Source organism: Paenibacillus sp. RRE4 (genome assembly GCF_031844205.1).
GTDB lineage: Bacteria > Bacillota > Bacilli > Paenibacillales > Paenibacillaceae > Paenibacillus > Paenibacillus xylanexedens_B.
On record NZ_JAUZUT010000008.1, the window covers coordinates 57672 to 115342 of the forward strand.

Genomic DNA, 57671 nt, shown 5'->3' on the forward strand with positions numbered 1-57671 from the left:
TGCCGGATATACGGGCAGTTTTAATCGCTTCTCCATCACCTTAGTAAGCTTCCATGCAAGCGAGTACATTTCGGGATACTCTAATTTGAGCAAGGAATCCAGCTTGTGTAGCTCCTCCACCTTATCTCCACGGCGTACACGTTCCAGTGCAAACCGAAGGTGAGTCAACAGACGGGAATAATCCAAAGACTGCGTTTCGAAGGAATAGTCAAGCTGGTCCGCAACCAGGTTCACCAGATCCGTAATTAATTGAGAATGCTCTCGTACCTGGGATATGTTCTGGTTCGTCATCGCACTATAGATATGCAGAGCCACAAAACCAATCTCATCTTGGCCAAGATCTACGCCCATCTTTTCCTTAATTAAACGAACCGCATATTCTCCCATCCGATACTCATCTGGATAGATCTCTCTTGTCTCGTATAAAAAGGGATTTTGAATGATAATTCCCTGCTCCTTGCGTTTAAGGGCAAAAGAAATATGATCCGTTAAAGCAATATGAATATGTTCATTAAGCGGAACGTCCGTACGCTCTGCGATATACGTGATGACTTCGTTAATAATCTCAATCAAAGCCTCATCCACCTGCGGAAGAAGTTGCTTGTACTGCTCCTGCTCCTGCTGGTTTTTCAAAATAAACATCTTTTCCACAGCCGTCAGTGGAATGTCGTCACTCGGCTTCCGGTTAAAGCCGATGCCTTTGCCAATGACCACAACTTCGCCGTGCTCAGGATGCTGTGCAATAATTACATTATTATTTAGCGCTTTATCTACATGCAGGCTGCTCATTTTTGCACCTCTTTTTTTCACACCATCTTGGATGTGCCTGACACATCTTCAACCAAATCAAAAAACATCCGGAGCGGGCAAACCGCGCCGGACGTCTCGCTTAAAAAGTAACAAAAATTCGCCATAAGGTCAATAGACCCGCCGTGTAATTACGCTACCAGTTCTTACTCTTTACTATCGCCGCGCTCTACAATGCTCTCGATAATAGATGGGCTTGACTTTACCGGTTCACTCGATTGCACAGCCACTGGTGTAGCTGTTTTCGATTTGGTCAACCCTTTGATCAGTTGCTCCACGTCGATGCCTGACACACTTTTCAACATCTCAGGTGCGGTAGCCATCAGTTCCGTGACGTAGTTGCTGACACGTGCAGCCCCCTCGCCTTTACCTGTATCTACTACCGTCAGCTTGTCAATCGAGGAGATTGGCTCAGCGATTTTACCAGCCAGTTCAGGCAGCATTTTGACAATGATATCAAGTACCGCAGCTTCCCCGAACTTCTGGAACGCCTCAGCCAATTTTTCTTTGGCTTCCGCTTCGGCAAGACCGCGCAAACGGATAACTTCTGCATCGGCTGTACCTTTTGCCCGCTCTGCATCCGCAATGGCCTGACCTTCAAGTCGTTTCTGCTCGGCGGTTGCCTTCGCTTGAGTTTCGATGGAGTATTGAACTGCATCGGCTTCACGCATTCTTTTCGCTTTATCTGCTTCCGCCGCCTGCTCAACAGCGTAACGATCCGCTTCCGCTTTTTTCTTCACTTCCGCATCATATTGTTTCTCACGCACCGTAATCTCTTTTTCCTGCAAGTCAATCTCACGCTCTTTACGTACAAGTTCGACTTTCATCTGTTCTTCAACAACCGTTTGTCTTGCACGTGCTTCATGGATATGATACGCCTGATCCGCTTCGGCCTTGGCTGTGTCCTGATCACGTTTAAACGCAGCGACCTTCAACTCTTTCTCTTTGGCTGCTTCGGCAATGTTGGTATCCCGCAGCAGCTCGGCCTTCTGCCCTTGTTCTTCGGCATTTGCCTTCTGAATCCGTGCATCCCGCATCGCTTCCGCTTCGGCAATTTCGGCATCACGTTTCACGGCTGCGATTCTTGGTTTACCAAGTGCGTCCAAGTACCCTTGTTTATCACGAACATCCTTAATGGTAAAAGAAACGATCTGCAGCCCCATCTTTTTCAGATCCCGTGCTGCCACGCCTTGGACCTCTTGAGCAAAACGATCTCTGTTCCGGTACACCTCTTCCACCGTCATCGTACCGAGAATGGCCCGCAAATGCCCCTCCAGCACTTCCTGGGCTTCCCCCCTGAGCGCATCAACCGGTTTGCCAATAAATTGCTCAGCAGCCGTTGCAACATCCTCTACAGCGCTTCCAACCTTAATGATCGCGACCCCGTCAGCAATAACCGGAACACCCTGTTCTGTGTACACTTCCGGAGTGGAAACATCAAGCTTGTGTGACAGCAATGAAATAAACTCCGATTGTTGGAACACAGGCAGGATAAACGCACCGCCACCACGCACGATTTTGATTTTCCGTCCTGACTCGTCTTCTGAAATATTTTTACTGCCCAAGAATGAACCGGTTACAATCATCGCTTCGTCGGGACCAACCGTTTTGTATCTCGCCCAGAAAGCTAAACCTAAGATCAAAATTACACCAACAACCACGACAGGAATTAACAATACATCCCAATCCAGATTACCCATTCACATCTCTCCCCTTATCTCGTAAGTATTAAAATCATTCCGCTCTCGTCAGTCCCCCCGCATTATTTAGGAAATTTCACTGACCTAGACATCCTTAAGTACATCTTCTTCCCACTCGGATACGCGCAGTACTCCGTCCACCACATCGATGACAACCACTCGTGCCCCCGCCGCAATGGGTAGCTGTTCGAAGCTGGATGCTGTCTGAATGGTGTTGCCAGAAGCAAAACGAATCATGACTTCACCAAATCCGTTTGCCGGTACCGGAATCGTAATTTCACCGATTTTACCCGCTAACTCCTTCATAGAGAACCCAATTGATACATCACTGTTACGCATCGGTTTGATATATGCGAAGAATACCAGCATGGCTGCAGCAATACCGATTAGCAGGGATAAGATCAGATTCGACATCACACTAAGAGAGCTGTACCGCGTCAGTAGTATGCCTGCTCCACCAAAAGCAGTGATGGACCCCGCCAGTACAACAGGTTTAAAAAAATCAACACCAGGCATTTCGAAAGCACCATCCAGCAAACCGTCAATCAAGTCACCTAGCACCAGACTGACAATGGCAAAAACGGCACCACCGATGAGACATCCCCAATAGATTGCTTCCATCCCCTCTTCCTCCTCTCCGCTGCAATTTCTCCCAACTGTGCATTCCACATGTAAATAAATACGTACATCCAGGCAAAATGTTTCAAAATCTTTCCTGAGTTGTATTGAGAAGCCGCTAATGGGTATTAGCATCATAATATTCAGGAATGCTCCATTTCTCTCTTCCATGCAAATTCACGGTGTGGAATCAAGGATGTGATTCACAGTAGTCCAGGCATTAAAAAACGCAAGCCTCCAAAAGGAAACTTGCGTTTATATCAGTAGTCCAATGATTATTAAGCTTACAAGCCAAGCTTCTTAAACTCACTTACAGCGAAGCTTTGTAGATGGATACCACATCTTCACGTTGCAGCTTTTTAAAGTTCCCGAACGGCCCGAACAGCATCGCTTTATCCGCCATAACCTCAATCTGACTGTCATCAATATCATAGTCGGCCAGACGGTTTGGTGCACCAATGGATGTCCAGAACTTGCTGAGTGCATCAATGCCTTCCTCGGCAATCTGTCTGTCGGATTTACCTTCAGGGTTCACGTCAAACACGTTGATCGCAAGACGTTTGAAACGATCTACCTTCACGTCAAGGTTATGTCTCATCCAGTGTGGGAACAGGATTGCAAGTCCACCGCCATGCGGGATATCATAAACTGCTGATACCGCATGTTCAATATTGTGCGTTGCCCAGTCTCCCGCAAGTCCCATGTTCAGCACGCCATTAAGTGCCATCGTTCCACAATACAGAATCGTCTCACGAAGTTCGTAGTTCTCCAGGTCATCCACCAAACGTGGAGCTGCTTCCATAACGGTACGCAGAATCGTCTCGCAGAAGCCGAGCTGAACAGGTGTGTTCGGATCCAGATGGAAATAATGCTCCAATACGTGAGACATCATGTCCACCATACCGTATACCGTTTGGTCCTTAGGTACCGTGTATGTGTTCACGGGATCAAGGATGGAGAATGCAGGGAAAGAATGCGCACTGCCCCATCCGAGCTTTTCTTGTGTTTCCTGGTTTGTGATTACGGAACCGGAGTTCATCTCTGAACCGGTAGCCGCCATGGTAAGCACTGTGCCGAGTGGAAGTGCGTCTTGTGCAACCGCTTTACGCTGCGCGAAGTCCCACATGTCTCCATCGTACTTCGCCCCGACGGCAATCGCTTTGGCGCAATCAAGCACACTACCGCCACCAACAGCCAGAATGAGCTCAATACCATGTGTTTTACACAAGTCCACGCCTTTATGTACAGTGGACAGACGCGGATTCGGCTCCACACCTGCGAGCTCCGTTACTTCTGCTCCGATTTCCTTGAGCAAACCAAGCACTTGATCATACAGTCCGCTACGTTTGATGCTTCCACCGCCATATACAAGCAGAACCCGTTTGCCGTATTTCGGCACTTCGGTTTTCAGCGCTTCGAGCTGGCCTTTACCGAAGATTAGACGAGTCGGGTTATAAAATTGAAAAGATCTCATGATCTATAATCGCCTCCAATGGAGTTTAGTTTTTAGTGCAACCTCAATTATAGTACCCCTTTTATAGAAAAACAAATCGATAGCCGCTCACTTTAGTTCAATCCGTTGATCTTAAGATGTGCTTGAAAAAGGTCATTCACGGATGGCAACTCTTCGGATTTCGCCCATGTTCCAGCATCCCATATTCCTGCCTGATGAAAAGCACGCGGACAATGAATGAAACATTCCTCGACTTCAACAATGACGGCGGCTCCAATCGTTTTACCACTCCAGTTCATGCTTGCGATGAATTCTTCATCCTTCGTGATCCGAGCTGTTCCATTGATACGCAGCACTTCATTCAAACCCGGAATCACAAACAACATGCCTACACCTGGATCTGACAGGATGTTTAACAAGGAATCGATTCGGCGGTTTCCTGGGCGTTCCGCGTACACCAGTCTATAAGAATCAAATACACGAACAAAGCCGGGTTCATCTCCGCGCGGTGATACATCACATTTTCCATCCTGATCCGAAGTGGACAAGAAAAACAAGGGTGACTTTGCAATAAATGACTGCACATGCGAATCGACAAACGAGATGACTTTATTTCGCACACGTTCGCTGGATTCTCCAACCATGCTTTTAAGCTCCTTGGCATCTGAGATAAATGGAAGATTAAGCGGCTGCTTTTCCAAATAAATCGTCCCCTTTTCCTTATGTAGTGTGGGTCATTCTACTTCGCTCTTCTTTCATTTCCTTATTTCATTATACACCTTATTCCATGTCAAAAAGCACCCGTTCACAATTGAACGGATGCCTGTTGATTTCATTACTCGGTATATCCCATACTGCTTACGAAGCGGCGGAATGCCTGACGCCCAGCTTCATCATGTTTGTACACACCTGCATGCTCCAGAATTTCAGAAAATTTCAAACCTACCTGCTGTTGTACAAGGGTAACCGCTTCTTCCTTCGTCAAGCTGGAGCCATGCCCCTGCTTCAACGCTTCTGCCCACGGTAAATGTTTGTTCAGTTCATGATCTGCTGCCTGGGCCGCTTCAGCAAGCTCTGTATTCCCCGCCAATATGTCGGCAATACCGTCCAGCTCTTGCTTCAGACGTCCCGGCAAAATAGCCAGTCCCATGACTTCGATTAAGCCAATGTTCTCTTTTTTCAAATGATGCATTTCACGGTGTGGGTGGAAAATGCCTTCCGGGTGCTCGTCATTTGTACGGTTGTTGCGTAAAACGAGATCCATCTCAAAGCCGCCATCCGCACTACGGCGAACGATTGGAGTTACCGTATTGTGAGGTACCTTTTCCCCATCGATCTCACTAAACGCTTCGATCTCTACTGCAGAGTCACTGTAGACCTTCCACGCTTCGTAGACCGCGTTACCTGCTTCTAGCAATTCCGCAGGATCATGTGAATGCAAACGCATCACGGACATCGGCCATTTTACAAGGCTAAGCGTCAGCCCTGGTGCATCTGCATGGCGGAAGACCGCCTCTGGCTGTGCGTTTTGAATGGCAAAAGTATGACGTCCGCCCTGGAAGTGGTCATGGGTCAGAATGGAACCGCCCACGATTGGAAGATCGGCGTTAGACCCGATAAAGTAATGCGGATATTCCTGAACAAAGGCAAGCAATCTGCGCAAAGTATCCTTCGTCAGTTTCATCGGCACATGATCATGATGGAAAATAATGCAGTGCTCATTGTAATACACGTACGGCGAGTATTGGAACAACCACGGCTCATTGTTAAGCTGTAGCGGAATGACACGCAGATTCTGGCGGGCCGGGTGATTCACCCGACCAGCATAACCTACATTTTCACGACACAGCTGACATTTCGGATATACCGGAGGTGGAAGCAATTTCGCCATAGCGATTTCCTTTGGACTCTTCTCCGGCTTCGAAAGGTTGATCGTGATCTCCATCTCTCCATAAGCAGTATCCTGCGTCCAATAGACGTTCTTCGATACGCGATCCATTCGGATGTAGTTCGAGTTAATGGACAAATCATAAAATTGCGATGTTGCCGCCTCGATCCCCTCAGCTTGCTCCTTTTCACGGAACGCACGCACGACTTCCGATGGGCGCGCCATCAGGTGACCCATAATTTTCGCGTCCAGCAGGTCACGGAAGGTATCGCTATTTTCAGGAATGAGTCCGATAGTATATCCATAGTCAATCAGAGTGTCCAGCATGCTCTGCGGACTATCAGGGATTGTTGCATCCGGTTCACCAGCGTAAGGCTCCGAGAATCCGAACTGTTCCATCAGCAGGTTGCGGCTATAATCGTAATCCGCTTCCTCAATCAATTTTTTCTGTAAGGCAAATGCGACCAGACGCTCAATGGCATGCAGTGCTTCCTGCTGCTCGGGTGTACGCTCTGTGGCCTCTGCTCCAGGTTGAGTCTGTGACATAAGATGTTCGCCTCCTAGTTTTTTCCGTAGCCTTCCGGGCGTGATTGATGCCAGTTCCATGCGCTTTGAATGACATCTTCCAGATTGGTCCATTTCGGGTTCCAGCCCAGAACGGATCTTGCTTTTGCAGACGATGCCACCAGTACAGCCGGGTCACCTGCACGACGTGGTTCCTGAACAACCGGTATATCCAGGCCTGTTACTTTTTTAGCGGTTTCGATCACTTGCTTCACCGAGAATCCAGTGCCGTTCCCCAGGTTGAACACATTGCTGTTCTCCCCTTTGCGCAGATAATCCACAGCACGCAGATGCGCATCAGCCAAATCGCTAACGTGAATGTAGTCGCGGACACATGTGCCATCTTCTGTTGCATAGTCATCTCCGAATACAGCGATATGTGAACGTTGTTTCAATGCCGTCTGCAATACAAGCGGAATCAAGTGACTTTCCGGCTGGTGATCTTCACCGATTTTGCCACTTTCGTGTGCACCGGCTGCGTTGAAGTAACGCAGGGAAACGTATTTGATATCCTGCACTTTGTCGAACCAGGACATCATGCGCTCCATCATCAATTTGGTTTCACCATATACATTCGTAGGCTCCGTACGGTCGCTCTCTTCAATCGGCACCTTCTCAGGTTCGCCGTAAGTTGCTGCTGTAGAAGAGAAGACGATGCGGCGTACATTCGCTGCATTCATCGCTTCAAGCAGGCAAAGTGTGCCGAATACGTTATTATCGTAGTATTTAGCCGGTTCTTTCATGCTCTCGCCGACGAGCGAGTTCGCCGCAAAGTGAATGACGGCATCAATCGAATTTTCCGCGAACAGCTTCGTCAAGATTTCCTTGTCACGCAAATCACCTTCATACAACTTACCGCCAAGCAATGCCTCGCGATGTCCTGTCTGCAAGTTATCCAGCACAACGACCTCTTCGCCACGTTCAAGCAACGCTGCCACCGTATGAGAACCAATATACCCTGCTCCACCTGTCACCAAAATTGCCATTTTACTTCGCCTCCTTGAGTTCGTTAACACCTTCGCCTACGCCACATACATAAAAATCACCTGTGAGACCGGTACGTACTTCGTACGCCGCCCCCACCTCACTCACAAAACGTTCCACATCATTCTCATGTACCAGGGACACTGTACATCCACCAAAACCTGCACCCGTCATACGTGCACCCAGTGTTCCTGGAATCCGTTGCGCTTCCTCAACCATGACATCCAGCTCGCTGCAGCTAACTTCATACAGATCGCGTAATGATTCATGTGAAGCATTCATCAGCTGTCCAAACGTCTGCAAGTCATTGTTCTGTAGCGCTTCTACGGATGCAAGTACTCGTGCATTTTCTTCCACAACGTGCTGGGCACGCTGTCTGACTTTCTCATCCTTGATCTGATCCTGTAAGGTGTCAAACTGCTCTGGCTTCAATTGAGCCAGGTAATTCAGTGCAGGCAGCTGTTCCTTCAAAATGGCAAGTGCCTGCTCGCATTGAGAGCGCCGCTCATTGTAAGCCGAATCGACCAAACCACGGCGTTTGTTTGTGTTACCGATAATCAGTTTGTAAGCACCTGTACGGAAAGGAACCTTCTCGTACTCCAGCGTATCACACATCAGCAGAATCGCATGATCCTTCGCCCCGTTGGCTACAGCAAACTGATCCATAATACCGCAGTTGACACCAACAAACTCATTCTCTGCTTTCTGGGACAAAAGCGCAAGTTCCACTGTATCGATGTCCGCGATCCCTTCCATCGATTGAATAGCATACCCGGTGAGAACCTCCAGAGATGCTGATGAGGAAAGTCCTGCGCCATTTGGTATTTCACCGTGGTAGAGTAAATCATACCCTCTCGTCACTTGCACACCTTTGCCTTGAAGCTGTACCATGACGCCTATCGGGTAGTCCGTCCACTCTCCCGTTTTCTCCTGACCAATGGTGGCTCTGTCCAGAATCCCCTCGTAAGCCATATTGGTAGAAGCCAGCTGCAATTCGTTATCCTTACGTTCACGAATGAGCAAGGTTGTGCCAAACTCAAGCGCGGCCGGGAGCACATAACCACCATTGTAGTCGATGTGTTCACCAATCAGATTCACACGCCCAGGGGCATGAAATACACGGATGTCCGCTCCACTTTCTCCGTACTTCTCAATAAACTTTTGTTGCAAATCAGTTACATTCAAAGCCGATGCACCTCGCCTCTTTGTTGTGGTTTTCTTAATGTTATTATACAAGGAAGTGATCTCTCTTAAAATGAAACCATGTGTGATTCATATGGATAAATGTGACCTTTAATCATATAATGAATCTAACGACCGAGGCTCTAATCAACGGAAAGAAGGATTCCACATGAAAGATTCCAAAATAAATCCGGCAGAAACATCTCTTAACACAACAGGTTCATCCAGTTCCAGGCCCTCACAGGAAACAGGGGTAAGCAAAAGCGGAGCACTTAGTTATTCGGTTGCCTCCAATCCCACCTATGATAACCGAGGGGCACTTCATGTCCTGTTTGCCGGTGCAAGCCAGACTCTCCCTGGACATGCACTTGGACCGAAGCTATATGATTATTATCTTTTGCACTATGTAGAAAAAGGAGCTGGTACGTTCCGTACGGAGCTGCACACCTACGATCTCGCCGCAGGCGATTGTTTTTTGATCCATCCGGGACAACTGGTAAGCTACCAATCCCACGCCCGCAAGCCGTGGCAATACCGCTGGATTGCCTTTACAGGCAGTGAAGCTGTCCAGCACGTTGAACGGGCCGGGTTCAGGCCCGAAAAATCGGTTTTTCATGCCGGTATAGCCTGTGACATATCCAACTGGTTGTCGGTCATGCAAGATGCTTTTGCCGAGCGAAAAGAAAGTGCCCATTATACATCACTCGGTACACTGTATATGATTTTAGCCGAGGCCCAGACCCATCTCTCCGAGGGGCAGACATTAACATCAGGAGAATCCTCCATCCGGCGGACGGTAAAACAGATGATTCAATATATGTCCACTCAATACGCTTACCCCGTATCCATTGAACAAATGTCGGAGAGTCTCGGATATAACCGTGCGTACCTGTCGCGTATTTTCAAACATGAAACCGGACTCACCCCTGTGACCTATCTGTTGAAACTGCGGATCGACAAGTCACGTCAATTACTGCGGGAACGGCCAGACTTGTCAATTGAACAGGTATCTGCATCTGTCGGTATGCCTGATGCTCTGTATTTTTCCCGTCAATTCAAACGTTTCCACGGTGAAGCCCCCACTCTCTATCGGGAGAAACTGCTTGCGCGTCCGTCACGTTCAAAAGGTACGTAAGATCACTTATCCACATAAAAGAGAGAACATCACATCGTAAAATAAATGAACAAAAAGTACAGAATGTCTGAATTTGGCCCACATGTTCAAAATAAAAAGTGCACCTTGCCTTTATGGCTAAGATGCACTTTTTGGTTATGATTTATTTGTAGACGCTCCCCATACACGGGACAGATTCTAATCTTTATTTTTATTCGTAGACTCTGGTCGCAAAATGGATTCTATCCGCTCCAGTTCGTCCGCAGAAAACTCCAGCTGACTAAGCGCAGCTACGTTCTCTTCAATCTGAGACGGACGGCTTGCGCCAATTAGCGCAGACGTGACTCTTCCATTGCGCAGTACCCATGCCAGTGCAAACTGGGCAAGACTCTGACCACGGGATGCCGCAATCTGATTCAGAGCACGTACCTTACGAAGTGTCTCGGGAGAGATATTATTTTCATTCAGAAATACAGAAGGGCCTTTGGCACGTGAATCTTCCGGAATCCCATTCAAATATTTGTTCGTAAGAACGCCTTGCTCCAATGGACAAAACGCGATACTGCCTGCTCCATACTCATCTAGCACATCCTGAAGCCCATCCTCAATCCAGCGATCCAGCATGGAGTACCTTGGCTGATGAATCAATAGCGGTGTACCTAAGCTTTTCAAAATCTCGGCCGCCTGTTTCGTTTGCTCTGCAGGATAATTGGAGATGCCCACATAAAGTGCCTTGCCTGAACGAACCAGTTGATCAAGTGCCATCATGGTTTCTTCCAGTGGTGTATCTGGATCATAACGGTGTGAATAAAATATATCTACATAATCCAGTCCCATTCGAGTCAGACTCTGATTCAGACTGGAAATCAAGTATTTGCGGGACCCCCACTCACCGTAAGGCCCTGGCCACATATAATATCCCGCTTTGGTGGAGATAATCAGTTCATCCCGGTATGGTTTCAGATCCTGAGCCAGCACCTGACCAAACAGTTGCTCCGCTGAACCTGCAGGTGGGCCATAATTGTTCGCCAAATCAAAATGGGTAATCCCGAGATCAAACGCACGCGTAATCATGTTGCGTCCATTCTCCAGACTGTTAATTCCACCAAAATTATGCCACAGTCCAAGTGAAATCGCTGGCAGCTTCAGGCCCGAACGTCCCACGCGGTTATATTTCATCGTTTCATAGCGAGTATCAGCAGCTACATAGACCATTATGAATCCCTTCTTTCCCCAGGTTCGCGCATCCTGTATCCAAGCCTTAGCCAGGGGATGCCATTATTCCATTCAATCCGTTTACTAAAGCCGGTTCACAACTTTGTATCAACCAATAAGCCGGTCTACACCCTTCATTACCTCGCCAATCGGCTCTGTAATCAACAAGTCTGCCCGGTGATCATAAGCGGTTGGTGTGGCATTCAGGAGAACGGTGTGTTTTCCCTGAAAATACGTAATTAATTGTGCTGCTGGATATACCGTCAGCGAAGTCCCGCCTACAAGCAGTAAATCTGCTGAAGACAAGGCGTCGATGGCATGATACAACGTTGCCTGATCCAGTTCTTCTTCGTACAGGACCACATCTGGCTTGACCACACCTCCGCATGACGAGCAACGGGGTACAACCTCTTTCGATTGCATAATGTCATGTAGCGAATAGAACTGTTTGCAATCCATGCAAGCATTGCGATGAACGGAACCGTGAAGCTCCAGCACATGACTGCTGCCTGCCTTTTGATGCAAACCATCGATGTTTTGCGTAATGACAGCGTGAAGTTTACCCTCCTGCTCCAGCCTGGCAAGTAAACGATGACAACCATTCGGTTCCGCATCGGGATGAAGCATTTTCCCCCGGTAGAAGTCATAAAAAATATCGGCGTGCTGATCAAAAAAATGTCGGCTTAACAGTTCCTCTGGAGGATAAGGGGAGTGTTGCTCCGTCTGGTACAGTCCCGCAGCCGAGCGAAAGTCGGGAATTCCGCTTTCCGTTGAAGTTCCGGCTCCTCCGAAAAAAACAATGCGTGAGCTTTCCTGAATCCAGGCAGCCAGTTGCTCTGTTGCGTTCATCCTCTCTCCTCCTTTGATTTCCCTTATACTTACGAACATAGAGCAGGATCTATAACACAATACCTAACTCATCATAATGACGAATGACGGCGTCCGCATCATGCAAATGCACACCTTGGTCTACTTGAAGGCAGAACCCCAAAGTATATGCCGCTCCTGCATGGCGTCCCATTTGCATATCCCCGTTGCTGTCCCCAATGACTACAGCCTCATGAGGATCAACCGCTAATTCCCGGCAAGCCAGCAGGAATGATTCACCATCGGGTTTGCCTCGCGTTACCCGGTCACAGCCTACTATCGAACTGAAAAAGGAACGGATGCCCATCCAGTCCAGATGTGTCTCAGCCGCTGATGTACTGTCGGAAGTCACCACTGCAAGCTGAATGCCTGCTTCCTTACAACGTTGCAGTAAGTCCAGTAATCCAGGCATGGGTTCAGCGGATTTCCGCTCTCTTACAGACTTCATCGCTATGCTCGAAAACTGGCGTATCGTTGTAATGGCTTCGTTCCATGGCGTACCCGCAGCATAGAGCTGTCCTGCCAGCCAGCCGGTACACTCATCTACAGTTGCAATGGCAAGCGGCCCTTGCACATCGTATCCGCTGAGATGGCCTTCCGAATCATGAACCGTACCCAGCACCTTTTCAAGTTCCACGGTAAAAGAGGCATCTCGTTCCCGCATATATGCTTGCATCTGCACAAGCATACTCTCAGCCCATGGGCCCCATAATTGAAGAAACTCCAGCAAAGTGCCATCTTTGTCAAACAGAATTGCCCTGCAGGGAATCTTCTCTCCCTGCACCTGTAGCAAAGCCATTGACCTTCACCTCCGCTGAAAATTAGACTACTTGATGGTATCTAACCAAGATAACAACGTTTTGACCGTCTGCTTCAACTGATCTTCTTCACTAACTGACGGCTCGCCGTCTCCCTTCTGATGACCATAGTCACCAAACTGAGCGTGGTTCCCTCCTTCAACGGTGTAATACACGGTATCTGGTGGCAAATACATGCGTCCTGCCTGATACTTGGTCATATTCACAACGCCATCATTCGTGCCGAGAATGGATAAGGCCGGAATATCCAGCTTCTGCACACTTCCTTTTTCATCCGGATAGGACGCCAGGAAAAAAATGCCGTGAAGGGCATCTGGATGTGCCACTACATATCGTGCAGCCATGGAGCCCCCTAACGAGTGACCACCCATGACGAACTGCTCTTCAGGGTACGCTGCCAAAATATCATCGGCCAGATCGGGTTTGATTACAGCCAAGTTTACCGGCATCTTAGCAATAATGGTATGATGACCAGCTGCAGCGAGCTCGTGAGCAAGAGGAGCATAACTTTCCGGTTTAACTAATCCGCCAGGATAGAAAAGTACACTTTTTCCATTTGCTTTAGGTTTATCCGGCTTAAAATCGATCCAGTTCTCCTGCTCACTGACGGTAACCCCATCAGAAGTTTCCATCGCAGCCTGTGCTGCTTCCTGCGGGCCATAAGGCGTGAGCAACTTCCATGCAACATATCCGCAACCAATAACAATGAGCGCCAAAAGTACGAGCAGAAACTTGCCAATGCCCCTCTTCTTGCGCCCCGTATGATAACGATTTCTCAACATCATTCACCTTTCTGCACTTCCGCAAATTACCTCGGCTTATGGAAGCGGGAGCCTGCTTGCCGCAGGCTCCCTTCCATCTTGAAACATTATTCAGCCTTGGCTTTGCGATAAGCTTCCATATATTGTTCCGCTTTGCGGCGGACATGACTCAAATCTCCCGTCTTCACAGCTTCCGACGTCAGATCAGAGCCGATGCCGACAGCTACTGCTCCACCTTTGATCCACTCACCCAGATTGGACAAAGACACACCGCCTGTTGGCATGAAGTTCGCCTGTGGCATAGGGCCTTTCATCGTTTTGATAATGGATGGATCATACAGGTTGCCAGGGAACAGCTTGATAATATCCACGCCAAGCTCCAGTGCACGTTGCACGTCGGCAATGGTCATCACACCCGGCAAGATCGGCACGCGATACAGATTACACATCTGAACGGTCTCAGGGTTAAGAGATGGTCCTACGACAAACTCGGCACCTGACATAATCGCAGCTCTCGCCGTTTGCGCCTCAAGCACAGTTCCTGCGCCAATAATCGCGAATTTCTCCGGATCTTGCGTATTCCAATGATACACACGGCTTAATTTTTCGATCGCTTTGAGCGCACCCGGAACGGTCATCGTAATTTCGATCACCTTGATCCCACCCGCGATTGCCTGCTCGGCCATCGCAATGACCTGGTCAGCTGAATCTGCGCGCAGAACCGCCACCACACCATTGTCCGTCATCTTTTGCAACAGTTGAAGCTTCTTCATTTCATTCTCTCCCTTGTTCATGTGGTGGTTGTGTATACAAACTTTACATTTTTAAAGAACGAAGATGAGTCATCCTGATTTTAACGCGACTTAACGCTCGACGTGAGCAACATTATTCAGCTTGGCCTCGACCTGTGCCCATGTCGGGAGTGCTTCCCAATCCCCGACGGCCTGAATAACCATTGATCCGTTCAAATTACCAAGCCGGGTCGCTTCCTGCGGAGTGTAGCCTTTTAACAGGCCAGCTAAAAAACCTGCACAGAATCCGTCTCCAGCTCCGACAGTATCAAGAACCTGATCTGCTTTAAAGTACGGAACTTCCGTTAGGGTACCATCCGCAAGTACGTAGGTCAAATCAGGCCCACCCTTAACAATGCACACGGCATCCATGGCAGCCAAGCGTTCAAGCACCTTCTCATCGCTTTCTTCGTTATATAACAGCTTCATCTCATCCAAACCTGGTAAAAAGTAGTCAGCCTGTTCAGCCAAACGTAGTAATACAGGGCGAGCCTTCTCTGCTGACCAAAGCTTCAGGCGCAGATTCGGATCGAAGCTCACTTTCACCCCTGCCTGCTTGGCAATATGTATGGCGGCTTCAACCGTAGAAAGACCTGATTCGCTAATCGCTGCAGTAATACCTGTGACGTGCAAAATCTTGGCCCCGGCAATATATTCCGGATCTAGATCATCCGGTGTCATCGCACTGGCCGCGGATAACTTCCTATAATAATGCACCGAAGCTTTCCCGGAAGCGTTCTCACGAATCATCAGACCTGTAGGTTCATGATCACTTAATTTGGCCCGGGATACATCCACACCTTCGCCGCGAATAGCTTTTAGAATCATGTTTCCGATCGGATCGTTGCCAAGCCGTCCAAACCAGCCGCTGGAATGTCCAAGGCGTGCTACGCCAATGGCCAGATTGCTTTCAGCACCTCCGAACGTCTTGTCCAGTGTAGCTGCATATTCAAGCCCTCTCGTATCTCTGGCCGTCAGCAACCCCATACTCTCCCCGAATGTAATAATATCAGGGCTTTGAAAGGGACTCGTTGACATATTGCCTTCCTCCTTAATATTGACTAGCTCATCTTCTTCTACCATTGTCATCCCGTATGCAACCGTTGTCAATCCCGAAGCATTCTTTTTGTTGTCACATCTTTGAGAAAAGATAACGTTTACTAATGTGAATTAAATCACAATTATTGGAGTGAATCCATATTAACCTTAGTACAGATGTATATAACGAATGCAGATAAACTTTTCAACGAAGTTTTCGAGGGGGTTACATCATGAAAAAACAGATACTGATTCAACATGATCAGGAATCTTTCTTTTACAATCTTCGCTTTATGTTAATTGTGTGCGTACTTGCGGGAAATGCACTGGAACCACTCATTACCCGCTTTGCTGGAGCAGAGGCATTGTTTCTGTGGATTTATACGTTTCATATGCCACTGTTCGTTTGGGTGACCGGATATTTTGCCAAACCTTCTATCCAGGGTGTCTCGGGGCGCAACGTGCTGAAACAGATTGCACTTCAATATCTTCTGTTCCAAACGTTATATGCATTGATGGATGCGACCGTGTTTCATACACCTCATATGCGCTTATCCTTCTTTGCACCGTACCTGTTGCTATGGTTCCTTGCCAGCCATTTCTGCTGGAGGTTACTTGTCCGGCTCACCATCTCCTGGAAACCTGTATATCGGTTGATTGCTTCAATCGCGCTGGGAGTTATTGCCGGTTACTTGCCTGTCGACGGTTTTTGGCTCAGCTGTAGCCGCACCTTTGTATTTCTGCCATTTTTCGTCATCGGATATGACTATGGTGCAGCCATCCGTGCTCGCCTGCTCCCCGGCTGGGGCCGCAGAGCAGGCGCTATTCTATCAGTTGCTCTGCTGATCTATATTGCATATGGCGGTTTGAACATTCCGCAAGGATGGCTGTTTGGAAGCAAGACTTATGCTGAATTGGGGCATCAGGAGTGGTATGCCGGGATTTTCCGACTTGGCATATATCTGCTGGAGATCATATCCGCCACGCTTTTCCTTGCCTGGGTTCCAAATTTGACCTCCAAACTGACCGACCTAGGTCGTCGTACTTTGTACGTCTTCCTTTTACACGGATTCCTTGTACGGCTTGCGATCTGGTCAGGGATCTACAGTTATATGGGTAGCGCACTCTTCATCCCGGTTATCCTTGGTGTTGCTGTGCTCTTCTCGGTTACTCTGGCCCACCCGCTTGTACGGCATACCTTTAAAGTACTCATTGAGCCGGACATCTCACGGATTTCAATTCATCGACATGGTGTTTTCAAGCGTTCTGCCTGAAGTTTTACTCTTTTCTAATATCCAACCGTTTCCATTTAAGTTGTTTCATACTGGAAAAACTGTGGTAATTCAGCATACACGGTGCAAAAAACAACTTATTATGGTAAGGAGTGATTTGTAATGGCACGAGGGCAGACGTCAGAACGCAAGATGAGCAGGGAAGAAGCCGGACGGTTAGGCGGGAAAGCCACATCGAGAAACCATGACCGGAGCTTCTACCAGACCATTGGTAAAAAAGGTGGTGAAGCGACTTCCGACGCTCATGATGCAGATTTCTACAAGGAAATCGGACGTAAGGGCGGAGAAGCGACTTCTGAAAACCATAGCAAAGAATTTTATCGCGAAATTGGTCGTAAAGGCGGAAGTAGTTAAATTCAGCTTATAAAAGGCGTATACGATTTGAAGTGAACCTGCTTTGATCTCAATTCAGAAGCCAAACTCCATGTCAATGGAATAGTGGCTTCTTTTCTATATGTCTATTGAATGTAGAAATATGACGATGGTTGTGATAGACTCTATAGAAAAACCGGGTGTTCACGGGTTTAAAGCAGCAAAGAAATTCACAAACTACGGGGAGCCAGACACCAGCCCACGGGTTATTTTTTTAGAGTACGGATGAAATTAAACGACAGATGCACTGCCATTTATTTTTCCATTCATGTTGCTCAATATTATAGTTTTGGGGGGAATACACCATGTCAGCCAATAAAATGCGTTCCGATATGATCAAAAAGGGGTTTGACCGCGCACCACACCGGAGTTTGCTCCGTGCAGCGGGCGTAAAAGAAGAGGATTTCGGCAAGCCGTTTATCGCGGTATGTAACTCGTACATCGATATCGTACCTGGTCATGTTCACTTGCAGGAGTTTGGTAAAATTGTTAAAGATGCCATCCGTGAAGCCGGCGGCGTTCCGTTCGAATTCAACACCATCGGGGTTGATGACGGAATTGCGATGGGCCACATCGGTATGCGTTACTCCCTGCCAAGCCGTGACATTATTGCGGATTCCGTAGAAACGGTTGTATCTGCTCACTGGTTCGACGGCATGGTTTGTATCCCGAACTGTGACAAAATTACACCAGGTATGATGATGGGCGCACTCCGCTGCAACATCCCTACCGTGTTCGTAAGCGGTGGACCGATGAAAGCTGGCCGTGACAGCAACGGTAAAGCCCTTTCCCTCACTTCCGTATTCGAAGGCGTAGGTGCATTCCAGGCCGGTAAAATCGACGACAAGAGCTTGCTTGAGCTTGAACAGTTTGGTTGCCCAACTTGCGGATCATGCTCCGGTATGTTCACCGCGAACTCCATGAACTGTCTTGCAGAAGCGATGGGACTGGCTATGCCGGGTAACGGAACCATTCTGGCTGTTGCTCCAGAGCGCCGCGAGTTTGTTAAACAATCGGCGAAACAACTGATGGAACTGATCAAACTGGATCTGAAACCACGCGATATCGTAACTGTAGAAGCCATTGACAATGCGTTTGCTCTCGACATGGCGATGGGCGGTTCCACAAATACGGTACTTCACACACTTGCTCTGGCACACGAAGCTGGCATTGAGTATCCGATCGAGCGTATCAATGAAGTTGCTAACCGCGTTCCGCATCTGGCGAAACTGGCACCAGCTTCTGACCTGCACATCGAGGATGTGCACAATGCAGGTGGTGTAAGTGCGGTTCTGAATGAATTGCTCAAGAAACCGGGCGCAATCCACGCGGACTGTATTACGGTTACAGGTAAAACGATCCGTGAAAACGTGGAAGGCCAGGAGATCAAAGATACAAACGTAATCCACAAGCTGGACAACCCGCACTCCGAAAAAGGCGGACTGGCTGTATTGTTCGGTAACCTCGCACCAGAAGGTGCAATCATTAAAGTGGGCGCTGTAGATGCTTCGGTTGGCGGATACCACAAAGGCCCTGCGATCTGTTTCGACTCCCAGGAAGAAGCACTTGAAGGCATCGCTAACGGGAAAGTTAAAGAAGGACATGTCGTAGTTATTCGTTATGAAGGACCAAAAGGCGGACCAGGTATGCCTGAAATGCTCGCTCCAACTTCCCAGATCGTAGGTATGGGACTTGGTGCCAAAGTCGGTCTGATTACGGATGGACGGTTCTCCGGCGCATCCCGCGGAATCAGTATCGGCCATATCTCTCCGGAAGCAGCGGAAGGCGGTCCGATTGCCTTTGTTGAAGAAGGAGATATCATCGAACTCGATCTCAACAACCGTACGATTGAGTTGCAAATTAGCGATGAGGAATTCGAAGCTCGTCGTGCGAACTGGAAAGGTTTTGAACCAAAAGTCAAAACCGGCTTGCTGGCTCGCTACTCCAAACTTGTAACCAATGCAAGCAACGGTGGCGTACTGAAAATCTAGTTTGCTTGAAGAAGCCACAAATACTGAAACAAGCATATAAAAACCAAAAGGATGGGCTCTGCCACGCTGGCATAGCCCATCCTTTTTTTGAATCAAAAGTGCGTACAAACCGCTCTGCTCAAAAAATTGCGTTATTCAATGAATAATTAAATTCGTGTATAAGTACGTTACACCCTCATCAGAGAATTCAGTCCTCATCAATGAATTCAATTCTGTTCCGTCAAAACCTCATTTTCTATAACAAAGGAATCGTCTTCTGCTTGTTCAGTTACACCTGAAGCGACCGTATGATGTTGCTGTCCATAACGTTTCAATAGTTCCTCGACAGGCATCACAATCATTTTAGGCACCAATTGATCTGTACGCTGTTTCAAGCGCTTTTGCCCTGCCGGATGAATAACGCTAAGCAACAGCCTTAGATATAACCTGGTGGCCAAGCTGAACGGGCCTGGTGCCAGCTCTTGCACAGTGAATCCAAATTTTTCAGGACCACGGTTAATCATGCTCACGCCATAGAGTGCCTTTGCCGAACGTAATTCAGGATCGGCAGCAACAACCTGTGCCAGGTCTGGCAGTTGTTGTTCCATCGCACGAATCATACGAATCGCTAAATGCATCGTTGAACGGGATGTAACACCAAGTTCGAATAATGTTTGATTGTCAAAATGTAGCTCTATAATCGGATCTCCGTTCTGCATCACATAACCATGTTCCATCTCAACTCGCGCACCGTGGTACACACGGGAACGAAAATGGAGCATCGTATTTTTAGGAGAAGCGGCTCGCAGATGGTATGCCCAGTGAAACAGCTTTTCCCATCCTAACCACAAAGCAACCACGGCACGTTTCCAAAGTTTCAGCTTCAAGCGGGGCTCGACTTCTTGCCGTAAAACCATTGATGATGAATCTGTTATTGAGTTACCATTCATCAACGTGTCCACACGTACACTTTCCAAGCCACATCGCTCGGCTTCCTGCAGTACGGCCTCCAGCGCCTCCAGCATCTGCTCTGGCGCGTGTGCATCCGCTCCTAAGGTTGTGCCTCGATCATGGAGCAACATAACCTCTCCGCCCTTTAATTTGTCGAGCATACGTCTTTTCAATTGCTCCGCACCGACGCTACATTTCCAGTCCTCAAACATGGCAGACCACAGAATGATCTTGCGATCTTTTTTGCTGAAAAAATCAAACAGATTCATAATGCCCCAGGGCGGACGATAATAACAGGTTTTCTCACCCGTGATTTCTTGAATAATCTGACCTGTCCGATCGATCTGATCCCGAACCGTTCGTGGACGCATCAACCAGTTTGTTTTGTGAATATAATTATGAATTCCGATTAAATGTCCTTCCTCATGCATACGTCTGATTAACTCCGGATGACTTGCCGCATGTTCTCCCACGACAAAAAAAGTTGCCTTCACATTGTACTTACGTAACAGTTCAAGCAACCGGGGTGTATACAAAGGATCGGGCCCATCGTCAAATGTCAGGGCATAGTGTGTCTCACTTTTCCCCCTCCTGAACACACGAAATCCGAAAAGTCTGCTGATCAGACTCGGAATAAAAGCATAAAAAGAGGACAGATACAATAACCACAGTAAAATACTCTGAAGCATCGTTGTCATGATGTCGATTCCCCACTTCTCCTGCTAATTTACGGCCATACGGCACTTTCTAAAATAAACCGCCTTTAATTTTATCATAGTTAGTTCTTTTATTAAATGCTGTTTCCTCTAATCCCCACTATCATGTACAATGAATACAATCTAATTTCTGCCTGTAAAGGAGTCTATGCCCATGTTGCCGCTTTATAAAAAGTACGGGCGCACCGTGTTTGATATCGCTCTGCTCGTGTTAACCGTGTATGTGATCATGTTTGCTTTTAGTAAATTGTATCATATTGCTGCGCCCGTTTTTCTTTCATTTATTGTCTTTTGGATGATTGAGCCGTTAGCCAAATTCCTTCACCGAAAAGGATTGCCCAAAACAGCTGGAACCGCCATATCTGTATTATTGTTTCTAGGAGTCATTGTGGCTGCCTTTTTCGGTCTAGGCTTTTTTATCATTTCACAAATATCGGATCTTCAGCTCAATTTTCCGGTTTATGTTGAGATGATCCAGCGTGAATTCACGAATCTGGTTATGCTCATCCAGGATAAGTCCAATGCTCTTCCTGACGGAATACTGGATAAAGTAAACGAATATTTTGCCACACTGTCCGGAATTCTATCCCGGTGGGTCACTAGTGGAGCACAGTTCATCATCGGCTTTCTCAGCTCATTCTCCACATTTATTACCAACTTCGGGATCGCGATCATTCTGGCATTTTTTCTCAGTATTGAGATTGAATCCTGGCGTAAGTTTGCTCGTGCCAAAACGCCTAAAACATTAAAAACGGCGAATGAATTTATGCGCACTCACGTGTTCAAAACGATCCGTTCCTATATGAAGGCACAATTGATCATGATGCTTATTACTTTTGTATTGATATATGCGGGGTTGTTGATTCTGGGAACCTCCAATGCCTTTACCATCGCAGCTGTCTGCGCCATCTTTGATCTGGTGCCGTTGCTCGGTGTTCCAGTGATATTTATTCCGTGGATTGTTTATTTGTTTATCGTGGGCAACAGTACACTTGCGATTGGCTTGATTGTGGTTTTGGCTGTGACCATGCTGACGCGGCAACTGTTGGAACCTAAAATTTCAGGAAATTCCATCGGTGTTTCCTCTGCTTATTTGATGCTTTCGTTTATGTTAATTTCCCTGTCGATCTTCGGACTTGCAGGCGTCGTGTTATCTCCTATACTTCTGATTTTGTTAAAGGAACTCCTGCAGCAAGGTTATCTGCAAAAATGGATTCATCTGCCCACTGACGAATTCGAATCGTCACCTTTGGTGGTTGATGCTCCTGTCCCTGATGTTTCAGAGAGAACAGAACATCAGTAGATGGCATGCTCGTAATCCTTCCCCGCTGAAAAATCACGAGCACTCTGCCAGATAGTCCATGACTTTGCGAAATAGAGCCGTAGCCTGATGGGAAGCTTCTGGAGAGACATTCTGTACCAACACAGCAACAGCGTATCTCGGCTTCTCTACGGGCCCATATCCTATGAACCATTGGTTGTTTCTCGCTTTTCCTTGTTGTTGTACCTGAGCTGTCCCTGACTTCCCTGCGACGTGCCATCTCGCGTGTTGCAGGGATTTTCCTGTTCCCTCCCGTACCACGGTATTCATCCACCTTAACAGCAGATGAGCTGTGGCCGGAGAAATCTGTCCTTCTGCTGAAGGAGATGCATGTAAAGGCATGTCCAGCATCGTACCTCCATCCGCGTACCTGATTCGTTGTACCAGCCGAGGGGCGTTTACTTTTCCATCATGCAATAATGTCACGATCAGGTTTGCTGCTTGTAGCGGAGTGACCAGAACATCCCGCTGTCCAATGGCTGTTTGAATTTTGGCTCCTTCGTCTGCAGACTCTACAGCATTGGTTCGAATGCGTCCAGATTCTTCATGGTCAAAATGTTTTAATACCGGCATCCCGCCGATATGTTGTGCTTGCCAGCCGACAGAACGTGCAAGCCCCAGGCGATCAGCAGTTTGTTCCAATTGCTCCATGTGCAGTCTACGTGCAGTTTCAGCGAACACAATGTTACATGACTCCGCGAATCCCTTTTCTAAATTCAATTCTCCATGCCCATGCTCCTTCCAGCAGGAAAGACCATATTTTCCATAAGCTCCTTCGCAGTGGAACTTCTCATCACGAGAAACAACCTGATTTTCCAGGGCTGCTGCAGCCGTTACGATCTTGAAAATAGAGCCGGGTACAGCCGCCTGTATCGCTCGATTCCCCCAGGAGGATTGCAGTGGATCGACATGTTGCGGTTGGTAAAAGGGTACGGATACCATTGCGCGTACATCTGCATTTGCAGTATCAAGAACCACTATGGCTCCTTCCTTCAGCCCGGCTGCTTCTGATAATTCTTCGATGCCTTGCTGTATACGTGCATCAATCGTGGTTTCCACCACTAATGGATAGTGCGAATTCCTAGGAGCAATTACGCGCGGCTCCACCTCTGGAATGACCTGCCCATTGCCTGATACCATACGAGTTATTAACGTTGGGCCTATACCTCTTAGCAACGGCTCCAGCGTTCTTTCCAGTCCAGATGCTCCCGATTTCATGGCAAAAGGCTGTTTTACTTCATCTTGATGTCTGCTAAGCTTCCCATCATCTTTGGGAGATTCATTGAGATAACCCAGCCACTGGCTTCCACTAGCCTCTGGGAAATACCTCCTCATAACAGGGTACACATCAGCTCCTTGGAGGTGCAGGTTCCGTACATTTACAACTTGGGCATCCGTTAATAAAATAGGCTCTGAACCGCCTCCGGTCCAAAGATGTGGCGTTCCCTCCTTATGCCATTCCCTTTTTAACTGGTTCACATCTGTATGAAGGAAGGAGGACAGTTGTTTGAGCTTGAGATCATGCTCACTTTTCCCACTGGATGAATAAAGCACAAGCCCCCATTGCAGCTTCCCTGTCAATGGACGGCCATGGACATCCGTAAACTGTCCACGTCCGGAATCCAGCATCACACCACGTTCACGTTGCAGCACTGACATCTCACGCACGGTTCGCTGAAACCCGGGCATGATTCGGTTCACTTGAACCATTTGAACCCAGCCTAGCCTCAGCACCAATACTGCGAAGAGAAGAGTAAGTCCGGCGCTAATTATGGCTATACGACGTTTCCACACAAGTTGCAACTGCACACCTGTTCCACCCTTACCGTTTTCGTGTATTATGCGTTGTCCTGTCTGGAATTATCCGGAAAACCAAAGAAAACCTGCCTCGATGAAGAGGCAGGTTCGTTTGTAATTTGCAGCTTGTTGTCTGCTGGTTACACAGTAAAACGTGAGAGCGTTTCTTTCAATTCCGTCGATACATTCTCCAGCTTGCCAGAAAGGCTGACGAGTTGATTGCTGATGTTTTGCTGTTCACTGCTCAAGGAAGCCACTTCCTCTGAAGTTGCCGAGGATTCTTCAGCAACAGCGCTGACATTGCTCATCGCTTCAGACAACGTTGCTTGAGATTTGCTCAATTCTCCAATGGAGCCTGTGACCATACCCAGACGTTGCACGAAAGCACCCATCTGTTCCTGTACAGAAGCAAAGATCACATTGGTATCTTTGACAGCATCCATCTGTTCCTTAAACAAAGGATATGCATCGGACAGAGCTTTTACCGTTTCGTTCATCTCTGACATGATTTTGTCGGTAATTTCCCCAACCATATCAATGGACTGTCTGGATTGGGCAGCGAGTTGACGCACTTCATCCGCTACGACCATAAAACCACGGCCAGCTGCACCAGCCCGCGCTGCTTCAATCGTTGCATTCAGAGACAAAATGTTGGTCTGCTTCGTAATATTTTGCATAACATCCAGTACTTTCAATACAGAGGATGTGCTCTCTTTTAACGAATCAACTTTGTTAACCAACGCTCCAATCATTTCTTCGGTCTTCTGCGTTTTGGTCATCAACTGATTCAGATGCTGAGTTCCCGTTTGACTGGATTTCTCCACATGACGGGCAGAACTGCCCATCTCTTCATTGGCTGCAATCACACTTTCCATCTGACGAGAGATATTATCCGTCAACTCATTGCCTCGTTCCGCTTCCGTTGCCAGACTGCCTGCACCACCAGCAATTTCTTCGGTAGCTACAGCAATTTCGGAAGCAGATACAGCTGTTTTCTTCGAAGCATTGCTCAGTTCTGAAGCTGTATCCAATACTTCCTGTGCAGAACGATTAGTCTGCTCGACTAGCTTCGTAATTTGTTCCATCATCGTATTAAATGCAGCGGATAGCTGTCCAATCTCATCTTGGGAACTATACGGAGTGCGCACTTTCAGATTTCCTTTTGCGCCCTCTTGCATCAGATCTTTCAATCCGCTGAGCGGACGAGCAATCATACGAACCATCCAGACGCCGATGACCACAGCAAGAGCTGCAAATGCAAGTGCCATCCACAAGGTCATTGTCAAGATGCCTTTGGCATCCTTAACCAGCATTGAAGTGGGAACCATACCCACCATCTTCCACGCAGATGAATCCAGCGTACTGTATACAGCCAGCATATTCGTCGATTTGCCATCGATATCATATTCGGTATTTGTACTTCCTGCAGGCTCTTTCAAATCTTTCACAAAGGCAAGTTCCGTTTCTTTTCCTGCACGTCCTGCCATAGACGAAGCAACGACTTTGTTATCCGGAGCAATCAATTGAATGACCGAGCCTGCCCCCAGATCCAGTGATTTCAGTTGCTCCTCCAGCACTTCCAGTTTCAACTCAATAATCAGTACATAAGACTGTGTTGTACCTTGCAGGTTCTTCATCGAACGTGCAATTCGGAAAGTCTGTGTTGTGCCATCGGTCTTCTCTTGTGTCGGGAGCCAGCGGTACCCACCCTGTGCTACGAGGTCCGTATACCATGATTCCTGACGCACGCTTCCCATCGTTGAACTGCTGTTCCCTGTGCCCATAACCGATTTAGATTCATCTGTCGGCACCAAATAAATCGCTTCCATGGATTTGTTTGTAAAAGCTACATTCGATAACTGTTTATTAATTGAACTCGAATTGACGAACGTATCATATGCCGTCAGATTCGGATCTGACATTTTCTGAAGCAAAGACTGCATCTCTGGATCAAAGAAGATCTGTGTAGACGTATCCACAAAACGCTCCAAAATAATATCCAGCTTCTGTTTGGTTTGGTCAATTGTTTCCTGATTAGCTCTCGATGCATTAGCCTCGATCGTATTTTTAGCCTTTGCATAGGATAATAGACCCAAACTAATAACAACAATCATAATAGCTGCAAAAAAGATTAAAAATAGTTTAACCCCTACAGATTTGACCGGATTCACTTTTCTAATCTGTTTGAATGAATTGCCTCCAAGCCCTTTCCAATCACGATTCTTCAGTTGTTTCTTCAACCAATCCACTTTGATCCAATCAAACCTGATCTTACTTCGATCAAATTTGAAAGGCTTTTTATGTATCCCTTCTTTTTTGATTTTGACCGGTTTAACTTTCTTTACATTCTGTGTCTTATCAGGCTTAGCCTGCTCGGGTTGTGTGCTGTGTTCCCCACTGTCTTTATCCTTCTTTTGTACCATCCCAATCACCTGCCAGTAATTTTCTTGTTAGATTTTTCAATCTCTCCCCTATAAATATGTAGTATTCGACATCTTTCCTGCTTTCCCTCCAATTCCTCAGAAATATATTACAACTTTTTTCCTATTTTTCTATAAAAAAAAGACCCCCATATACCGATATACGGAGGTCTATTTCTGTACTTTATAACACAAATTTGTGATTTGTTAACATTATTTTGTTACAAACTAGGAATATAAGCCTACTTCTTTTTCCGCATCATGTCAAAATAAGAAACTGGCTGATCTACTTTCATTTTCACCAGTTGCAACGGATGTCTGGCAGCATCGAGAACATTGCCTTGTTCATCCTGAATTTCTCCTACCACTTGTTTGAAAAAAGTACCATTGGGACCGAAGAACTCAATTTCATTTCCCGGCTTAAAGTGATTCCGTTGCTGAATGGTCGCCATGCCTGTTTCTTCATCATAACCCATAACCAGACCAGCAAAGTCGTAAGGCACTGCTTTCTCTTCCGGCTCATAGATATGATCTTCATGATCAGGGGTGTCGTAGAAGAAACCGGTATTCAGCGGACGATTCGCCGCTTTATTCATTTCTTCCACCCACTCCGGTTTCAACACATAATTTTCTGGATCAGCCATGTAAGCATCAATGGCCTGACGATATACGTTAACAACAGTCGCAACGTAGTGAATCGACTTCATCCGTCCTTCAATTTTGAAGCTGTCCACACCCACATCAATCAATTCCGGGATATGACCGATCATGCACAAATCTTTCGAACCCATGGAGAAGGAATTATCCTGTTCCTGGAAAAGCGGCAACTGATTATCTCCCAGTTTAAACGGTGCAGGAGCCTTCATCTGCATTTCCTCTTCGCTTACCCAGACCGTATCTTCTCTCGCATCCTCGAACAGATCATATTTCCAGCGGCAAGACTGACAGCAGCCTCCGCGGTTGGAGTCCCGGTCTGTAAAGTGGTTAGACAATACACAACGGCCCGAATAGGAAGAACACATTGCTCCGTGAATGAAAGCCTCAATCTCGATATCGACATTTGCCTTGATCTCTTCAATCTCTTCAAAGCTTGTCTCACGGCCAAGCACAATCCGCGGCAGCCCTTCGTCCTTCCAGAACTTCACGGCTTGCCAGTTCAATGTGGACTGCTGTGTGCTAAGGTGCACCTCCAGACCCGGTACCGCTCGCAAAGCCACTTCAATAATGGCCGGATCGGCAACAATAACTGCCGAAATGCCTGCATCATACAGGTTCTGCAAGTATGCTTCAATGCCTGCTACATCTTCGTTATGGGCGTAGATATTGGTTGCTACGAATACTTTAGCTCCATACTTTTTCGCGAATTCCACACCTTCACGCATTTCTTCAAAACTGAAGTTATCCGCGTTCGAACGTAGCCCATAAGCCTGTCCACCGATATATACGGCGTCAGCCCCATAGTGAATCGCAAATTTTAATTTTTCCAGATTTCCCGCCGGAGCTAAGAGCTCCGGTTTATCCAGACGGTTACGTTTACCGGAAAACTTCCGCTTGACCGCCACTGTTTCCATCTTGTTCACCTCGTCTATTAATACACTTGTTCTTTATAGAAAAATCCAAATGACAATTCCCGCTCAGGGTCCTGCAGCTCGCGAACCTCACGTAACCATTCTTCGTCGTATGCATACGCCTCCGCGTCTGCTTCATACAGATCTATCGCCTTACGATAAGCACGAACAACTGCTTCGTTGTAAGCAAGAGACTTCAGTATCCCCTCTACCTTGAAGCTGTGCACACCTGCTTCCATCATCAGATGAAGATCTTCCAGAATGCAGATGTCCTCTGAACTCATAATATGCGTTCCATTGATGTCCTCATAAATCGGAAACTTCTCATCCCGTCGCTCGGCTTCAATCAGGAACAATCCGCGTTCCTTGCCGAGATGCCCCTCCACTGGACGTCCTTGATGAGCCATGTAACTCTGAACCAGGCTTCGCTTGGAGTGATAAATATTGGTCATGCCATGAACCTGCACCTGTGCCTCCACTTTTAAAAATGGAACCATCTCCGTGATTTCGTCCATGTTCAACTCACGGGCAAGGACAACGCGACTCGCACCTTTGGTTCCCCAATAATTGGCCGTTGCGTAGTTTGTCGACGTCATCTCTGCGTTCCAATGCAAATGAATATGCGGTGCATGTTCTTTGATCGCAGCCAGTACAGATGGATCATTGAACTCGACCGCATGCACGCCAATTCGGCCCAACGCTTGCACATAGTCGGGCAATTCTTTTAATAATTCATTCGACATCAAGTTGTTCATAGAAACAATAACCCGAGCTTCGTGTTTGGTAGCCGTAGCCACCACTTCTGCAGTCTCTTCCAGGCTAAAACTGCCTGGCAGACGCATGCCAAAGCGATCATCTCCAATCAACAAAGCGTCCGCTCCGGCTTGAAGCAATGCTTCTGCTTCTGTTACATTTGCTGCTGTCACGAGCAGTTCATGTTTTGTACTCATCTAATCCCCTCCGCTTATTGCGCAGCCTTACTTTTGGCTATATTTAGCTGATGTTCCTTGTATGTCTTGGCAAACAGATGCCCTGAAGTTCCATCCTTTTTCGTCACATAAAACAGATACTCCGAAGCTTCCGGATTCAACGCTGCCTTAATCGACGCAAGACTCGGACTAGCAATCGGGCCTGGTGGCAAACCTTTGTTCAAATACGTATTATACGGGCTTTGTACCTTTAAATCCTTGAACAATAACCTTGCCTTCGGTTTATCAAGCAAATACTGTACCGTTGCATCAATCTCCAGCTTCATATCGTCTTTGATCCGATTATAGATTACACCCGCCACCAATGCACGTTCCTGATCTACGACAACTTCCCGTTCCACCAGCGATGCAATCGTCAGAAGTTCATGCAACGAAAGTTTCTTTTCATCAAGCTTCGCTTGCAAATCTGGAATAGAATTCACTTTCGTCTGAAACTCTTCCAGCATTCGTTGCATCACATCATGAGTACTGCTGCCTTTTTTCATTTCGTAGGTTTCCGGGAAGAGATAACCTTCCAGCACATATCTCAATTCTTCATCCACCGGGATACTTTTGATGATATCCACATTGAAGGCTGAAGGATCATTCGCCAGCTTAAGGAACTCCTTCTTATCCACAATGCCCTCAGCCGAAAGCTTGTCCGCCATCTGCAATACGGTGTAGCCTTCCGGGATCGTAAACTTCACCATCTCCTCAGGGACAACCTCGCCGCTGCTCAGTTTGTGAATGATCTCATCGTAAGTTACACCCGGATTCATGGCATATTTTCCCGCCATAAAATTACTCCCCAGTTTCTTCCACTTCAGATAACCTTTGAAGACCAGACTGTTTCGAATAAGTCCTTCCTGCTGCAACTGATCCGCAATTGCGGATATGCCCGAACCGCTCTTGATTTCAAATACAACTGGTTCGGAAGAAGCTTCCACTGGACGCATCATGTTCCATACATAACCGCCAGCTCCTCCTGCCAGAATGAGCAGTACGAGTAGCAAGATGCCTATGACTTTGCCTTTCAACAGAGATACAACTCCTTTACACAACCAAAAAGAGCGGACTTCTCCGCCCTTCCGGTTTTTTCAATTTGAAGCTGGTTAATCCTCGTCAATCGGGAGTGTACATTCATCATAAAGCTCTGAAATACTCTCCCACTCATCGTCATCATCAATCGTAACTAACTCCGGCATGATCTGGTCTTCGCTACCAGGTACAACCCTTAGCAGTTCAACCTCGTCATACGGACGCAATGAACTGCGGAGCACCGCGTACTGCTGCCCATGTACCTCAAATTCAGCGAGCAGTTCATACGGATGTGATTTACCGTTCTCTTCCTCGAGCTCCACATGAGCACCGAATGCCAGACGCAGCGAATCTGTCCATTTCAGGTCCTTGCGATTATATTCCGTCATTTAGTTCGCTTCCTCTTCATCTTCAGCAAGAAATGTATTAAAGGTCTCCTCGACGATATCCCACTCGGCATCATCTTGGATCACAAAAAGTTTGATATCATCGCCATCTTCTTCATAACGGAATGCATACACATCCGTCTCGCCATCTTCAGGTTCAACCGGAGCAACCATCATATACTTGGCCTCCGAACCGTCCACTTCGAATTTCATGATGACTTCGAATTCCTCTTCGTTACCCTCATCATCTGCAATGTAAATGATCTCAGCTTCTTCTTCCATACCCAGTTGATCTTCAGCCATTGTTGATCCCCCTCACCTTGTACTATTGGCATCCAAATAATTTTGCAAAATCAGGCTAGCGGCCATTTTGTCCACGACCTGTTTGCGTTTTTTGCGACTGACATCCGCTTCGATCAGCGTACGTTCTGCTGCCATCGTTGTCAGCCGTTCATCCCAAAGGTGAACAGGTAAATTCAGTTCGCCCCGCAGGCGTTCAGCAAACGCAATGCATAGTTCACCACGTGGTCCTACGGTGCCGTTCATGTTTTTGGGGAGCCCAACCACAATTTCGCTGATCTCATGCTCACGCACTAATTCAGCAATTCGTGTGAACTCGCCTTCATCCCGGCGGCGTTCAAGCACTTCCAATCCCTGGGCAGTCCAACCGAAGGCGTCACTGACAGCAACTCCGATTCTGCGGTCCCCATAGTCCAAACCTAATTTTTTCATCATGCTCTCCCATCCTGAGTCTGTTCAGAACGATATACAATCGTCAGCTTAGACTTCAGTCTGTCTTCTGTCGGTTCATTATCCGTTTGCCTGCACGGCTGCAGACAAACGGAAGTGGCGTATATTACCGGTGATTGGCCAGATAAGATCGAACAAGCTCTTCAATCAGCTCGTCGCGCTCCTTTTTCCGGACCAGACTGCGTGCGTTGTTGTGACGCGGAATATACGCGGGGTCGCCGGATATCAGATATCCAACGATCTGGTTAATGGGATTATACTCTTTATCGACCAGCGCGTCATATACCGTGAGAAGAATCTCTTGCGAAGATGCCTCCTGTTCGTCACCTTTCACATTAAATTTAACCGTCTTATCCATGGAGTCCATTGATGACACCTCGCTCCTGCATGAACATGGGGACCATGTCCTGCCGAATTGATTTCTGTTTATATAATAACATATTCTGACTGCCACAAGTACACAAAGGATAAGGCAATTGTGTTTTTTGCTTGTCCTTTACTGGCTGACGATGGAAATCGCCAGTTTCAATGCTTCATCCAGCTTACTTGCGTCCTTGCCTCCGGCCTGAGCCATATCCGGACGTCCGCCGCCGCCGCCGCCGCATACTGCAGCAACTTCCTTCACAATCTTACCGGCATGCAGACCTTGTTTCACCTGCTCGGCAGGTACTGCGACTACAAAATTCACTTTGCCATCCGCCGGCGCACCGAGTACGAGAACGGCATCTGGCAGTTTTACTTTCAGCTCATCCGCAACGGTACGAAGTGCATCCATATTCGGTGCATCTACACGAGCGGCCAGCAATTGGGTATTACCTGCTTCTACCACTTGATCCGTCAACTGACCTGCTTCCATCGCACTGAGTTTGCTTTGCAGCGATTCAGTCTCTCTCGCAGCTTCTTTCAGTTGCTGATTCAGACCTTCGATACGCTTCGGAACATCCGCTACATTCGCTTTAAGAAGGTTTGCGGACTGTTTGAGCAGTTCCAACTGGCTTTCCACATACAAATATGCACCGCGGCCTGTCACAGCTTCAATCCGGCGTACACCGGAGCCGATTCCACTTTCGCTGACCAGTTTGAAAATTCCAATCTCTGAAGTATTATTTACGTGACAGCCGCCACAAAGTTCCAAACTGTAATCTCCAATTTGCACGACGCGCACAATATCTCCATATTTTTCGCCGAAAAGAGCCATAGCTCCCATTTCCTTCGCTTCATCGATGCCTTTCAGCTCAATGTTTACGTTCAGACGATTCCAGATCTGCTCATTCACTTGACGTTCAATTTCAGTCAACTCTTCCGGAGTAATACTGCCGAAGTGAGAGAAGTCAAAACGTAGACGCTGTGGTTCCACCAGGGAACCAGCCTGATTAACATGCGTACCGAGCACATCTTTCAATGCTTTGTGGAGCAAGTGTGTTGCTGTATGGTTTTTAATGATATCGCCGCGTTTGGTTGCGTCCACTTCTGCTTGAATGACATCGCCCACACGAAGCTCACCGGACTTAATCGTCACCACATGCACGTGCTGTCCTTGCGGAGCCTTAAACAGACCTTGAACAGTTGCTACAGCACTTGCACTACGAAGCACGCCTTGGTCACTGACTTGACCGCCACTTTCTGCATAAAATGGCGTTTGATCCAGAATAACCTGAGCAGTCTGTCCTTCTCCTACAGAGTCTGCAAGAGCATCTCCGGTAACAATGGCTACCACTTTTGCTTCCGTCAAAAGGTCAGTATATCCAACAAACTCGCTTTTAACCTCCAGGTCAGCCAGCGGTCCACCTTGAATCTTCATGCTTTCGTTCTCTTGACGCCCTGCACGCGCACGATCACGTTGCTCTTGCATGGATGCATCGAAGCCATCACGATCTACGGTCAGACCATGTTCCGACGCATAATCCTCAGTCAGGTCAAACGGGAATCCGTACGTATCGTATAGTTTGAATGCTTCTGGTCCGCTAATCACTGTACGTCCTTCGGATTTGGCTGCAGCACTGATATCTGCCAGAATGGAAAGTCCGTCTGACAACGTTTCGTGGAAACGTTCTTCCTCGGTTTTGATCACTTTGGCAATAAATTCTTGCTTCTCTACCACTTCAGGATAGTACATGCCCATCACTTCACCAACAGTCGTTGTCAGCTCATACAGGAACGGACGATCCAGGCCCAATACTTTACCGTAACGAACGGCACGGCGCAACAAACGGCGAATGACATATCCGCGGCCTTCATTGCTTGGCAGTACGCCATCACCTACAGCAAATGCCACGGTACGGATATGATCGGCAATGACTTTGAGCGCAACATCAATCTCAACGCTGTCATTATATTTAACGCCTGCCAGTGCAGCCGTTTTCTGAATCATCGGTTGGAACAGATCCGTGTCAAAGTTGGAATCTACATTTTGCAGAATGGATGCAAAACGCTCCAGCCCCGCACCTGTATCAATGTTTTTGTTCGGAAGAGGCGTGTAGCTACCGTCTTTGTTATGGTTGAATTGCGAGAATACAAGGTTCCACACTTCCAGATAACGCTCGTTCTCTCCACCTGGATACATTTCAGGATCGTTCATATCGTTACCGTAAGCTTCCCCACGGTCATAGAAGATTTCAGTACAAGGTCCACATGGGCCTTCGCCGATATCCCAGAAATTTTCGTCTAACTTGATGATGCGTTCAGCCGGCAGTCCGATTTTTTCATTCCATAGCTTGAAGGCTTCTTCATCTTCCGGGTATACGGTAACGGACAGGCGATCCGGATCAAATCCGATCCACTCTTTGCTCGTTAGAAATTCCCAAGCCCAAGTCACCGTTTCTTCCTTGAAGTAATCACCGATGGAGAAGTTACCAAGCATTTCAAAGAACGTATGGTGACGGCGCGTTTTGCCGACATTCTCGATATCGTTGGTACGGATACATTTTTGCGAGTTTGCCAGACGTGGGTTCTCCGGCTTCTCCCGTCCGTCAAAGTAAGGTTTCAGCGGTGCCATACCTGCGTTAATCCACAACAGGGAAGGATCATTGTGTGGTACAAGCGACGCGCTTGGTTCAATTTTGTGGCCTTTACTTGCAAAAAACTGGATCCATTTGGATCGGATTTCACTAGCTTTCATACTGGTTGCCCCCATCAAATTATAAGTTCCGCAGCGAGATCGCCCCGGTTGGTTAACAGATTGTTTTGTACATTTTTTTGGTAACGCATGTGTAAAAATAAACACAAAAAACGCCCCTGAATGATCAGGGACGATGTTATCGCGGTACCACCCTGGTTATTGTTCATCTCCCCTTATTGAAAGGGTTCATCTCCCGTCATTGGAAGGATAAACGAACAATCGCCTCGTTCATGCGAGTAACGGTCGCGCCCGGCAGGGTTGTCCTGCACTCCGAAATCAGCTTTCTGCCGCTTCAACTTTCAAGACTCTCCCAGCCAGCGAACTCAGCACGTGTCTGAATTCGAAGAAGTCTATTCTCTGAGGAAAGGAACCCTCGGCATACTTCATTTCATCATCGATTTTAATTTAGTAAACATACACCCTCATTATATCGATAGAGTTACCCAGTGTCAACGCGCCTTCTGAGGCGATTCCAGATAATTTCCTGTCGCACTCTGCCTATTTGATTACTCGGTTCTCCGCTTGATGTAATAGGCGAAGAAGTGTTGCACGATGACCTTCAACACGGCAAAGACCGGTACTGCTAGAATAAGACCGACAATCCCCGCCAGCTCTCCCCCGACCAGAAGCGCAAATATAATCGAAAGAGGGTGCAAATGCAGCGTTCGTCCAACCACCTGCGGGGAAACCACATTGCTCTCCAGCACTTGGCAGAGTGTATTCACCGCGATGACCAGAAGTACCATTTTGAAAGAAACCGTTGAAGCCATCACCACTGCAGGTGCCGCCCCCAAAAAAGGCCCCAGATACGGCACAATGTTGAATACCGCCACAATACTTGCCAGAAGCAGAGCATAAGGCATATCGATCACGATATATCCGATGTATGCGAAGATACCCACGATCACACAGACGATAAATTGTCCCCGGATATAGTTCCCAAGTGCGGTGTCGATCTCTTTCATCACGGAAACAATGGCTTTACGGCGAGAACGAGGTAGATAAGCCACTACCGTGCGTTCAAATACATCAAAATCCTTTAACATATAAAAAATCAGAAACGGCACGATGAATACGTTAAACAGCACATTGATCGTTGCTCCGATATTGTCCATCAGCACGGTGATCCCTTGCGTAAGCCGGTCTTCCATCTGAAAAAACCAGCTGTTCATGCCTGTGCGTATGCTTGGCGGCATTAATTTGTGATCCATACTGTTCATCAGGCTTTGCGCCCGCATCGATAGTTCCGGCATATGTTCATTTAACTCTTCCAATTGTTCAATCAGGACAGGAATAACATTCATTAAGATGACTCCGATACAGGTCAGAAAAAAAGCATAGATTAACAAAACCGCAATGGAACGCGGAACTTTGCGCCCGCCAAGCATGCTTACTATCGGGTTAAGTACATAAGATATGATCAGTGCAACGATGAATGGGGCCAGTACCGTTTTCAAAAATCCATAGATATGTAATAATAACGGCCGTAACAGCCAGATAAAATATAAAATGATCAATCCGAGCAAGAGCCAGATCGCGTAACGAAACATTTTATTTTTGGTTAGTTGCTCCATTTCGATTCTCCCCTTTGGACTGCCTCTACAGTTCAGTATATGGACTGGCTCTGAAAGTCAGTATATGTAGGAGAGGGATTTTTTATTAACTCCGTGCAGATGTGGTAAATGAGAAAGAGGAAGGGAGCAAGAATATGTTCGGTGTTCTGAAATTGGTATTCTATATTAAGCTTGAATAATAAAAAAACGCTCCCCTCTAAAAAAGAGGAAAGCGAATTTTATGAGTCATTGCCTCATATAATCAACCATATGCTTCCTGACCACTATGTAACTACATCTATATCCATCTGTCGCCAGATTGCGACATCATTAAATGACATGTATTGTCATGAAACCGCATATAGAGGAAGTTAAACCGCGTATTAAGAAGAAGCGTGAATTTGTGGGAAGTCTTGTGGCAACTCTTCTCCGAAGAACAGATCATCCAGAGAGCTTAACGTGCCGTCCTCTTCCACCTGATACACAGACATTTTCTCACCGTTTACCGTTAACTCAATAAAGCATCCCCAGCAATAAAACTGATGGGAGCCAATTTTTCCGATATCTTTCGAACTACAATTTGGACATTTCATATTCATTCACCTATCCATTAACAGAATGAATGGCATTTTCCAAGCGCTGTTCACTCAGCGGCGGTACCATAATGGCACTTTCCCCGATAGACATATCACTTGTACATGGCAGCCATTTACGGCCCTCGATTAGGTCGGACACAAAACCGTCCGTAATTTCAATCCCTATTATTGTATTTCCCAACTCCTGGTCAAAATAAACATCGGAGACACGTCCGAGCAGCAAACCTTCTTCGGTGAGCACGGACATCTCCTTTAATTTAGAACGACCAAGGAGGTATGTGTATTTTATGTCGTCGGCCCCCGTCTTGCGGACAGCCTGTTGATTACGGATCATGACGGCGTCTTCGCCATAGGCAACGATATCTTCCCATTGCACCATTTTGACATGATTGGTAAACAGGCCTTTATTCTCAAGTTCAATGCCTTCAATCTCCCAATCATCATTCACAATGAAATCCTGGATTTTACCGACCTGCTTCCCATCCTCAACATCAAAAACGGCAAGTCCGATCATTTCCTGAAGCTTCATCGCTGGGTCCCCCTCATCTTCTTCACATTGTATAGGCGCGGCGCTATTGCTAGGTATGCCCAAAGTTGATGAGTGGCAATCAGACGCCGATCATCAAACCGCTTCTATCCAACCGATGAAAATGGAACTTCTCCCCTCCTTCTGTTCCATGTGTAAAGAGCCCCTTAAGGTCTATTACGTAGCCGTTGAAGAATGGTTCCAATTTTTTCGGCGGTTGTGATGATTTCTTTTGTAGTATTACCCAAACCCCAGCTAAATCGAATCGCAGACTGCAAAAATGCTTCTGGCAAGTTCATCGCTTTGAGTACGTGGGATACTTCCAGGGAACCAGAAGTACAAGCTGAACCACTGGCTACAGCGATGCCCTCCATATCCAGGTTCATCAGCATCGTTTCGGTAGATACCTCGGGAAAGCTGATATTGAGGATATTGGGGAGCGTGTACTCGGGATGTCCGTTGACATGAAAATGTTCTGCCCCAACATGAATGGCAAGCTGATCCAGCAGGATTTTTTTTAATTCCAGCGCATGCTGCAGATGCTCTTCCGCATTCTCGGTAATGATCTTGAGCGCCTCGGCAAAGCCTGCGATCCCCGCCATGTTCTCTGTTCCTGCACGACGTTGTCGTTCCTGTAATCCACCATGTGATCTGGCTTCCAATGTTACACCACGTCTGACATACAGCGCACCCACACCCTGGGGTCCGTTAATCTTGTGCGCAGAGAAGCTGATCAGATCTACAGGCAAGTCTCTGCAGGAAATGGGCTGGCTACCCAGTGCTTGAACCGCATCTGTATGAAATAAAATATCATGCTGACGCGCGAGTTCACCAACCTCACGAATCGGCTGAATCGTGCCTACTTCGTTGTTGGCATACATCATTGTGATCAGCACAGTTTCAGGCCTGATGGCTTCACGCAGTTCCTCCAGCTTGATGCACCCAGATTTGTCCACAGACAGATAGGTCACATCGTAACCCTGCCGCTCAAGCTCTTGACATGAATGAAGTACAGCATGATGTTCAATCTCCGTCGTAATCACATGTTTGCCTTTATCCGCTCTGGCAGCAACCGCCCCGAAAATCGCCAGATTGTCGCTCTCTGTCCCGCCACCTGTAAATACAAGCTCGTCCGGTTTACATCCCAAAGATGCCGCGATACTGTCTCTTGCTCCACTGACCGTGCGTTTGGCTTCACGCCCAAAGGCATGAATGCTGGATGGATTACCATATTGCCCTGTCATCACGTTCATCATCGCTTCTGCAACGCGTGGATGCATAGGTGTCGATGCGGCGTGATCTAAATATATACGATTCATCGATATCACCCCGTTGGTGTTGGATTGTATGAAGTCATTGCACTTCTTAGTCTCATATAGAAAAGCCCGATTGACAAATTAATCAAATGCGAACATGTCGCATCTTCGTGTATAATGTAAAAATAAAACTTTGAACGGAGAGAAAAGAGCATGAGTGATGCAATTCTTGGTCAAATCCTGAATCAGCTACAACAGATGGACAAACGGTTTGATACTGTGGATAAACGCTTAGATCAAGTAGATAAACGTTTTGATCAGGTTGATAAACGCTTAGATCATATGGATGAACGGCTCGATTCTTTCGACAAGAGACTCAATGTCATTGAAGAACAGACCAAAAATATTCCACTGCTCCAGCAAGCTGTTCTGGAAACGCTCGATATTACTAAACGCCTTGAAGCAGATATAGAGTCACTTCAAAGCCGTTAGTGGAATGCTTTGCCTGGCGGTTAAACATTAATCTAATTCCGAATGAGCGAGCGATTCCCTTGTCTTAACATAGTACGTATTTACATATGTTCATCTCACTCAGGGTTTTACGCTCCAATTCAATTAACAAGGCCATTTATACATCGGATTTATCACGTAAAATGCCTTTATCTCTGTTGTCACGGCTAAAGCCCCCATTTATTTGGGGGCTTTAGTGTGTCGTCTGGATGATCACTCATATCCTGGCCTAAATATAGAACATGTAGGAATCTTTCTTCTCCTGATCCTCAAACGTAATCAGATCTTTCAATGTCGTCGAATCCAGTACATTTGCAATGCTATCACGGATGCGCAACCACAAATCACGCTTTGCCGGGTCATCTTCTTCCGTAAAGTCTACTGGTGAAATTGGTCCCTCCAGTACACGAATGACATCCCCTGCGGTCACGGTTGCAGCATCACCCGCCAGAATGTAACCGCCATATGCGCCGCGGATACTCTTAACTAGGCCAGCATTACGCAGTGGCGCAATCAGTTGCTCCAGATAATGTTCCGAGAGCTGGTTGCGCTCGGCAATGCTCTTCAAGGATGTTGGACCTTCGCCGGTTCTTGCGGCCAGCTCCATCATAATAGTGAGGCCGTAACGGCCTTTTGTCGATATTTTCAAAGGAGTCACCTCTTTCAATTTTCAGAAAAACAAGGATGGAACGTATGTGTTTACTGTTCTCAAGCTCTATTGCTTCAAGCTGTTTCTCTATGTGGTTCATGACCGTTAATTCCGTGATTTCGCCACACGAACCTCAGGGAAAATAGGCCTCGACCTTCTAATCCTCCGTATTCCGATCATAACCCTCAAGTAATGTTAACATATCTGCATACGTTATGGAAAAGAAAGATTGACGATATTGCAAAATGTGCGCCTGGAGTGGACACTATCCAAAATTGGCCGGGTGTATCGTAAGTTCGGTCGGGTTATGCTAGAATAGTAACGAAACACATTTATATATAGAAATGGTGATAACGATGTCCAAAGCAAATGAAAATACACGGGTCGTCGTTGGCATGTCCGGAGGTGTGGATTCATCGGTTACCGCATTGCTTCTGAAAGAGCAAGGTTACGATGTCATCGGCATTTTCATGAAAAACTGGGATGATACGGACGAGTTCGGCCATTGCACCGCTGAAGAAGATTCAGAGGATGTGCGCCGGGTGTGCGAACAGATCGGCATTCCGTACTACACTGTCAACTTCGAGAAAGAATACTTTGATAAAGTATTTACCTATTTCCTTGATGAATATAAGTCGGGTCGTACGCCGAACCCGGATGTCATGTGTAACCGTGAGATCAAATTCGGTGAGTTCCTGAACAAAGCGCTGGATCTCGGCGCAGATTATGTAGCTACTGGCCATTATGCGCGCCTCATTGAAGAGGACGGCACGTTCAAATTGTTGCGCGGTGTGGACAACAACAAAGATCAGACTTACTTCCTGAATGCTCTTAATCAAAAGCAACTATCCAAAGCCATGTTCCCGATTGGTCACCTGCCTAAACCGGAGGTACGCAAAATTGCTGAAGCTGCCGGTCTCTACACAGCCAAGAAAAAAGATAGCACAGGTGTATGCTTTATCGGCGAACGCAACTTCAAGGAGTTCCTGAGCAACTATCTGCCAGCCAAAGGCGGAGACATGGTTGATATCGTAACTGGTGAAGTTAAAGGCCGTCACGACGGTCTCATGTACTACACGCTCGGTCAACGTCAAGGACTTGGCATTGGCGGTTCCGGCAACGGCGAGCCTTGGTTTGTTGCAGATAAAAACCTGGAGAAAAATCAATTGCTTGTGGTGCAGGGCGACGCTCATGTTAGCTTGTACTCCACAGGTCTGACGGCTACAGGCGTAAACTGGATTGCAGGTGCAGACCGCACTCCTAATGTGCCGTACCGCTGCACAGCAAAATTCCGTTATCGTCAACCGGATCAGGGCGTTACATTGACCTGGCAGGAGGACGGTAGTGTGGATGTACAGTTTGATCAACAGCAAAAAGCGATCACGCCAGGACAAGCCGTTGTTTTCTACGACGGAGAGGTTTGCCTCGGCGGTGGTACGATTGATCAGGTGCAGAAAGTACCCGTACCGGCCATGCAATAACATGCCGGACATCCATGACGGATTGACTGTTATCATTATGCACAGCATGAGCGAGTCAATTCCATGTATTCCTACAAAAAAAGCCGTCTTTCATGTAATACCATGAAGGATGGCTTTTTTCCTGCTTTTTTTTGCAAAAAAATTTAAATATTTAATTTATGCAGTGAGCCAGACTCCTGCCAGACAACCTAGCACCCCCACCACGACAGAACTTACCACGTACATAACCGCTTTGGCTTGTCTTTTCTGTCCCATCAACGTTAATGTTTCATACCCAAAGGTAGAAAAGGTGGTGTACGCTCCGCAGAAGCCGGTTCCCCATACTACCCACATCTCGTCTGGTACAGTTCCCGTCTGATGCCCGCCATATAACATTCCTAGAATAACAGAGCCACTGATATTAATTACCCACGTTCCCCAAGGAAAAGCCGTGCCAAGTTTGCCGGAGACAACCTTTCCCAGACTATAACGGAGTAGTGCGCCTAACACACCTGCTAGTCCAATCCAGATCATCATTAGGCATCACCCTCTTTGGGGGAGGTACTTAACATTCGGTTGCCCAGCTTGATACCAAGGGCGCAGAGCACCAGTCCTGCCACTACACTTAAAAGGAGATAAACCGCGGCTTTGATCCATTCGCCGCTCTCCGATAAACGAACGATATCCAGTGTAAATGTGGAAAAGGTCGTGAAAGCTCCAGTAAACCCTGTGCCGATGGCAAGGCGGAGCTGAGGTGTTATTTTTTCCGGAATAGCCATGGTAAAAAAAAAGCCCAAAAACAGGCTGCCAATCGCATTGATCAACAGCACTGCCCATGGAAAACCTGTATTAGCCGAGGGGAGCATCAGTTGAATGGTGTACCTGGTTAACGTGCCCAGAAACCCTCCGGCCCCGATATATGCTAACTCTTTCATCCTTACAGCTCCCTGCGCCGCTGTTGATTCAGCCTGATCTTCGACTCATTCCCCTGCTCTGTCGCCTCGTAAAATACTCTTCGAGACAGCTGTTTAGGCAGATACTCCTGTTTTACGTAATGTCCAGGGTAGTTATGAGGATACTGGTATCCTTCATGTCCCAGCTTCGCGGCACCAGAGTAATGGGTATCCCTCAAATGCATCGGCACTTCGGCCGACTTCACCTCATCAATGGCACTCATCGCTTTGGATATCGCAGTATATACCGCATTGGACTTCGGACTTTCCACTGCAAACAAAATGGCTTGCGCAATATTTAGCTTGGCCTCCGGCCAGCCGTTATTTCGGTACGCATCAAGTGCTCCAATTGCCTGAGTCATCGCCTGTGGATTCGCCAGTCCAATGTCTTCACTGCTTGCTGCAATCAGGCGTCGGATAAACGTCATAGGGTCCATACCGAGCTTCTCCACCGCGTACAAAAACCAGAATAGTGCCGCATCGCTCGAACCACGAATGCTTTTGTGAAAAGCGGATAATACGTCATACTGTGTAGACTCATCTGCCTTGACAATGGGACGACGGATCGATTCTTCCGCAACAGCCAGTGTGATGTGAACTGATCCATCCTGCTCAGGCGGTGTCGTTAGCGCGGCAAGCTCAAGAGCATTGAGGGCACGGCGAATATCACCATTCGCCATCGTGGCAATATGCGCCAGCGCTTCATCCTCAGCTTTCAGATCCATAAACCCAAGGCCTTTATCCGCATCACTTAGCGCTCTGCGCATCGCAATCAGGGAATGCTCCTTATTTAAGGATTCCAGTTGAAACAGGGTGGAACGACTCATCAAGGCTCCGTTTACATAATGGAAGGGGTTCTCTGTCGTTGCCCCGATAAAAATGATGGTGCCCTTCTCCACCGCTGGTAGCAATGCATCCTGGCGTGAACTGTTAAAACGATGTACCTCATCGAGGAAAAGAATCGTTTTGGTTCCATACAGTTGTTTATTCGTCTGCGCTTGCTCAATTACTTCGCGTACATCCTTCACAGAGGCATCCACGGCATTCAGTCGCACGAATTGTCCTTGAGTGTGCTGTGAGATGATGTGAGCAAGCGTGGTCTTGCCACATCCTGGCGGGCCGTACAGTAGAATGGATGAGATCTGATCCGCCTCAATGGCCCGGCGTAGAAGTTTTCCAGGGCCGATGATCTGTTCCTGTCCAATATATTCATCCAGATGCTGAGGCCGCATACGGTCTGCTAACAATCTGGCCTGTGGTTGTGTATCCTGTTGAAACGAAAATAAATCCATGGGTTTATCACTTCCTTAAAGGGTTGCCAATCATAGTGCGCATCTCAAGCATCACTTGCCATGTAAGAGTGCTTTTTCCGAACTGTTCTCAACCAATGAATCTCCACTTCCTATCATATCACATCCCTGCGGTAGCATTGCCATAAATGCGCCAAGGGCACTGCTGACAAACGCATCCTTGCGGGTAATAAACCTTGTCATCATACGGTTCATTCCGGCAGGAAGAGCATGTTTACATAACAAACCGTTTTGAACTTGCTGCCGTATGACGATTTCAGGTAGTAAGGAAATGCCCATTCCGGAGGTTACACCACTGACAATGGCCTCCAGCGTCCCGAATTCAATAATTACCGGTCGATGAATACCGCTCAGAAGCATCCAGTCCTCCAAAATTTTACGGTAAGAGCACCCCATGCTGTAAACCAATATCGGCTTTCGAACCAATTCCTCCTCTTGCAGACTTGGAGACGAGATAACAAAAAGTTCCTCATCAAACACATCCAAGGATTTAATATCAGGATGGTCGCAAGAACAGCCAATAAACGCGCCTTCCAATTCGTATCCGATAACCTGATCAATGAGCATTTGTGAATGACCTGTAGCCAGCCCTAGTGACACGTCCGGGTACTGGCTGTAATACGATGCGAGAAGACGCGGTAACCTTACCGCAGCGGCCGTCTGTATGGAACCAATTTGCAAAGGGCCAGAGGGTGTATTGGTGGCCTGGAGCGCTTTGGATGCATCGTTCAACAGACCAATGATTTTATCAGCGTAAGTTAGTAGCGTTTGTCCCGCTGGAGACAACGTCATTCCCCGATTGTGACGGATAAATAATGGTGTGCCTACCTCCGCTTCCAAGTGCCTGATGCGTGCCGTGACGTTGGATTGAACGTATCCCAGCTTGGCTGCAGCTCTGGTCAGATTTCCTACCTGGGCTACACATTGAAATATTCGAAGATCTCCGCTCTCCATCATGCCTCCACTCTGACATCACTCAAAATGATATCCAGTTCATTTGTAATCATTATACTCTCTTGCCTGACCGTACTACAATGATGACATATTCAATTGAATTTCATTCGTCATTGAGATGGTTGAAAGCAAAGAAGGAGTGTTCGAAATGACATACTGGACCAATAGAGTGGTTTTCATTACAGGCGGAGGAACAGGTATAGGCCGGGCGGTCAGTACCTTGCTAGCTGAACGCGGTGCACGGGTCGCATTGAGCTATTCCCGATCACAGCAGGCCGCAGAAGAAACCGTTCAGCATATCCTCAATCAAGGCGGGCAAGCATTTTCCATTCAGGGGAATATTGCAAATGATAAAGAGGTTCGCCAAATGGTCACAAAAGTAACCGAAATCTATGGCCCCATAACTGACCTTGTAAACAATGCGGGCATGACCCATCATATTGCCCTCAGCAATCTGGAAGCCGTCACAGATGATATCTGGAATGAATTGATGGATGTGAATGTGAAAGGTATGTTTTATTGTGCTCGTGCCGTAACAGAAGGAATGAAGCAGGCCGGTGGAGGTGCCATTGTTAATATGGGTAGTATTGCTGGCAGCACTGGTTCGGGTTCTTCTCTTCCCTATGCTGTATCCAAAGCCGCAGTCCATGGCCTCACCCTATCTCTGGCTCATGCACTCTCACCACACATTCGGGTGAATGCCATCATTCCCGGAGCTGTCTCCACACGTTGGTGGGCTGGCAATGAGGAACGAATGCACCAACTCGGGGGACAATTGTTACTACAGCAAATCGCTCAGCCGGAGGACATCGCCCACATGGTCTGCGCTGCTCTTGAACAGCGGTCCATGACAGGACAACTTATTACTGTCGATGGAGGACAGACATTATGAGCGCAACAATTCATAATCCAGCTAGGGCGGAACGCGTACCCACTTCCTTAAACCCAGTCAAATACATCATATTGATTATCGTGACAACGCTCATTATGGGGACTTCTTTTCCTGTAGGTAAAATAGGACTCAGTTACGCACCACCGTTTCTATTGATGGGCTTGCGGTACATCCTTGCTGGTGGTTTGATGGCCCTGGCCCTGCGTAAGCAACGCTTACCGAGGGGATGGCGAGCTTGGGGTAGAATCGTGCTCATCGGCTTGTTCCAATCCGCCGGGGTGATGGGCTGCGCCTATTACAGCATGAACTGGATTTCATCTGGTGAATCGGCCATTATTACCTTTACGAATCCATTAATCGTCATTGTTCTAAGTGCGCTACTATATAACCTGAGATATCGATTAAGCCAGTGGATTGGCGTAATTGTTGGGTTTGTCGGCATTTTGTTTACCTTTGGATGGCATATGAGCTTCACCCCCGGAACCTGGATCGGTTTTGGCGGAGCAATTTCATTTGCCGTATCCACACTCCTGATTAAGCGCTGGGGTAATGGATATGATACGTTCGTGCTCACGGCTTATCAGATGCTTGCCGGAGGTGTAGCATTACTTTTGCTAAGTTTATGGACGGAGCAGCCTCATTTTACAGTAACTACAGTTTCCATCATATCGTTGTTATATCTAACGCTGATTTGTTCCATCCTGCAGTTTTCCCTCTGGTTTTATCTATTACAGCACAGTGATCCCGCCCAGACCAGCAGTTACCTGTTTCTCGCACCGTTCTTCGGTGTGCTTTCAAGCTGGGTTTTGTTAGGTGAGGAGGTTCAATGGTTTGTCGGGGCTGGAGGCGTACTCATCGGGGTGGGCATCTATCTAGTGAACCGCCGTTCAGCTAAGAAAAAACAAGACGTATCTCCCACTGTAACCTCCCTATAAGAAACCTACCTTCATCTTCCTATACAAAAAAGGCATGCGTCAGGGTTAACCTGCGTCATGCCTTTATATCTATATAGCTTAGTACTATGTGATCTATTTATCTATAAAACAGTCTCATCAGGCCAGCCTTGAATCGTAACCTGTTCACCTTCGGGATTATGCGTTGCTGCGGCATACGCCGGCATGCTACCGTCGTGGAATAACCACAATTCATGCAGAGCCCGTGTACAGCCGACATAGAGTAGCTTCGCATCACCGGCGCCAGGCAAATAGTGCTGCTGATCAACGTCAGCGACGATAGCCGCATCGAATTCAAGCCCTTTGGACAGATACACTGGCAAAATGGAATGTCCGCCGCTGTACTGCTTTTTGCCGCCATCGATCAGGTTCAAATCCCAGCCCGCCTTCTGAAGCTCGCGATGGAGTTCTTCGGCTTCATGCAATGTTCGCGTGAGGATGGACACCGTACGATAATCTTTCGAGGTAAGCATCTTCAGCGCCCGCTCTAAACTCCGCGTCCTTCCTTCACTCCCGTATGCAAGCGTACGCACCGGATCACCGCTCCGGAACACGGGAATCGCCGTAATCCCACTCTTCACACCCTGCTCCAGGATGGTATTGGCATAATCAATAATTTCCATCGTGGAACGATAGCTTCGGGTTAAGGCAAAATACGCATTCTGTTCCTCTGGAAACAGTGAACTCATCTCTTCCCAAGCATGAACACCACGGTACTCATGAATGCCTTGAGACAAGTCTCCCAGAATAGTAAAAGAATGTCCTTTCACAAACTGATCCAGCAGCGCAACATGAAATGGCGAGAAATCCTGGGCTTCGTCAATGACAACGTGGTCAAAACGCTCCGCTCCTTCAATGTCATGCACCAGCGTATGGATATAAACCAGTGCCGGAAGATCCTCTTCCCGAATGACATCTTGTTTCAGGTCTGCACCGGTTTGTTTCATGATCGCTTTGGGTATCAAGCTACTTAGCTCAGCAGGCACAGACCCGCCTTTTGCCGCCTTGAACAGTTGTTTATACAACGTCAGCGGATTGTACTCAGGCCACTTTTTGGCATAGGATTTCTCCCGGGTTGCTGCCTTTTTCTTACGTTCTTTACGTACCGTTTCTGGCATGGGCTTTTTCAATTCCATCTCGATCCAGCGGTGAACCCGTGCCATGACCCGTTCTTTGCGTTTGGCCAGCGGATAATGTTTGTACTCCGTCCCAAACCAGCTATCGATTTCCTGTTTACTGAGCACCGCACCGTCCCATGGACTGAAATCACCATCCGGCACAGATGCTTCTTCCATCCCAGACAACCACTCCCGAATCAGTTCCATGAAACGAATTGAGCCTTTGTAACGTCCAGGGACATCATCATTCAGTTCAGGCCGAGTAGCAGGGGTTTCAAACCACGTCTGCAACGTCTCTGACGCATCTGCAAGCGGCATATCCAGCCCTAGCAGATTCATCGCCCAATCGGGAAAGGTTTGCTGCTGAATATCCCCTACACCAAGCTCTGGCAATACATCGGAGATGTAATCCAGAAACATATGGTTGGGTGCAAAAATAACCATTTTCTCCGCCGACACCTGCTCCTTGTACTGGTACAGCAAAAAAGCAAGGCGATGTAGGGCCACTGTGGTTTTCCCTGATCCGGCGACCCCCTGAATGATCAATGCGGTGTTTCTCGCCGCCCGAATGATCTGATCTTGCTCAGCCTGGATCGTGGATACGATGTCCCGCAGCTTATTGTCCTTGTTTTCACCAAGGCGGTACACGAGGAATTCATCGGATACGGCCGGCTGGTCACTGTCCCGGTTATACGTATCTGCCACACGTTCCAGTATGCGCTGACGGATCACGACATTTCGTTTCAAATACACCAAACCTTCAATCAGCCCTTCAGGGGCTTCATACGTTGCAGAGGCTTCTCCTCCGGTAAAAGAGTAAAACAGGCTCGCGACAGGAGCGCGCCAATCGATCACAAGCGGATGCTCACCGATCTCTTCGCGGTCTACGCCGATTTTGCCAATATACAGCGGTTTCCGTTCACCACTGCCCTGCTCTTCGAAATCCAAGCGTCCGAAATAGGGTTGTTGCGCGCTCTTGGACAAGGCATTCCGGCGTTCTTCACGTCCGGCTTCCAGCACTTGTTCCGTGAAATCGTGACCGGTATACACCGGAAAGTTCCGCAGCCGTTCAAGCTGGCGGTCCACTTCTTCCATCGTTCGCGCTAACCTGTACTCTTCTTCTTGATAGGCACTTTGAAAGCTGTCTGACATGTTTCAGTTACCTCCTAAGAATAGTTGTTTGCTCTGCATCGCTGTAGATCGCGCAATACAAAAGGATATCCAATATATCACAAAGGGCAACTGAAAGCCATATCGATTTTCTATATGAGCAGAACGAATCATGAAGTCCTTACCATAAAAAGAAGGACTCTGTTGAGCGATACCTTCACAGATATCGCTCTCAGCAGAGTCCTTCGATCCTCATCCCTCTGTCGAGCGAGCATTACTATGTGTTTCGTATTTCTCCATTGCTGCTTGCATTGCCATCTCCGTCCTGGGCCACAAACTGTTTTTGCGCAAGCTCCCGGTATACGGGATGCGTATGGATCAATTCTGCGTGAGTTCCTGTTCCGGTCACGTGCCCATGTTCCAACACCACAATCTGATCGGAATCCACAACTGTAGACAATCGATGTGCGATCACAATGGTGGTTCTGCCCTCCATCAGATTGGATAACGCCTGTTGAACTTCGTACTCGGAGGTACTGTCCAGACTGGAGGTGGCTTCATCCAGCATCAGAATATCGGGGCTACGCAGCAACGCACGGGCAATAGCGATCCGCTGACGCTGGCCCCCGGATAACTTCATTCCGCGTTCGCCCACTTCGGTGTCAAAGCCTTGTGGCAGTTTGTCGATAAAGTCAGCCGAATAGGCCATCTCCGCGGCTCTTCTGATCTCATCCATGGTTACTTCACGATTGAGACCATACGTGATATTGTCTTTAATCGTACCTGCCATAAGTGGACTTTCTTGTGATACATAGCCAATTTTGCTACGCCAGGAAGCGAGGGAATACGTTGTTATCGCTTCTCCCCCATACGAAATGTGACCCGAATCGGGCAAGTAAAACTGCTCCAGCAGTGAGAACAGCGTAGACTTACCACTTCCACTCGGACCCACAATCGCTGTTACTTTGCGAGTCGGCACCGTTAGATGAATGCCATGCAGCACTTCTTCGCCTGTAACATAAGAGAAATGTACATCGTGAAACGCAATCGTTTCATTGCCTTGCGGAGCAAGCTTTGTGCTGTGATCCGGTTCTTCCTCGTCCGCCAGAATCGCCTGAATTCGTTCAGTAGCTCCTACGACTTTTTGCAAACGTGAGTACAACGTTGTGAACTGTCCCATAGGCATAATAACCTGGAACAGTAGCAGAATGAACGCAACCAGTTCCCCCGGCGACAATAGCCCCGAAGCAACCCGCATCCCCCCGACACCTAGAATAACAACGAGCACAGCCGTCATAACAAAAGTAAACAAAGGCCCGATCAAAGCAAGAATACGTGCTTCCTGTAATCCAAAAGCAAACATTTTACGAATGCGGGAATCTCCCGCCTCGGATTCCTGCTTCTCGGTTCCATATGCCTTGACCAAGCGAATTTCACTAATCACCTGACTGAGCACCGACGTCAGTCCAGCCATCTCGTCCTGCTGTTTTTTGGAGATTTTGTACATTTTTCTGCCCACAGGCAACAAGATCAGCATGGTCAGCGGCACCAGGCTTAGAATAATGAGAGACATTACCCAATCCAGATAAAAGAGTAGCGCTACTCCGCCAATTACCGCAACGATGTTGGAGACAAAGGACACGAGATAATCTGCGATTAACGTCATAATTTGGCTGGTATCATTGGTGATGCGGCTCATCGTATCCCCTGTACGATTGCGGTCGAAATATGGCATGCGAAGTGACAGTACCTTGTTCCACAGCTTCGTGCGAAGCGTCGCCACGACACGCTGCCCAGCGTAATTCAACATATAGATGCTAATTCCTGAAGCTATGGCTTGGATCACAAACGCCCCTAGCAACAGAAAAATAACCGATTTATTTAGAGCTGATGTCGTCAGTCCGTCAATGAGTCCTTTGGTCATCAAGGGAACGATGAGACCCGCCGTCGTTTGAATCAACGTCAAGATGAGAGCCACGGTCAGAATCAATTTTGGCGGATTTGTGGAAGTGATCAGTCTAACAAAATCCTTGAATCCTTTTGGTCCGACTTTCGGCTTATTCGACTCCGAGTGTTGCTGTTCTTGCATTCCCTGTTCTTCCATCCATCTTCCTCCCGTTCTCTATCTCATCACTTTTCGTTTCGTTTTACAAAATACCATGCAATATAAAGTTCGCCAGGAACAGAATCGAAATGCCATACATGACGACAGGCACTTCTTTTCCTTTTCCGGCAGCCAGTTTTGCCAGCGGGTACGCGATAAATCCAAAAGCCATTCCATCCACAATGCTATATGTAAAAGGAATCATGACCATAATCAGAAACGCCGGAAACGCTTCGGTAAAATCGCTGAAATCCATATCTCTGACACCCTGTACCATCAAGCCGCCGATGATGATCAAAATAGGTGCAATCGCACTATCGGGAATATACCCGAGTAGCGGAATGAAGAAAAAGGTGGCTCCGAACAGCACCGCTGTTACCAGCGGCGTTAATCCTGTACGGCCACCTGCCGCGATGCCCGCTGTAGTCTCCGCTGCTGCCACGGGTGGACTACTACCCAAAATACCTGCCAGCACCGTGCTAACCGACAGTGCACGCAGACTGCCCTTGAAACGTTCCGGCCGACCAATCATATTCGTTTGCGCGGTGATGAGCCCGATATTTTCAAACACAACAATCAACAGTAGCAAAAAGACAGCAATCCAGAATGCAATATCCGCCAGCTTCATCAGAGATAATTCACCAAACAGACCGCCATATTGCCGCAGTGCTTCCATAGCAGATACCGCTTCGCCGGGATGTACAGCTCCGAGCACGTAAGCAAGTCCTGTCCCAATTAAAATGCTGATGAGCAAACCGCCTTGAACATTTCGGATAAATAAAATAACGGCGAGCACAAGTGTTACGCAAGCTGTAATAACATTGGGATCATTAAAGTGTCCGATAGCAACAAACGTTGTCTGATGGGCAATCACAATGCTGCTCTTTTGCAGTCCGATAAAGGTTAGAAACAATCCAATCCCGACCGTGATGCCATGCTGCAAATTTTTCGGGATCGCTTCGCTGATCATTTTATATAACGACGTAAAGGCAACGACAGCAAACAGGGCACCCGTAACAGCCACTACAGCCAGCGCTTCTTGCCAAGTCAGCTTCATCGAGTGCACAAGTGTGTATGTGAAAAATGCATTTATTCCCATGCCGGGCACCACAACAATTGGTGATTTACCTCCAAAAGCCATAAGCAAACATCCTGCAATGGATGTGAGCAACGTACCTACCATCGCTGCCTGCAACGGCATACCCGCATCGGAAAGAATCTTCGCATTCACCATCACAATGTAAACGACCGCGAAATAGGATATGGCACCAGCCACAATTTCCTTCTTCCACTGATCTTCTGGTTCCATGCCCAGTTGTCTGGACAACCACCCGTGTTTCATTTGTTCTGTTCCCCTCTCCATTCTCGTGTAAAAAGTTAAGTTGAACCTATACGCCGCAAATCAGTATGTATGTATCATCATTTCGCGCAGCACAACATATCATACACCGTTTTCAAAGTGAAGTACATGACGTAATCCTGACATATTGAATCCCCCATTGAAGATGCGGCGCGCAAAAAGAAAAACACCAAAAAACGCAGGTGCTCATAGCACCCGCGCTTCATCGGTTAATCTTATACAATGTTAATTGATTTGATCTGTTGTATGCTTAAGCCTCTGACTTCTCTGCTTTTTCAAGCAGATCTTTCACGGCAACACTGACCATAATCAGACCAGCTACTGGCGGGACAAAAGCGTTACTTGCCGGCGGCTGTTTCGCTTTGCGAATCTCAGGCGCATTCTCGGGAACGATCTTCTGCGTCACGTCTGCACGTGGCTTGAGTGGCTCTTCGGTGGAGAATACTACCTTTACGCCCTTTTTGATGCCGTCTTTGCGTAGCTTGGTGCGTACTACACGGGCAATCGGGTCCATGGACGTTTTCGAAATATCCGCGACCTGGAATTTCGTCGGGTCCATTTTGTTCGCAGCGCCCATGCTGGAGATGATCGGAATTTTGCGTTTAAGACACTCTTTAATCAGATGTATTTTGTAGATAATCGTATCGGAAGCATCCAGTACGTAATCCAGATCGTACTTGAACAATTCCTCATACGTTTCTTCCGTATAAAACATGTTAAGCGCAATGGCGTCGCATTCCGGATTGATCAATTTCACACGTTCTACCATCAAGTCGGCTTTTTTCTGACCTACTGTCGTGGTAAGTGCATGAATTTGCCGGTTGATGTTCGTAATATCCACTACATCTTTGTCAATCAGGATGATTCGGCCAACTCCGCTACGGGCAAGTGCTTCTACAGCAATCCCGCCCACACCGCCGATGCCAAGTACGGCTACCGTGCTATTTCTGAGCGTGTTCAGACCTTCTGGTCCGATTGCAAGCTCTGTTCTTGAAAATTGATGGAGCATTGAAAATCGATGCCTCCTTTATTTCTTTTCCGCGACAGGTTTACGGGCTACACGGATGTGAAGTTGTTCGAGTTGTGATCCATCCACTTCGGAAGGTGCATTCATCAAGAGATCAGTTGCACTCGCCGTTTTCGGGAAGGCAATGGTTTCACGCAGATTTGTGCGTCCTGCCAGCAACATTACGAGACGGTCCAGACCAAATGCGATACCGCCATGTGGTGGTGTACCATATTCGAATGCTTCGAGCAGATAACCGAATTTATCGTTAGCCACTTCTGGTGTAAGTCCAAGCGCAGCAAACATTTTTTCTTGTACATCACGTTTGTAGATACGCATCGAACCGCCACCAACTTCATAACCATTCAGTACAAGGTCGTAGGCTTGAGCGCGGATTGCACCCGGATCTGTGTCAAACAAATGTACATCTTCGTCTTTTGGACGTGTGAACGGGTGGTGTTCCGCCACATAACGTTTCGCTTCCTCATCATAGCCGAGTAGCGGGAAGTCCACAACCCAAGCAAACTTGAATTTGCTGTCATCGATCAGGCCCAGTTGACGTCCGATTTTCAGACGCAGGGCACCGAGAACATCAGCGACCACTTTTTTGGTGTCAGCGGAGAAGAGCAGCAAGTCCCCTTCTTCAGCGCCTGTACGTTCTTTAACCGCTTCAATCTCTTCCGGCGTAAAGAACTTCACGATTGGCCCTTTGAACTCGCCGTCTTTCACTTGAATCCAAGCGAGACCTTTAGCGCCGTAACGTGCAGCGAATGGTCCCAGATCATCGATCTCTTTACGGCTCCAAGTACCGCAGCCTTTGGCGTTCAGTACCTTCACTTCGCCGCCTTTTTCAATGACGGAAGCGAATACCTTCACACCGCTGCCTGCTACGATATCGTTCATCTCCACCAGTTCCATGCCAAAACGCAGATCTGGTTTGTCAGAACCGTATTTGCCCATGGCATCAGCATACGTAATCCGTTGGAATGGCAATTCCAGCTCAATGCCTTTCGTTTCACGAAGCAATTTCGCCATCAACTGTTCCATCATTGGTAACAGGTCATCTTGTTGCAAGAAGGACGTCTCGATGTCGACTTGAGTGAATTCCGGTTGACGGTCTGCACGCAAGTCCTCGTCACGGAAACAACGAGCGATTTGGTAGTAACGCTCAAGTCCACCAACCATCAACAATTGTTTGTAGATTTGTGGGGATTGTGGCAGGGCAAAGAATTCTCCTTCATGCACACGGCTTGGTACGAGATAGTCACGCGCACCTTCCGGGGAACTCTTGGTCAGGATTGGTGTTTCCACCTCAACGAACTCTTCTCCGTCCAGGAAGTCACGGAATACTTTGGACGCTTTGGAGCGCAGCTTCAATGTTTCAAACATTTCCGGACGACGCAGGTCCAGGTAACGATATTTCAAACGCAGGGACTCATCGACCTCAACCCCATCTTCAATGAAGAACGGAGGAGTTTTGGCTGCATTCAGCACTTCGATTTCCGTAATTTGAACTTCGATCTCGCCTGTCGGCAGGTTTTTGTTTACAGTCTCTGCATCACGTTTAACCACTTTACCCGTTACCGCAATGACATACTCACTGCGTACACGATCTGCGATCTGCAATGCTTCACCAGAATATGCCGGGTTAAAAACAACTTGTACAATTCCGCTGCGGTCACGCAGATCGATAAAAAGTACGCCCCCCAGGTCACGGCGGGTCTGTACCCAGCCGTTCAATGTTACTGTTTCACCGATATGTGCGTCTGTTAATGCCCCGCAATGATGACTTCTTTTCATAACCAAACTCCTCTTATGTGAAATTTCCGTTCTGTGTAAGACAAGCATGTAGCCCGCCTTCCACATTCCGGTTACGTGAAGATATATTCGAAAGGCATGCTGTCTCTGGAGAGTACCATCCTTGAAATCGGAATATCTATTCACCATAGCCACTTGCCGATTCTAAGCTTGTCATTTCAACGTAGGTTCTTAATGATTTCCGCGTACCGTAGCCACCAGCTCATCCAGCTTAACAGTCTGCTGCTCGCCGGTATCCATCGCTTTAAGTGAGATTTCACCGCGTTCCAGTTCGTCATCCCCAAGAATCGCCGTATAACGAGCTTTGAAGCGGTCTGCTGATTTCATCTGTGCTTTCATCTTACGGCCCAGATAGTCGCGTTCGCCGGATAAGCCCGATTGACGCAATTTAAACAACAGTCGATTGACCTCACGATCAGCTGCCTCACCCAGAGCGACAAAATACACGTCAAGCGGAGCGAGTGTAGTTACTTCAATATTCTGGTGTTCCAGAATGAGCTGAATACGCTCCAGACCAATACCAAAGCCAATACCCGGCTGATCCGGTCCGCCGATATCACCAACAAGACCATTGTATCTTCCACCGCCACCAACGGTATCAATGGCTCCGATACCTTGTGCCTTTAACTCAAATGCTGTCAGCGTGTAATAATCGAGTCCCCGCACTAAACGATTGTTCACCGCGTAGTCTACGCCGAAATCGTCCAGATACGCCTGCAATTTGGCAAAATGACTCAATGATTCTTCATCCAGGCTGTCCAGGATGGACGGAGCCCCAACGAATTTATCCTGATCCACCTTACAATCCAGTACACGCAGCGGGTTACGCTCCATCCGGGATTGGCAGTCTTTGCAAAGTGTATCTTTCATTGGTCTCAGGAAACCAAGCAGTGTCTCGCGGTATTCCGCCCGACTAGTTGCATTGCCCACCGAGTTAATTTCCACTTTGACATCCTTTAGACCAAGCTCTACACACAATTGATAACCAAGCGCAATAACTTCGGCATCAATTGCCGGATCAACTGCACCAAGAGCTTCTACACCGAACTGGTGAAACTGACGCTGACGACCAGCCTGCGGACGCTCATACCGGAACATCGGACCGATATAATACAGCTTGCTCACGTCCGGTTCGCCGTACAGCTTATTCTCTACGTAAGCGCGAACTACGCCAGCTGTGCCTTCCGGACGAAGTGTCATGCTGCGATTGCCTTTGTCATCGAAGGTATACATTTCTTTCTCAACGATATCTGTCGTTTCCCCTACGCCGCGTACAAACAAAGATGTTTGCTCAAAAATCGGCGTGCGGATCTCGCGATAATTAAAACGTCGACACAGATCCCTTGCTTTTTCTTCTACATACTGCCACTTCTCCACTACTCCAGGTAGCAAATCCTGCGTTCCTGTCGGTTTCTGAAAACCCATCTGTATCCCTCCAGCATTGATTTTCTCTGTAAACGTGAATTCTAACTGTACACTTGACCACTTCGATTGCAGTACCATCTTCCGATCGCTGTTATCCCCGGATTTTCCTGATCTAACATTTAGAAATGTTAAAAATCCGGTGATAAAGGCGAACACTCCGTTTCTTCAGATTGGTTCTACACTCTACGTTCCCGTGTACAGGGAGAATCAACTTGAAAACAAAAAAATCCCTCGCCCTGTTTGCTTATGAAAAGCAAACAAAGGGACGAGAGATTGTATATACATTCACCCGTGGTACCACCCACATTCCGGAAGCCTGAGCCTATAGCCGTTCAGGTTGTTGTTGCTACGTCAGGATATTTTCAATGCTACATCCAGATCAACAGTTCTTCCGCTCTACGTATAACGCACGTCATGCGCAGGCCGGCTACTAAGATCCGCAGATGTTCTCTGCCTTGTTCGCCGTCTGTTCTCGGGGAAGTCATTCGTCCGCTCATCAAGAGAATCCTTACAGCCTTGGGGATTCCTCTCTGGTCATGTGGGTACGGAGTACTTGGTCCCGTCATCAAATCAGTCATATGTTTCAAAAAAAACGACTTTTGTTGACTATGGTCAACGTATTATTTTCTGATTGTAATGAACCGCAGTACTAAAGTCAAGGGCTAACATCCTAAGACAGAAAAAAAATAACCTGCACACGGTGTGCAGGTTCAAAGGATATATAAAAAAAGGGGGTCATGTGTGTTATTATAAACGCACATTGTTAAAGGCTTGTGTTACTAATATTACAGTAATATTACAAAAATGATAGCGCTTTAATTATTTATAATTTTCCACATCCTCTCTTTCTTTTTCGCCAGCAAATTTGCAGGTTTCATCGAATCATTGTGTACAACAAAAAGCCCTTACGTCTCTCCGGCTATAGAAGACCGGGTAGCGTAAGGGCTAGCTTGTTTTTATCAATTAATCGAGTTCTTCCACATAGGCATGATTAGAGCGAAGCTTATGAACGATCGCATCATAATCCTCATCTCTTACTTTGGCAGACAGAACATAATGCAGGTCATCATAGTCGGCCGAAGTCACATCTGCGGCATCCAGCATATCTCCGTCCTCATTCACTCTGTTGCGAGGATCGCGTTCAGCGTCACGATTAACATCGGTGACAACAGGAATTACATTTTCGCTAGCTGGAACACCGGGGGCAGCTCCTACGCCCATTGCACCATTCGTACCTACACCACCAGCCGTGTTATAAGGAACCAGTGGAACCATAACTCGTGTATCCCTGCCAATGGCAGCATCCAGTTGACCTACTTCAAGCTGCTCGGTATGGAACGTCAATAGTGAGGTTCTTGCACCCTCTGCCTCATCCTCGGTTCGAAAATACGCCTGAATATGTTTTGCCATGTCAAACCCTCCTTTATGGAATAAAATATATCATTAGAATGCCATCATCGTATTCAGTTTACCCTTTAATGCTTATATTACTTTCATCAATTCACGAACAAATGCTGGTTCATCTTCGGGTGTACGGGATGTAATATAGTTTCCATCCACAACCGCTTCATGATCCTTGAAATCGGCTCCTGCATTGACCATGTCATCCTTGAGTGGAGGATAAGATGTAATTGTTCGTCCCTTGAGCAGA

General features: G+C 47.4%; 51 protein-coding genes and 1 pseudogene (2 of these 52 cut by a window edge). 9 read left to right on the plus strand and 43 right to left on the minus strand.

The window, feature by feature from the left end:
- From glcT to Q9R46_RS23925, 8 genes are all read right to left on the minus strand, one after another.
- A protein-coding gene (glcT, locus tag Q9R46_RS23890) for a glucose PTS transporter transcription antiterminator GlcT (protein ID WP_311282057.1) crosses the window boundary here: on the minus strand, window positions 1-789 show its 5' portion. 66 nt of this gene lie to the left of the window's left edge; only the first 789 of its 855 coding nucleotides appear in the window; its start codon is at window positions 787-789; the stop codon falls past the left edge of the window.
- Between the two features lie 164 nt (window positions 790-953).
- Complete coding sequence (locus tag Q9R46_RS23895; RefSeq protein WP_311282058.1) at window positions 954-2507, minus strand: flotillin lipid rafts scaffold protein FloT; 1554 nt, start codon at window positions 2505-2507, stop codon at window positions 954-956.
- An 84-nt stretch (window positions 2508-2591) separates the two neighbouring features.
- Window positions 2592-3128 carry an NfeD family membrane protein gene (locus tag Q9R46_RS23900; protein WP_311282059.1) on the minus strand — a complete coding sequence of 179 codons (537 nt, stop codon included), beginning with the start codon at window positions 3126-3128 and terminating at the stop codon, window positions 2592-2594.
- 307 nt (window positions 3129-3435) lie between these two features.
- Entirely contained in the window at window positions 3436-4599 is a 1164-nt protein-coding gene (locus tag Q9R46_RS23905; protein WP_145332646.1) for an iron-containing alcohol dehydrogenase, read from the minus strand.
- Between the two features lie 92 nt (window positions 4600-4691).
- Window positions 4692-5222 carry an MSMEG_1061 family FMN-dependent PPOX-type flavoprotein gene (locus Q9R46_RS23910; protein ID WP_397386414.1) on the minus strand — a complete coding sequence of 177 codons (531 nt, stop codon included), beginning with the start codon at window positions 5220-5222 and terminating at the stop codon, window positions 4692-4694.
- A gap of 191 nt (window positions 5223-5413) precedes the next feature.
- The gene (locus tag Q9R46_RS23915) at window positions 5414-7012 is read right to left on the minus strand and encodes a UDP-glucose--hexose-1-phosphate uridylyltransferase (protein WP_311282062.1); all 1599 of its coding nucleotides are present in this window, start codon (window positions 7010-7012) and stop codon (window positions 5414-5416) included.
- 14 nt (window positions 7013-7026) lie between these two features.
- Window positions 7027-8016 carry a UDP-glucose 4-epimerase GalE gene (gene galE, locus Q9R46_RS23920; protein ID WP_090915498.1) on the minus strand — a complete coding sequence of 330 codons (990 nt, stop codon included), beginning with the start codon at window positions 8014-8016 and terminating at the stop codon, window positions 7027-7029.
- A 1-nt stretch (window position 8017) separates the two neighbouring features.
- On the minus strand, window positions 8018-9199 hold the full coding sequence (locus Q9R46_RS23925) for a galactokinase (RefSeq protein WP_311282063.1): 1182 nt from the start codon (window positions 9197-9199) through the stop codon (window positions 8018-8020).
- Window positions 9200-9365: 166 nt separating this feature from the next.
- Between Q9R46_RS23925 and Q9R46_RS23930 the strand changes: the two genes are divergently transcribed.
- Window positions 9366-10331, plus strand: coding sequence for an AraC family transcriptional regulator (locus Q9R46_RS23930; RefSeq protein WP_311282064.1), 966 nt, complete (start codon window positions 9366-9368; stop codon window positions 10329-10331).
- Between the two features lie 177 nt (window positions 10332-10508).
- Here the strand turns inward: Q9R46_RS23930 and mgrA are convergent, their stop codons facing one another.
- From mgrA to Q9R46_RS23960, 6 genes are all read right to left on the minus strand, one after another.
- Window positions 10509-11525, minus strand: a complete 1017-nt coding sequence (gene mgrA / locus Q9R46_RS23935; protein ID WP_311282066.1) for an L-glyceraldehyde 3-phosphate reductase — start codon at window positions 11523-11525, stop codon at window positions 10509-10511.
- Between the two features lie 108 nt (window positions 11526-11633).
- Entirely contained in the window at window positions 11634-12374 is a 741-nt protein-coding gene (locus Q9R46_RS23940) for an NAD-dependent protein deacylase (RefSeq protein ID WP_311282067.1), read from the minus strand.
- Between the two features lie 49 nt (window positions 12375-12423).
- A complete protein-coding gene (locus Q9R46_RS23945; protein ID WP_311282068.1) occupies window positions 12424-13191 on the minus strand; it encodes an HAD family hydrolase in 768 nt (255 codons plus the stop codon).
- 27 nt (window positions 13192-13218) lie between these two features.
- On the minus strand, window positions 13219-13995 hold the full coding sequence (locus tag Q9R46_RS23950) for an alpha/beta fold hydrolase (RefSeq protein WP_145332653.1): 777 nt from the start codon (window positions 13993-13995) through the stop codon (window positions 13219-13221).
- Window positions 13996-14078: 83 nt separating this feature from the next.
- On the minus strand, window positions 14079-14744 hold the full coding sequence (locus Q9R46_RS23955) for a bifunctional 2-keto-4-hydroxyglutarate aldolase/2-keto-3-deoxy-6-phosphogluconate aldolase (RefSeq protein ID WP_090915508.1): 666 nt from the start codon (window positions 14742-14744) through the stop codon (window positions 14079-14081).
- Window positions 14745-14834: 90 nt separating this feature from the next.
- On the minus strand, window positions 14835-15800 hold the full coding sequence (locus Q9R46_RS23960) for a sugar kinase (protein ID WP_311282069.1): 966 nt from the start codon (window positions 15798-15800) through the stop codon (window positions 14835-14837).
- 233 nt (window positions 15801-16033) lie between these two features.
- On the opposite strand from Q9R46_RS23960, the gene Q9R46_RS23965 reads away from it, so the two are divergent.
- The 3 genes and pseudogenes from Q9R46_RS23965 to ilvD all read left to right on the plus strand — a co-directional run bounded on the left by Q9R46_RS23965 (window position 16034) and on the right by ilvD (window position 19455).
- The gene (locus tag Q9R46_RS23965; RefSeq protein ID WP_311282070.1) at window positions 16034-17074 is read left to right on the plus strand and encodes an acyltransferase family protein; all 1041 of its coding nucleotides are present in this window, start codon (window positions 16034-16036) and stop codon (window positions 17072-17074) included.
- Window positions 17075-17194: 120 nt separating this feature from the next.
- Window positions 17195-17443: pseudogene (locus Q9R46_RS23970) on the plus strand (KGG domain-containing protein); the annotation flags it as partial.
- Window positions 17444-17769: 326 nt separating this feature from the next.
- Entirely contained in the window at window positions 17770-19455 is a 1686-nt protein-coding gene (ilvD, locus tag Q9R46_RS23975) for a dihydroxy-acid dehydratase (protein ID WP_145332657.1), read from the plus strand.
- Window positions 19456-19661: 206 nt separating this feature from the next.
- Here the strand turns inward: ilvD and Q9R46_RS23980 are convergent, their stop codons facing one another.
- Window positions 19662-21083, minus strand: a complete 1422-nt coding sequence (locus Q9R46_RS23980) for a polysaccharide deacetylase family protein (RefSeq protein WP_311282071.1) — start codon at window positions 21081-21083, stop codon at window positions 19662-19664.
- Window positions 21084-21255: 172 nt separating this feature from the next.
- Between Q9R46_RS23980 and Q9R46_RS23985 the strand changes: the two genes are divergently transcribed.
- The gene (locus Q9R46_RS23985; RefSeq protein ID WP_311282072.1) at window positions 21256-22404 is read left to right on the plus strand and encodes an AI-2E family transporter; all 1149 of its coding nucleotides are present in this window, start codon (window positions 21256-21258) and stop codon (window positions 22402-22404) included.
- A 33-nt stretch (window positions 22405-22437) separates the two neighbouring features.
- Here the strand turns inward: Q9R46_RS23985 and Q9R46_RS23990 are convergent, their stop codons facing one another.
- The 15 genes from Q9R46_RS23990 to Q9R46_RS24060 all read right to left on the minus strand — a co-directional run bounded on the left by Q9R46_RS23990 (window position 22438) and on the right by Q9R46_RS24060 (window position 38461).
- Window positions 22438-24111, minus strand: a complete 1674-nt coding sequence (locus Q9R46_RS23990; RefSeq protein ID WP_397386415.1) for a peptidoglycan D,D-transpeptidase FtsI family protein — start codon at window positions 24109-24111, stop codon at window positions 22438-22440.
- Between the two features lie 248 nt (window positions 24112-24359).
- Window positions 24360-26642, minus strand: a complete 2283-nt coding sequence (locus Q9R46_RS23995; protein WP_311282074.1) for a methyl-accepting chemotaxis protein — start codon at window positions 26640-26642, stop codon at window positions 24360-24362.
- A 239-nt stretch (window positions 26643-26881) separates the two neighbouring features.
- Complete coding sequence (locus tag Q9R46_RS24000; RefSeq protein ID WP_311282075.1) at window positions 26882-28210, minus strand: peptidase U32 family protein; 1329 nt, start codon at window positions 28208-28210, stop codon at window positions 26882-26884.
- Window positions 28211-28227: 17 nt separating this feature from the next.
- Window positions 28228-29157, minus strand: coding sequence for a peptidase U32 family protein (locus Q9R46_RS24005; protein ID WP_311282076.1), 930 nt, complete (start codon window positions 29155-29157; stop codon window positions 28228-28230).
- A gap of 14 nt (window positions 29158-29171) precedes the next feature.
- The gene (gene mltG / locus Q9R46_RS24010) at window positions 29172-30212 is read right to left on the minus strand and encodes an endolytic transglycosylase MltG (protein ID WP_311282077.1); all 1041 of its coding nucleotides are present in this window, start codon (window positions 30210-30212) and stop codon (window positions 29172-29174) included.
- Window positions 30213-30287: 75 nt separating this feature from the next.
- Window positions 30288-30602 (minus strand): DUF1292 domain-containing protein, encoded by a 315-nt coding sequence (locus Q9R46_RS24015; RefSeq protein ID WP_090915530.1) that lies wholly within the window; start codon window positions 30600-30602, stop codon window positions 30288-30290.
- Window positions 30603-30902 (minus strand): DUF1292 domain-containing protein, encoded by a 300-nt coding sequence (locus Q9R46_RS24020; RefSeq protein ID WP_090915532.1) that lies wholly within the window; start codon window positions 30900-30902, stop codon window positions 30603-30605.
- Window positions 30903-30914: 12 nt separating this feature from the next.
- Window positions 30915-31331, minus strand: a complete 417-nt coding sequence (gene ruvX / locus Q9R46_RS24025; RefSeq protein ID WP_184186045.1) for a Holliday junction resolvase RuvX — start codon at window positions 31329-31331, stop codon at window positions 30915-30917.
- A gap of 124 nt (window positions 31332-31455) precedes the next feature.
- Window positions 31456-31716, minus strand: a complete 261-nt coding sequence (locus Q9R46_RS24030; protein ID WP_090915537.1) for an IreB family regulatory phosphoprotein — start codon at window positions 31714-31716, stop codon at window positions 31456-31458.
- A 129-nt stretch (window positions 31717-31845) separates the two neighbouring features.
- Complete coding sequence (gene alaS, locus Q9R46_RS24035) at window positions 31846-34467, minus strand: alanine--tRNA ligase (RefSeq protein ID WP_311282078.1); 2622 nt, start codon at window positions 34465-34467, stop codon at window positions 31846-31848.
- Between the two features lie 173 nt (window positions 34468-34640).
- On the minus strand, window positions 34641-34763 hold the full coding sequence (locus Q9R46_RS24040; protein ID WP_311282079.1) for a hypothetical protein: 123 nt from the start codon (window positions 34761-34763) through the stop codon (window positions 34641-34643).
- Window positions 34764-34973: 210 nt separating this feature from the next.
- Window positions 34974-36041, minus strand: a complete 1068-nt coding sequence (locus Q9R46_RS24045) for an AI-2E family transporter (RefSeq protein ID WP_145332664.1) — start codon at window positions 36039-36041, stop codon at window positions 34974-34976.
- 362 nt (window positions 36042-36403) lie between these two features.
- On the minus strand, window positions 36404-36613 hold the full coding sequence (locus tag Q9R46_RS24050; protein ID WP_311282080.1) for a hypothetical protein: 210 nt from the start codon (window positions 36611-36613) through the stop codon (window positions 36404-36406).
- 10 nt (window positions 36614-36623) lie between these two features.
- A complete protein-coding gene (locus Q9R46_RS24055; RefSeq protein ID WP_090915545.1) occupies window positions 36624-37145 on the minus strand; it encodes a PRC-barrel domain-containing protein in 522 nt (173 codons plus the stop codon).
- 164 nt (window positions 37146-37309) lie between these two features.
- Window positions 37310-38461 carry a cysteine desulfurase family protein gene (locus Q9R46_RS24060; RefSeq protein ID WP_311282081.1) on the minus strand — a complete coding sequence of 384 codons (1152 nt, stop codon included), beginning with the start codon at window positions 38459-38461 and terminating at the stop codon, window positions 37310-37312.
- Window positions 38462-38611: 150 nt separating this feature from the next.
- On the opposite strand from Q9R46_RS24060, the gene Q9R46_RS24065 reads away from it, so the two are divergent.
- Window positions 38612-38890 carry a hypothetical protein gene (locus Q9R46_RS24065; protein ID WP_311282082.1) on the plus strand — a complete coding sequence of 93 codons (279 nt, stop codon included), beginning with the start codon at window positions 38612-38614 and terminating at the stop codon, window positions 38888-38890.
- Window positions 38891-39137: 247 nt separating this feature from the next.
- On the opposite strand, the gene cymR is transcribed toward Q9R46_RS24065, so the two are convergent.
- The gene (gene cymR, locus Q9R46_RS24070) at window positions 39138-39557 is read right to left on the minus strand and encodes a cysteine metabolism transcriptional regulator CymR (RefSeq protein WP_145332667.1); all 420 of its coding nucleotides are present in this window, start codon (window positions 39555-39557) and stop codon (window positions 39138-39140) included.
- Window positions 39558-39913: 356 nt separating this feature from the next.
- On the opposite strand from cymR, the gene mnmA reads away from it, so the two are divergent.
- Entirely contained in the window at window positions 39914-41038 is a 1125-nt protein-coding gene (gene mnmA / locus Q9R46_RS24075) for a tRNA 2-thiouridine(34) synthase MnmA (protein WP_311282083.1), read from the plus strand.
- Between the two features lie 156 nt (window positions 41039-41194).
- On the opposite strand, the gene crcB (Q9R46_RS24080) is transcribed toward mnmA, so the two are convergent.
- Genes crcB (Q9R46_RS24080) through Q9R46_RS24095 form a run of 4 tightly spaced genes read right to left on the minus strand, consistent with a single transcriptional unit; the run spans window position 41195 to window position 44234 of the window.
- Complete coding sequence (gene crcB / locus Q9R46_RS24080; RefSeq protein WP_311282084.1) at window positions 41195-41554, minus strand: fluoride efflux transporter CrcB; 360 nt, start codon at window positions 41552-41554, stop codon at window positions 41195-41197.
- Window positions 41554-41952: a fluoride efflux transporter CrcB gene (gene crcB / locus Q9R46_RS24085; RefSeq protein ID WP_311282085.1), complete on the minus strand. Its 399-nt coding sequence runs from the start codon at window positions 41950-41952 to the stop codon at window positions 41554-41556. Before crcB (Q9R46_RS24085) ends, crcB (Q9R46_RS24080) begins: the two co-directional genes overlap by 1 nt.
- A gap of 2 nt (window positions 41953-41954) precedes the next feature.
- Complete coding sequence (locus Q9R46_RS24090; RefSeq protein ID WP_311282086.1) at window positions 41955-43262, minus strand: replication-associated recombination protein A; 1308 nt, start codon at window positions 43260-43262, stop codon at window positions 41955-41957.
- A gap of 51 nt (window positions 43263-43313) precedes the next feature.
- Window positions 43314-44234: a LysR family transcriptional regulator gene (locus tag Q9R46_RS24095; RefSeq protein ID WP_311282107.1), complete on the minus strand. Its 921-nt coding sequence runs from the start codon at window positions 44232-44234 to the stop codon at window positions 43314-43316.
- Between the two features lie 148 nt (window positions 44235-44382).
- Between Q9R46_RS24095 and Q9R46_RS24100 the strand changes: the two genes are divergently transcribed.
- Together Q9R46_RS24100 and Q9R46_RS24105 are read left to right on the plus strand one after the other, a co-directional pair.
- Window positions 44383-45126, plus strand: a complete 744-nt coding sequence (locus Q9R46_RS24100) for an SDR family NAD(P)-dependent oxidoreductase (protein ID WP_311282087.1) — start codon at window positions 44383-44385, stop codon at window positions 45124-45126.
- Window positions 45123-46061 carry a DMT family transporter gene (locus Q9R46_RS24105; protein ID WP_311282088.1) on the plus strand — a complete coding sequence of 313 codons (939 nt, stop codon included), beginning with the start codon at window positions 45123-45125 and terminating at the stop codon, window positions 46059-46061. Before Q9R46_RS24100 ends, Q9R46_RS24105 begins: the two co-directional genes overlap by 4 nt.
- A 101-nt stretch (window positions 46062-46162) precedes the next feature.
- Here Q9R46_RS24105 and Q9R46_RS24110 read toward each other — a convergent pair whose 3' ends face one another.
- The 8 genes from Q9R46_RS24110 to Q9R46_RS24145 form a co-directional block, all read right to left on the minus strand.
- On the minus strand, window positions 46163-48349 hold the full coding sequence (locus Q9R46_RS24110; protein WP_311282089.1) for a HelD family protein: 2187 nt from the start codon (window positions 48347-48349) through the stop codon (window positions 46163-46165).
- Window positions 48350-48584: 235 nt separating this feature from the next.
- Window positions 48585-50411 carry an ABC transporter ATP-binding protein gene (locus tag Q9R46_RS24115; protein ID WP_311282090.1) on the minus strand — a complete coding sequence of 609 codons (1827 nt, stop codon included), beginning with the start codon at window positions 50409-50411 and terminating at the stop codon, window positions 48585-48587.
- Between the two features lie 43 nt (window positions 50412-50454).
- Window positions 50455-51753, minus strand: coding sequence for an NCS2 family permease (locus Q9R46_RS24120; RefSeq protein ID WP_311282091.1), 1299 nt, complete (start codon window positions 51751-51753; stop codon window positions 50455-50457).
- Between the two features lie 268 nt (window positions 51754-52021).
- Entirely contained in the window at window positions 52022-52780 is a 759-nt protein-coding gene (locus tag Q9R46_RS24125) for a tRNA threonylcarbamoyladenosine dehydratase (protein WP_090915572.1), read from the minus strand.
- 18 nt (window positions 52781-52798) lie between these two features.
- A complete protein-coding gene (aspS, locus tag Q9R46_RS24130) occupies window positions 52799-54577 on the minus strand; it encodes an aspartate--tRNA ligase (protein WP_311282092.1) in 1779 nt (592 codons plus the stop codon).
- A 189-nt stretch (window positions 54578-54766) separates the two neighbouring features.
- Window positions 54767-56020, minus strand: coding sequence for a histidine--tRNA ligase (gene hisS, locus Q9R46_RS24135; RefSeq protein ID WP_145332677.1), 1254 nt, complete (start codon window positions 56018-56020; stop codon window positions 54767-54769).
- Between the two features lie 963 nt (window positions 56021-56983).
- Window positions 56984-57430, minus strand: a complete 447-nt coding sequence (locus tag Q9R46_RS24140; RefSeq protein WP_123066289.1) for a hypothetical protein — start codon at window positions 57428-57430, stop codon at window positions 56984-56986.
- Between the two features lie 72 nt (window positions 57431-57502).
- A protein-coding gene (locus Q9R46_RS24145; RefSeq protein ID WP_123066288.1) for a type 1 glutamine amidotransferase domain-containing protein crosses the window boundary here: on the minus strand, window positions 57503-57671 show its 3' portion. It continues 338 nt past the right edge of the window; only the last 169 of its 507 coding nucleotides appear in the window; the start codon falls outside the window, past its right edge; it ends in the stop codon at window positions 57503-57505.

What these genes read in the sequence shown, in the direction of transcription:
- Q9R46_RS23895 (WP_311282058.1), bottom strand. Translation starts at nt 2,507, where the DNA reads ATGGGTAATCTGGATTGGGATGTATTGTTAATTCCTGTCGTGGTTGTT.
- Q9R46_RS23900 (WP_311282059.1), bottom strand. Translation starts at nt 3,128, where the DNA reads ATGGAAGCAATCTATTGGGGATGTCTCATCGGTGGTGCCGTTTTTGCC.
- Q9R46_RS23905 (WP_145332646.1), bottom strand. Translation starts at nt 4,599, where the DNA reads ATGAGATCTTTTCAATTTTATAACCCGACTCGTCTAATCTTCGGTAAA.
- Q9R46_RS23910 (WP_397386414.1), bottom strand. Translation starts at nt 5,222, where the DNA reads ATGGTTGGAGAATCCAGCGAACGTGTGCGAAATAAAGTCATCTCGTTT.
- Q9R46_RS23915 (WP_311282062.1), bottom strand. Translation starts at nt 7,012, where the DNA reads ATGTCACAGACTCAACCTGGAGCAGAGGCCACAGAGCGTACACCCGAG.
- galE (WP_090915498.1), bottom strand. Translation starts at nt 8,016, where the DNA reads ATGGCAATTTTGGTGACAGGTGGAGCAGGGTATATTGGTTCTCATACG.
- Q9R46_RS23930 (WP_311282064.1), top strand. Translation starts at nt 9,366, where the DNA reads ATGAAAGATTCCAAAATAAATCCGGCAGAAACATCTCTTAACACAACA.
- mgrA (WP_311282066.1), bottom strand. Translation starts at nt 11,525, where the DNA reads ATGGTCTATGTAGCTGCTGATACTCGCTATGAAACGATGAAATATAAC.
- Q9R46_RS23940 (WP_311282067.1), bottom strand. Translation starts at nt 12,374, where the DNA reads ATGAACGCAACAGAGCAACTGGCTGCCTGGATTCAGGAAAGCTCACGC.
- Q9R46_RS23945 (WP_311282068.1), bottom strand. Translation starts at nt 13,191, where the DNA reads ATGGCTTTGCTACAGGTGCAGGGAGAGAAGATTCCCTGCAGGGCAATT.
- Q9R46_RS23950 (WP_145332653.1), bottom strand. Translation starts at nt 13,995, where the DNA reads ATGATGTTGAGAAATCGTTATCATACGGGGCGCAAGAAGAGGGGCATT.
- Q9R46_RS23955 (WP_090915508.1), bottom strand. Translation starts at nt 14,744, where the DNA reads ATGAAGAAGCTTCAACTGTTGCAAAAGATGACGGACAATGGTGTGGTG.
- Q9R46_RS23960 (WP_311282069.1), bottom strand. Translation starts at nt 15,800, where the DNA reads ATGTCAACGAGTCCCTTTCAAAGCCCTGATATTATTACATTCGGGGAG.
- Q9R46_RS23965 (WP_311282070.1), top strand. Translation starts at nt 16,034, where the DNA reads ATGAAAAAACAGATACTGATTCAACATGATCAGGAATCTTTCTTTTAC.
- ilvD (WP_145332657.1), top strand. Translation starts at nt 17,770, where the DNA reads ATGTCAGCCAATAAAATGCGTTCCGATATGATCAAAAAGGGGTTTGAC.
- Q9R46_RS23980 (WP_311282071.1), bottom strand. Translation starts at nt 21,083, where the DNA reads ATGACAACGATGCTTCAGAGTATTTTACTGTGGTTATTGTATCTGTCC.
- Q9R46_RS23985 (WP_311282072.1), top strand. Translation starts at nt 21,256, where the DNA reads ATGTTGCCGCTTTATAAAAAGTACGGGCGCACCGTGTTTGATATCGCT.
- Q9R46_RS23990 (WP_397386415.1), bottom strand. Translation starts at nt 24,111, where the DNA reads ATGCCCGGGTTTCAGCGAACCGTGCGTGAGATGTCAGTGCTGCAACGT.
- Q9R46_RS23995 (WP_311282074.1), bottom strand. Translation starts at nt 26,642, where the DNA reads ATGGTACAAAAGAAGGATAAAGACAGTGGGGAACACAGCACACAACCC.
- Q9R46_RS24000 (WP_311282075.1), bottom strand. Translation starts at nt 28,210, where the DNA reads ATGGAAACAGTGGCGGTCAAGCGGAAGTTTTCCGGTAAACGTAACCGT.
- Q9R46_RS24005 (WP_311282076.1), bottom strand. Translation starts at nt 29,157, where the DNA reads ATGAGTACAAAACATGAACTGCTCGTGACAGCAGCAAATGTAACAGAA.
- Q9R46_RS24015 (WP_090915530.1), bottom strand. Translation starts at nt 30,602, where the DNA reads ATGACGGAATATAATCGCAAGGACCTGAAATGGACAGATTCGCTGCGT.
- Q9R46_RS24020 (WP_090915532.1), bottom strand. Translation starts at nt 30,902, where the DNA reads ATGGCTGAAGATCAACTGGGTATGGAAGAAGAAGCTGAGATCATTTAC.
- ruvX (WP_184186045.1), bottom strand. Translation starts at nt 31,331, where the DNA reads ATGAAAAAATTAGGTTTGGACTATGGGGACCGCAGAATCGGAGTTGCT.
- Q9R46_RS24030 (WP_090915537.1), bottom strand. Translation starts at nt 31,716, where the DNA reads ATGGACTCCATGGATAAGACGGTTAAATTTAATGTGAAAGGTGACGAA.
- alaS (WP_311282078.1), bottom strand. Translation starts at nt 34,467, where the DNA reads ATGAAAGCTAGTGAAATCCGATCCAAATGGATCCAGTTTTTTGCAAGT.
- Q9R46_RS24045 (WP_145332664.1), bottom strand. Translation starts at nt 36,041, where the DNA reads ATGGAGCAACTAACCAAAAATAAAATGTTTCGTTACGCGATCTGGCTC.
- Q9R46_RS24050 (WP_311282080.1), bottom strand. Translation starts at nt 36,613, where the DNA reads ATGAAATGTCCAAATTGTAGTTCGAAAGATATCGGAAAAATTGGCTCC.
- Q9R46_RS24055 (WP_090915545.1), bottom strand. Translation starts at nt 37,145, where the DNA reads ATGAAGCTTCAGGAAATGATCGGACTTGCCGTTTTTGATGTTGAGGAT.
- Q9R46_RS24060 (WP_311282081.1), bottom strand. Translation starts at nt 38,461, where the DNA reads ATGAATCGTATATATTTAGATCACGCCGCATCGACACCTATGCATCCA.
- Q9R46_RS24065 (WP_311282082.1), top strand. Translation starts at nt 38,612, where the DNA reads ATGAGTGATGCAATTCTTGGTCAAATCCTGAATCAGCTACAACAGATG.
- mnmA (WP_311282083.1), top strand. Translation starts at nt 39,914, where the DNA reads ATGTCCAAAGCAAATGAAAATACACGGGTCGTCGTTGGCATGTCCGGA.
- crcB (WP_311282084.1), bottom strand. Translation starts at nt 41,554, where the DNA reads ATGATGATCTGGATTGGACTAGCAGGTGTGTTAGGCGCACTACTCCGT.
- crcB (WP_311282085.1), bottom strand. Translation starts at nt 41,952, where the DNA reads ATGAAAGAGTTAGCATATATCGGGGCCGGAGGGTTTCTGGGCACGTTA.
- Q9R46_RS24090 (WP_311282086.1), bottom strand. Translation starts at nt 43,262, where the DNA reads ATGGATTTATTTTCGTTTCAACAGGATACACAACCACAGGCCAGATTG.
- Q9R46_RS24095 (WP_311282107.1), bottom strand. Translation starts at nt 44,234, where the DNA reads ATGGAGAGCGGAGATCTTCGAATATTTCAATGTGTAGCCCAGGTAGGA.
- Q9R46_RS24100 (WP_311282087.1), top strand. Translation starts at nt 44,383, where the DNA reads ATGACATACTGGACCAATAGAGTGGTTTTCATTACAGGCGGAGGAACA.
- Q9R46_RS24105 (WP_311282088.1), top strand. Translation starts at nt 45,123, where the DNA reads ATGAGCGCAACAATTCATAATCCAGCTAGGGCGGAACGCGTACCCACT.
- Q9R46_RS24110 (WP_311282089.1), bottom strand. Translation starts at nt 48,349, where the DNA reads ATGTCAGACAGCTTTCAAAGTGCCTATCAAGAAGAAGAGTACAGGTTA.
- Q9R46_RS24115 (WP_311282090.1), bottom strand. Translation starts at nt 50,411, where the DNA reads ATGGAAGAACAGGGAATGCAAGAACAGCAACACTCGGAGTCGAATAAG.
- Q9R46_RS24120 (WP_311282091.1), bottom strand. Translation starts at nt 51,753, where the DNA reads ATGAAACACGGGTGGTTGTCCAGACAACTGGGCATGGAACCAGAAGAT.
- Q9R46_RS24125 (WP_090915572.1), bottom strand. Translation starts at nt 52,780, where the DNA reads ATGCTCCATCAATTTTCAAGAACAGAGCTTGCAATCGGACCAGAAGGT.
- aspS (WP_311282092.1), bottom strand. Translation starts at nt 54,577, where the DNA reads ATGAAAAGAAGTCATCATTGCGGGGCATTAACAGACGCACATATCGGT.
- hisS (WP_145332677.1), bottom strand. Translation starts at nt 56,020, where the DNA reads ATGGGTTTTCAGAAACCGACAGGAACGCAGGATTTGCTACCTGGAGTA.
- Q9R46_RS24140 (WP_123066289.1), bottom strand. Translation starts at nt 57,430, where the DNA reads ATGGCAAAACATATTCAGGCGTATTTTCGAACCGAGGATGAGGCAGAG.